Below are 55,925 nucleotides of genomic sequence, written 5' to 3'. Positions count from 1 at the left end.
GGCCTAAAGCTCGAGTGGGCGGGTCGCATAATGCGGTTGGTCGAGATCGCCGAGACTGCCCCCGTGACCGGTGAACTATCGGCGATGGCTGCCGGCATCGACTTTGACACTGCCAGCCGAGATCTCGATCGCGCTCTTCGTGCGGGCGCTGACGACCCGGAGATTGCCGTCACCGCCGCCTGTGCTGTCGTCGAAAGCGTCTGCCGGTCGATCCTGGTCGAACTCGCGATCGACTTCCCGGCAAAGCAGGATATCTCGAGCCTTTATCGAGCCGTCCGCGATCCGCTAGGCCTTGATCCCATGAAGGAAGGTCTGGCGCCAGAAATCGTCAACGATGTAAAAGCAGTGCTGTCTGGGCTAATGACGGCGGTACAAAGCATTGGCGCGCTTCGAACCCACGTCGGCGGTGCGCATGGCAAGGAGAAGGGCTTCCGTCGGATCGACGCGCGCATCGCCAAACTCGCCATTCACTCGGCGTCTGCGATCGCATTGTTCATCATCGAGACCTGGCAGATAAGGCATCCGGGCCGAAAGCTGCCGCTCCGGGACAAGCCAAAAAGAAGCTAGCGGTGTTTGGGTCGATCGCAGATTGTCTTCTGCCAGAAAGAAATTTCGGGCGAAATCATAGGAATTCAGGTTCTGCGACGGCAGTTCTCCTTGGCACTTTCGTAGTGGCTAAGGTAGGGATCGCCTTGTCGCCGGCCCTCTATAATGATGTTTGACAGCAGGAGACGACTGTGATCAGCGCGTACGCAAAGCAAACCGCCAAGCGCACGCATCGCGTGGCGGTGGGTCCCTGGTCCGATCTTGCGCTTCATACTATTGGCTGGCGCGCGTTTCAGGACCTTTGCTCGCAATTGTGTGAGGTTGTACTCAGGCGACCCGTCGAGATTTTTCGCGAGGCGCAGGACGGTGGGCAAGATGCGGTCTTGCTGATACCGGGCGACGGAGCCAGTGCGCCAGCGATAGGCACCGTCCAAGTCAAGCATAGTTCCGACGCGGCGAAGGCACTGCGTGCGAGTGACATTGCCGCAGAGCTCGAAAGTGTGGCGCGGTTGGTCGCCGAAGGCCAAGCCGACACCTACATCTTCATGACCAATATGAGTGTCGATGCGCGCGTTGCGCTCGAAATCCGCAGACGCCTTCGGGCCATTGGCGTGCGAAAGCCGCATATTCTCGGCCGTCAATACGTCGTCCGCTCGATCCGCAGCAGCGCGCGGCTGCGCGCGATGGTTCCTCAAGTCTACGGTCTAGGCGACCTCACCGCGATACTCGACGAACGCATGACCCAGCAGAGCCGGGCGTTGCTCGAGCACTGGATTCCCAAGCTCAAAAGATACGTGCCTACGCGCGCGCATCGTGAAGCGGTGAAGGCAATTACCGAGCATGGGTTCGTGTTGCTGCTCGGCAATCCCTCGAGTGGCAAATCTGCCATTGGCGCAATCCTATCCACGATCGCGTCCGAGAATCCTGACAGCACGGTGCTCATATTGACCAGTCCCCGGGATTTCGAGAAAGGTTGGAACCCCAATGATCCCGGGCGTTTCTTCTGGATCGACGATGCCTTTGGTCCCAATGTCGTTCGTGAGGATTACGTTCAGGATTGGGCGTCAGCCTTCTCAAAACTGAGGGCTGCGGTCGCCCATGGCAACCGCTTCCTGCTAACCTCGCGCAAGCATATCTACGAGGCAGCTCGGCTTCGGCTCGGCCAGCGAAATCTTGCCGAGTTCATCAACGGCAGGGCCGTCGTCGATGTCGGTGCGCTCAGCATTACCGAAAAGGCGCAAATTCTTTACAACCACGTAAATTATGGAAGCCAGAGCCAGAGCTGGAAATCGAGCGTCAAGCCACATCTGGATGCGGTCGCAGCGGTCGAGGCCTTTCTCCCTGGCATAGCAGAGCGGCTGGGCGACCCGAATTTCACCAAAAGCCTGGCGCCTCGGGAAGCATCGCTCGTACAGTTTATGCAAGATCCGCGCGAGCATCTTGTCGATACTATCAACGCGCTGGACGAGACACTGCGAGCCGCATTGGTGTTGGTCTACGTACACCGTGGCGCCTTCAATCTTGAGACCGCCGATGCCCAGGCGATCGCGGCAGTTGCCGAACTCACGGGGATCTCGCGATCGCGCATATTAGACAGCTTCGCCGAGCTCAGGGGCTCCTTTCTGAAAGCGTCAGGCACCGGCCAGGCGATGCTCTGGTCGTTTGCTCATCCGACCATTGCCGACGCGCTCACCAAAATCTTGCGCGAGAAGTCGCACATGATGGAAGCGTTGCTGCGTGGCGCGACCGTCGACACGATCTTGACCGGTTTCATGTCCGAAGGTGCCGGTGCGATCGAGGATGCGCTCTCCATTCCGACGAACCTAAATGAGACGCTGGTCGCACGCCTTGCTGAAACACCTGACGAGACCCAAATCAACTGGTCGTTGTTCTCCTTTCTGAGCTGGCGCGCGAGCGACCAAGTAGTAGAGCGGATCGCAAAGCTCAAGCCCGATATCCTCACGCGCAAAGCATGGGTGACAGATTATATCGTGGACAGCCCCAAGCTGACCGCGCATGCTCGTATCCACCGTCTCGGCTTGCTCGCTGACGATCTGCGCGAACGCGATGCTATGGCGCTAGAGGAAGCAGCGCTCAATGAGCTTGACCTTTCGTTCCTCGATTCCGAGGAGATGCTAGGGTTGATTCCTCCCCAGCGGCTCGTGCGGCTAGGTATGGAGCTTCGTACCCGGAAACTGCCCGACATCGAGGATCGGATCTTGGAACTCGCTGGCGAGGCTGACCTTGACGAAGATCCTGAAAGCCATTTCGAGAAGATAGTCGACGCGATTAACCGGCTCGAGGACATGGAGATCGATCCCGACGGCAAGGTACTGATTGAAGATGCGCGGACCAAAATCAAAGCATCGGTGAAGGACCTGATCGAGCGCAAGGAACAGCGTGATAGTGTGGACGACGACGAGTCTGACTGGACCCATCTGGTGACGAATTCGGCGACGCCTGCGTCTTCACCAACGAAGACAAGCAATTCGGGTGCGCGCTCGATTTTCGAGGACGTTGATCAAAATTGAATCCAAGACCGGGTTCGGTTGCCGGATGCACCGCCGACCTGACCGATCCGCCGGTTCTGGTCATTACACAAGGCCTCCATGGATGTCGCGGGCGAGGCGGAAAGCCGCCGTTTTTAACCCTAGCCAGTACCACTCCTTGCGATATCTAGCTGCGGACGATTTTGGCTCGCTGGTCGCAATTGCCGAAGGAGCAGCGCAATCTTGGTCAACGGCCACGTGCTATTTTAGCTCCAACGCCGGCTTGCACAAATCTCCCAATATCCGACCTCGATGACTGCATAGCCCGCTTAATGTCGGTTGATCGACGCTGGCTTTTTTCTTGAGAGCAACTCCGTCACCTCGATTTCCAACGCTTTGGCGAGACGATCGACTACGTCAATGCTGGCGTTGTAGACACCTCTCTCCAGGGAGCTGATGTACGTACGATCAATGTCGGCGCGGTGTGCAAGCTCCTCCTGCGACAGGCCTTTGGCTAGGCGGGCCGTTCGCAAATTCCGAGCGAATACCTCACGTATCTCCATGGGAGGGAGATCAACGAGTTGAAGAGTATTTCACCACGGAGAATTCTCTACAAAGATTTGTTGTGCTAGCATCCTCGCAGCTAAGCGCGGGAGCCAGGAACGGATGGTCGATCGATTAATGGCTAGAGCCCCGAATACCAATTTGGGTCGGAACGGCGAAACGCCAGCCCAGCTTGGGGAGAGCGGCAAGGGCCGGGACGCTGTCTCCGATCCAGCTATTGCGTTGTTCACGAACTGGCAGCAGGCCCAACGAGTCTCGCTGGTGTTATGTCGTCTGCAACAGCGTTTGGAAACGCGCGTACTCGGGGCGGCGCCGCGGGAAGCGACGCATGAGAAGGTCGGTTACTCGATCGCCTACCAAGCGGAAGTCGAAGCTATGACGGCTGCCTTGAAACTTCAGGACGAACTGCCTCAAACCCCGGCGCGGTCGCTTCTTGGCGTTGTCGCTAAGCTCGAAATCATCGCCGGCGCGGATCGCGACATCGACGATCCCACCGACTTTCCCTGGCCGCATATTGCATCGATACTTGATGACTTGAAGGAAATCACCGGGAGCCTGCCGTTGGAACGGCCAAATCGGTTGGCCATTGATGCGGATTGCAGGCGATATCGGGCTATGGCTGCCGATCTAGTCGGTCTGCAGACCCAAACCGAGAATCTTGACTTGAGTCTGCGACCCGCCGTTGGGATAAAACCGGAGTGAAAAAAGAAACAACAGCGTACATAACGGCCATTCGCCGCTGAGGCAATTTCAGCGAATCTCGTCCCGATGCAAATGTGTTCGGGACAGAAACGGTGAAGGCGGCACGGCGCCCTGCAAAACGCGGCGTTAGACGCGAGACAGAGGCCGATCCGCTTTCGCGCCGGCGCGTCGTTGACGAAGCATTTCTGGAACGAACGGCCCGCTTGTTCGAGGCGCGCATGGAGCAGCCCCTGTCAACGGAAGATGCCCGGCAAATAGTCGATAATCTCGGTGGCTTCTTTCGCATCCTCGCCGAATGGGACCGGATTGACCGGGGCAAATAGCCGGCGCTTCATGGCCGCTTGGTCGCCGGCTCTGTCCGCAACCCGATGACCAGCGAGGGAAGGAGGCACCGAGATGAACCAGCGACTTTTGAAGGTCGCCAGGCCCCCAGGCCTTGTAAAGGCGCTGCTTTACGCGCGAGTCTCCTCAAAGGAGCAGGAGAAGGAAGGCTTCTCCATCCCGGCGCAGTGCAAGCTGCTGCGCGACTACGCCCTGCAACAGCGGTTCGACATCGTGCAGGAGTTTATCGACGTCGAGACGGCCAAGACCACCGGCCGGACCAACTTCACCGAAATGGTCAAATACCTGCGAAAGCATCCCGGCATTCGGAGCGTCCTGGTCGAAAAAACCGACCGCCTTTATCGCAACCTGAAGGACTGGGTGACTCTCGACGAACTGGATGTAGAAATCCACCTTGCCAAGGAAGGTGTGACGCTTTCGCGAGACTCGCGCTCATCTGAAAAGTTCATGCACGGCATCAAGGTCTTGATGGCCAAGAACTATATCGACAACCTGTCGGAAGAAGCCCGCAAGGGGCAAATGGAGAAGGCGGAGCAGGGCATCTGGCCGACTAAGGCTCCGATGGGCTATGTCAACACCACGGGCAAGGACGGCAAGAAGGTTATCGAGCCGCATCCTGAACTGGCCCCAGTCGTCACACAGCTGTTCGAGCGCTACGCAACCGGCCAATATTCGCTCAAGGCCCTGGCCAAGGCAGCCCATTGCGATGGGCTGATCTATCCCAAGAGCGGCAATCCGGTTCCGGTCAGCACCGTGCACATGATCCTGCGCAACCGCCTCTATACAGGGCTGTTCCAGTGGAACGGCAAATTGCATCAGGGTAAGCACGAACCTCTCGTATCGATCGAACTATGGGAGCGGGTCCAGGGCGTCCTGACGGGCCGCAATGCGGTGCCGACCCACCCGATAGGAAACGAGTTTGCCTTCACCGGCCTGATGACCTGCACCGAATGCGGCTGCGCGGTTGTGGCTGAGATCAAGAAGGGCAAATACGTCTACTATCACTGTACGGGGCACTCCAACAAAGGCCGGGGCGGATACGCAGATTGCCGCCGCAAATATGTCCGCGAGGAAGTGCTCGATCAGGCATTCGCCAATCTGCTTGACCGGTTGCATTTCGACGAAGAGATACTGGAATGGGTAAAGGCAGCCCTCATGGCCAGCCATGCCGACGAGCGCCGCGAGCAGGAACAGGCGATCCATCGATGCCAGGTCGAATACAAGCGGCTCGAGGATCGGCTACACGCCATGTATCTCGATAAGCTCGATGGCCGCATCGACAACGCCTTCTACGACAGGATGTCGGCGCAATGGCGAACCGAACAGACGCGGCTGCTTCGCGAGATAGAGCGCCATGGGAGCGCCGAAGAATCATACATGGAGGATGGCGTCCGGCTGTTGGAACTGGCGCGCAACGCCAGCCGACTATTTGCGAAACAGCCTGTGCACGAGAAAAAGCGGCTCTTGAACCTCGTGCTGTCGAACTGCCAATGGGACCAAGGCGAAGTTAACGCGGTCTTCAGGCAACCTTTTGATCTACTTGCGGAAACGGTCGCATCTGGAGCCGCAACAGACGCACAACATGCAGCCCTATCGACAAGGAGTCCAGTTTGGCTGGGGAACCTGGATTCGAACCAGGACTAACGGAGTCAGAGTCCGTGGGTCTACCGTTAACCTATTCCCCAGCAGGCATGGCCAGTGATGGACCGTGCGAAGCGGGCGGCTATGCGCCGCGAGCGCTGCCTTGTAGCCGCCGCCGGAAAATAGTCAACCCCGCGCTGCGTTTCAATCGCAGCTTTTGATCGCTCGGCCACATCGCGACGAAAAGGGCGGCTCAGCTCTCGCTGCGGCCAAGCTGCGAATGCTCGAAGAACAGCACCACGCAAAGCGCGATCAGCAGCGGGATGATCAGGTAGAACAGGCGGAACACCAGCAGCGCCGCCAGCACCCCGACCGGGTCCATATGCGAGAGGCCGGCGAGGAAGACCACCTCGAAGACTCCGAGCCCGCCCGGCGCATGCGAGATCTGGGCCACCGAGAATGACACCAGGAACACGCCGAGGATGACGAAATAGCCCGGGTTGCCTGCCGCCGGCAGGGCAAAGAAGATGATCGCCGCCGCCGCCAGCAGCTCGACCGGGCCGATCAGCAATTGCCGCGCCACGATTGGCAGCGCCGGATAGTGCAGCTGGAAGCCGCCGATCTTGAGCGGCCGCAGATGCAGCCAGCTGCCGAAGACATAGGCCCCGACGAGGATCAGCATGGCAAGTCCGGCGGCGATCGCCATTCCGTGATGCGGCGTGCCGGAGAAACGATCGATGACCTCGGGTTCAAGCACCAGCACGAGGCCGCCGACGAATATGCTGGACAGCACGAAGGTGAACCAGCAGATCGCCACTAGAATGCCGATATCCTGCCCGGTCAGCCCCCTTGTGCCATAGGCGCGGTAGCGGATGACGGCCCCGGAAAACACCGAGCCGCCAATATTGTGCGACAGCGCATAGGTGGTGAAGGAGCACAGCGTGACGAACAGCCACGACACCTTCTTGCCGAGGTGCAGCAGCGCGATGTGGTCGTAGCCGGCGAGCGAGGCATAGGCGATCACCGAGCTCAGCGCCGCCAGGATCCAGCCGCGCGCCGGGATGGCGATAATGCCGGCCCAGACGTCGTCGATCGAGATGCCGCGCAATTCGTGCCATAGCAAAAGCAGCGAGGCGATAACCGCCGCAATGCCGATGACCGGCCAGATGTAACGCCTCCAGTTCATGGCGTGGTCGTCATGCGTTGCAGCTCATAGTCCTGGCTGTAGCCCGCTTCCCGTTTCCTGTCCGCCCTCATTTGAGACATGCCTGATCGAAGCCGGCTATTCAACTGGCAAGACATCGCACCGCTGGCGCCGGTTTCCAAAAATCGCCGCGGCGCTCTTGGTGATCCGGCGCGGCGCTGCTAGTCTGGCCGCAACTTGAAACAATGAAAGCGCCTGCAGCGTCCGTTCCCCGGTTCGCGCGGTGCCGGAAGGAACGACAGTGGAAGACCACGACACCGGCGCCCGTGCGCCGGAAGTGGGTGTGTCCAGGGCTTCGCCGCCCGATTCGGCGAGCCCATCCGCGGGGCGGCATCATGACCGCCATGCGGGGCCGGGCGGCAGGCATGCCCCGGGCGACCCCCAGCAGCAGAAAGGCAAGACCCGCAAGCGCCGCAAACGCAGGCGCGGCCGCAAGGTTTTCGCCCGCGACGACAATCAGGTCGCCACAGCGGGGCAAGCGGCGCCCGGCGCCAGTGCGCCAGCCGCGCAGCCGGCTCCAGTCCCGCCTCCGCCTGCCGTGCAGGGCAGGCCGATGCAAAGTGGGCCGCGCCCGCCGCAGCACGAACTGCCTGTCTTCGCCGCGCTCGATCTCGGCACCAACAATTGCCGGCTGCTGGTCGCGGTGCCGACGCGCCACGGCCAGTTCCGCGTCATCGATGCCTTCTCGCGCATCGTCAGGCTGGGCGAGGGGCTGACCGCCACCGGCCGGCTCGGCCAGGCGGCGATGGACCGCGCCGTCGAGGCGCTGAAGGTGTGCGGCGAGAAGTTGCGCAACCGCAAGATCAGGAAGGCGAGGCTGATCGCCACGGAAGCCTGCCGCGCAGCCGAAAACGGCGTCGAATTCCTCGAGCGCGTCGAGCGCGAGGCGGGGCTCAAGCTGGAGATCATCGACCGCCAGACCGAGGCCAGGCTGGCGGTGTCGGGCTGCGGCTCGCTGGTCGAGCGCGACACGCAGGGCGTGGTGCTGTTCGACATCGGCGGCGGCTCCTCGGAGATCGCGCTGATCGACCTCACCGGCCACCGCTCGGCGAGGCTCGCCAACCACATCGTCTCCTGGACCTCGCTTCCCGTCGGCGTCGTTTCGCTGGCCGAACGTTTCGGCGGCCGCACGGTGACCCGCCAGACCTTCACCGCCATGGTCGAGGATGTGGCGGCGCGGCTGAAGTCCTTCGACGGGCGCGATCGGCTGGCGCATGTTCTCGCTAGTCCGAAATTCCACCTGCTCGGAACCTCCGGCACCGTGACGACGCTCGCCGGCGTTCATCTCGACCTCGAACGCTACGACCGCCGCCGCGTCGACGGCCTGTGGATGGACCGCCAAAGCGTCGACCGCATGGTCGAGAAGCTGGTCGGCTGGGATTTCCAGCAGCGCGTCGCCAACCCTTGCATCGGCGCCGACCGAGCCGACCTCGTGCTCGCCGGCTGCGCCATCCTGGAGGCGATCCGCGGCGTCTGGCCGTCGGAGCGCCTGCGCGTCGCCGATCGCGGCCTGCGCGAGGGCATATTGAGCGAGCTGATGGCCGATGACGGCGTCTGGCGCAACGAGGGGCGCGGTCGCTGATGGCGAAGAAACCGGAAAAGCCGGGCGGCGGCATTCGCGTGCTCAAGACCCGCATCAAGAAGAAGAGCGGCCTGAAGGAATCCTCGCGCCGCTGGCTCGAGCGCCACATGAACGATCCCTATGTGCAGCGCTCCAAAGCGGACGGATACAGATCCCGCGCGGCCTACAAGCTGATCGAGATCGACGACAAGCATCATCTCCTGAAGCCCGGCATGAAGGTGATCGACCTCGGCGCCGCGCCCGGCGGCTGGTGCCAGGTGGCGGCCGCGCGCACGAAGTCGACGGCGGAGAACCCGCACGTCGTCGGCATCGACTATCTGGAAATGGACGCCGTGCCGGGCGCCCCCGTGCTGCTGATGGATTTCCTCGACCCCGAGGCGCCGCAGAAGCTGTCGGAGGCGCTTGGCGGCCAGCCGGACGTGGTGCTTTCCGACATGGCGGCGCCCACCACCGGCCACCGCCGCACCGATCATCTGCGCACCATGCATCTGTGCGAGGTGGCCGCCGATTTCGCGCTCTCGGTGCTGAAGCCCGGCGGGCACTTTCTCGCCAAGACCTTTCAGGGCGGCGCGGAGAACGAGCTGCTGTCGCTGCTGAAACAGAACTTCCGCTCGGTCCACCACGTCAAGCCGCCGGCCTCCCGCGACGAGTCGGTGGAGCTCTATCTGCTGGCGAAGGATTTTAAAGGCTAGCACCTTTCCCTTCTCCCCCTGTGGGAGAAGGTGGATCGGCGCGCAGCGCCGAGACGGATGAGGGGTGCTGGAAGAAACGAAGCGTTGGAAAATCGAGCAATTTTAAGCGCTTAGTTCTTCAGCGCGGTGATCCTTGCAGCACCCCCTCATCCGACCTCGCTTCGCGAGGCCACCTTCTCCCACAAGGGGAGAAGGGAAGGGCAACTACTCCCCCGGCGACCTTGCCGGCTCCAGCGTCTTCGGCGTCGACAGCCGGCCATGTCCGGACACCGCGTTGCCGGCATCGGGCGCCAGCCGCATGAACGACAGGGATGCTACCGCCGACACTGCCGCGACGATGAAGAAGGCGGTGTGGAAGTCGGCCAGCGTCAGCGGCCCGCCATGGATCGAGGTCGACACTTCGAGGATGCCGCCGGCCAGCGCCACGCCGAGAGCGATCGACAGCTGCTGGAACACCGCCGTGATCGGCGTCGCCTTGCTGGTATCTTCGGCCGACACCTCGGCATAGGAGAGCGCGTTGACGCCGGTGAAGAACATCGAGCGGATGAAGCCGCCGACCAGCAATATGGCAAGCATCAGCACATAGGGCGTTTCGGGGGTGAACAGGCCGTAGATGGCGATCGACCCGGCCGCGACCAGCGAGCCCGAGATCAGCACCCGGCGGAACCCGGCGAGCCTGAAGATCAGCGCGGTGACGAACTTCATGCCGATGGCGCCGATCGCCGAGACGAAGGTGATCATGCCCGACTGGAACGGCGTCAGCCCGAAGCCGATCTGGAACATCAGCGGCAACAGGAACGGTACCGCGCCGATGCCGATGCGAAACAGCGAGCCGCCGAGCACGGACGAGCGGAACACCTGGTTTCGGAACAGCTCGAGCGCCAGCAATGGATTCTGCGCCCGGCGCGCATGCAGCAGATAGAGAATGCCAGAAACCAGCCCGACGGCGACGGTGATGAAACCGATCGCCGGCGGCAGATAGGGCAGGCTGACCACGGACAGGCCGAACACGACGCCGGAAGCCGCGATCCCGCTCAGCACGAAGCCGGTGAAGTCGAGCGGCGGTGTCTCGGCGGCATCCGTCTCCGGCAGGAAACGGCTGGCGAGCCAGATGCCGATGAGCCCGATCGGCACATTGATCAGGAAGATCCAGTGCCAGGTGAAATAGGTGGTGATGAAGCCGCCGATCGGCGGACCGACCAGCGGTCCGACCAGGGCCGGCACGGTCAGCCACGACATCGCCGCGACCAGCTCGCTCTTCGGCGTGGCGCGCACCAGCACCAGGCGCCCGACCGGCGTCATCATGGCGCCGCCGATTCCCTGCAGGAAGCGCGAGACGACAAAAGCGGGCAGCGAATTGGATATTGCGCAAGCGACGGAGCCGAGGATGAAGACGGCGATCGCGGCGCGAAAGACGTTCTTGGCGCCGAAGCGGTCGGCCATCCAGCCGCTGATCGGAATGAAGATCGCCAGCGACACCAGATAGGCCGTCAGCGCCAGCTTGAGTGCGATCGGGCTGGTGTGGATGTCCACCGCGATCGCCGGCAGCGACGTCGCGATCACGGTCGAATCCATGTTCTCCATGAAAAGTGCGACCGCCAGGATGAGCGGAATGATGCGGTTCAAGGGAACGCGTCCAGGCTTCGAATCTTGTCGCCGACCGGGGGCAAGCCGACACGCAAGGGCGGTTATCACGCCTTGTCCCGGATGTCGCATTAATTGCTGTCACTTTTGTGCGGCCGCAACACTTGGTGGCCCGCAAATGGCTGAGCGCAACACTTTGCGATCGACGCAACGAGCGGCTTTTCATCGGCCGCGGGACGTGTTACCAGCCAGCGCCAATCCTGAAAGGGAAGAAACGAGTCGGCGCTGTCCATAACGGTCCAGCGCTTTTTTGTATTCCCCAGGCTTTTTCGTGTTCGAAGGACTGGCCATGGCAAAAATCATCGAAACGTCCACCGGCGCGCTGGCGCTGACCTTTGACGACGTGCTGCTGCAGCCCGGTCATTCCGAGGTCATGCCCGGCGAGACCGACATCCGCACCCGCATCGCCGGCGACATCGACCTCAACGTGCCGATCCTGTCGGCCGCCATGGACACCGTCACCGAGGCCCGGCTCGCCATCGCCATGGCCCAGGCCGGCGGCATCGGCGTCATACACCGAAATTTCTCGCCGGCCGAGCAGGCAGAGCAGGTCCGCCAGGTGAAGAAGTTTGAATCCGGCATGGTGGTGAACCCCGTCACCATCGGTCCGGACGCCACGCTCGCCGATGCGCTGGCGCTGATGCGCACCTACTCGATTTCGGGCATTCCGGTGGTCGAGAACGGTGGCACCGGCGCCCACACGGTCGGCCGGCTGGTCGGCATCCTGACCAACCGCGACGTGCGTTTCGCCTCCGACCCCTCGCAGAAGGTCTATGAGTTGATGACCCGCGAGAACCTGATCACGGTCAAGGAGAACGTCGACCAGGACGAGGCCAAGCGGCTTTTGCACAAGCACCGCATCGAGAAGCTGGTCGTCGTCGACAGGAAGGGCAATTGCGTCGGCCTCATCACCGTCAAGGACATCGAGAAGTCGCAGCTCAACCCGCACGCCACCAAGGATGCGCAGGGACGGCTACGCGCCGCCGCCGCCACCAGCGTCGGCGATGACGGCTTCGAGCGTGCCGAACGCCTCATCGATGCCGGTGTCGATCTCCTCGTGATCGACACCGCGCACGGCCACTCGCAGCGCGTGCTGGACGCGGTGACCCGGGCGAAGAAGCTCTCCAATTCGGTGCGCATCCTGGCCGGCAACGTCGCCACTGCGGAAGGCACGCAGGCGCTGATCGACGCCGGCGCCGACGCCGTCAAGGTCGGCATTGGTCCGGGCTCGATCTGCACCACCCGAATCGTCGCCGGCGTCGGCGTGCCGCAGCTTTCGGCGATCATGTCGGCGGTCGAGACGGCGCACAAAAAGGGCGTGACGGTGATTGCCGACGGCGGCATCAAATATTCGGGCGATCTCGCCAAGGCGCTCGCCGCCGGCGCCGGCGCCGCCATGATCGGCTCACTGCTGGCCGGCACCGACGAGAGCCCGGGCGAGGTCTATCTGCACCAGGGCCGCTCGTTCAAGGCCTATCGCGGCATGGGCTCGGTCGGCGCCATGGCGCGCGGCTCGGCCGATCGGTACTTCCAGGCCGAGGTCCGCGACACGCTGAAACTGGTCCCGGAAGGCATCGAAGGGCAGGTTCCCTACAAAGGACCTGTGGCTGGCGTGCTGCACCAGCTTGCAGGCGGCCTGAAAGCCGCTATGGGTTATGTCGGTGGCCGCGATCTTGCCGATTTCCGGGAACGCGCCACCTTTGTGCGCATATCCAACGCCGGACTTCGTGAAAGCCACGCCCATGACGTCACGATCACCCGCGAAAGCCCGAACTATCCGGGCGGAATTTGATCAGGCCGCCGAGCCTGATCAACGGGATCGTTACACGCTTTGGCGCAACCTGACGGCGACGGCGCTTCGCCTGTCGCGGCACACCGCGGCACTCGCGTTCGTCACGCTGGCGGTCTTCGTCGCCATGACTCTGCTGGAATTCTTCTATTTCCGCCGCCTGAGCGGCGGACTGCCGTCGCTCGACATGCGCCTTGCCGGCTTCACGCCGGATGAGGGCATGGCCTGGCTCACCGCGCTTGGCCGGCGCGGCGGCGAGATCATCCTCGTCTGGCACTATCTGACCTTCGACCTCCTGTTCCCGACGCTCCTGTCGCTGACCCTGGTCAGCCTCCTTCTGGCCACCGGACGCCGGCTGGCCAAGTTCAGGGCGATGGCCGCACCGGCCCAGTCGCTGTTGGCGTTCGTGCTCGTGCTGCCCTACACGCTTGCCGACTACGCGCAGAATCTCGCCGTGGCGCGGCTGCTATCGGATTTCCAGTCGGCCAATCCCGATTCGCTCGCCTTCGCCTCTGCCCTGACCGTCACCAAATTCGCGCTGCTGGCGATCCCGGTGGTTGTCATTGCGGTCTTCTACCTCGCGGATCAGCGGCGGGCCGGGCAGGGCGGCGAGCGGCCGTGAGCCAGACCGCGATCTTCTGGCCGATGCTGGCGCACGTTCTGCTGGTCTATATCGTCTATCTCGTGATGGCCCGGCGCCGGTATTTCGCCGTCAAGTCGGGCGAGGCAAAGGTCGGCCAGTACAAGGTCCGCACCACCGAGCCGGCCTCCTGCGTCACCGTCGCCAACAATCTGATCAACCAGTTCGAATTGCCGGTGCTGTTTCACGCGCTGTGCCTGGCGCTGTTCGTGACCAACGGCGTCAACTATCTGACGCTTGCGCTGGCGTGGATCTTCATCCTGTCGCGCTACGTCCATGCCTGGGTGCATCTCAGCAGCAACAACCTGCGCCACCGCAGCCGCGTCTTCTTCTTCGGCGCGGTGGTGCTGCTGCTGGCCTGGGCGTTGTTCGCGTTGCACCTCGCCGGCGTGGGCTGAACGCTTCCGGCTGGCGCTATATGTCGAACACGGCGATCTTGCGCTTGTCGAACTTGATGCCGATCTCGCCGCGCACCAGCTTCAGCGCCTGTTCGCCGAACACTGCGCGCCGCCAGCCCTGAAGAGCCGGCACGTCGGCATCCTCGCCCTCGGCCGCGATGCGGTCGATATCGTCGCTGGAGGCGAGCACCTTCGAGGCGACGCCTTCCTTTTCGGCGACGATGCGCAACAGCACCTTGAGCAGCTCCGCCGCGGCACTCGAACCTTCGGGCGGCTGGAACGTCTTCGGCAGCTTCGGCATCGCCTCCTTGGGCAGGGCAAGCGCGGTGGTGACGGCGCCCAGCAGCGCCGTTGCGGTCGCCGAGCGCTCCCAGCCTTTCGGCGTCGTGCGCAGCCGGCCGAGCGCGGTGGAATCGCGCGGCGCCTGCTGCGCGATCTCATAGATGGCATCGTCCTTCAGCACCCGGCCGCGCGGCACGTCGCGCTCGCGCGCCTCGCGCTCGCGCCAGGCGGCGACCGCCTGCACGATCGCCAGCTCCTGCGGCTTGCGCAGCCGCATCTTCAGCCGCTTCCAGGCGTCCTCCGGGTGCGGATCGTAGGTCTGGCGCGAGGTCAGCACCTCCATTTCCTCGTTGAGCCAGTGGGCGCGGTTCTCGCGCTTGAGCTCGGCGCTGAGCTTCTTGTAGACGTCGATCAAATGGGTGACGTCGGCGAGCGCGTAGTCGAGCTGCTTGTCGGAGAGCGGCCGGTGGCGCCAGTCGGTGAAACGCGAGGATTTGTCGAGCCGGGCACCGGTGATGCGCTGCACCAGCTGGTCGTAGGAGACGCTGTCGCCGAAGCCGCAGACCATCGCCGCCACCTGGGTGTCGAACACCGGGTGCGGCATGAGATCGCCGAGATGGACGATGATTTCGATGTCCTGGCGCGCCGCGTGGAAGACCTTGACCACGGCTTCGTTGGCCATCAGCCGGAAGAACGGTTTCAGGTCGATGTCGGGCGCGAGCGGGTCGATCAGCGCGGTCAGGCCGGGCGCGGCCATCTGGATCAGGCACAGGATTGGCCAGAATGTCGTCTCGCGGATAAACTCGGTATCGACGGTGACGAATTCCGACTTTTCGAACGCGGCGATGGCGCTCTCGAGCTCAGCTTGGGTGGTGATGACGTGCATCAAATCGCTTTTAAGAAAAATTAGGTCCCTTTCAATTTCAGCCGCGGGCGCTTTCGTCAAGCCGCCGCAAGGTCATGGCTCGCTCGATCCATCGGAATCGCCGCTGCGCCGCGCCAGCCGCGCGAACACCGTCGATGTGCGCAAGAGCGCGGTGAAAGGGCTGCGCCTGTCGGCCGGCACGCCGGAGCGCACCTGCATGCGGTAAAGAATGACGAGGATCAGCACAGCGTAAACGACGGCACTGAACACAAACAGGGCGCCCGGTCCGAAATACTGCATCGCCGCCGATGCCGCGAACGGGCCGCCGATGGCGCCGAACGAATAGAACAGCATCAGGGCCGCGTTGATCAGCACGAACTCGCCCTTGTCGGCGCGGTCATTGGCATGCGCCGCCGACAGCGAAAAGAGCGGCATGGCGAAACTGCCGAAGATGAAGACGATGACGAAGTTGAGGAACGGGTCGGCGCCCGCCAGGAACACCAGTGCCAGTGCTGCAAGCATGGCGCAGCAGGTGGTCGCCAGGAGCACCGAGCGCCGGTCCCGGCGGTCGGAGAGATAGCCGAGCGGATACTGGATCAGGGCGCCGCCGAAGATGCCGACGCTGACGAAGGTGACGACATCGGCGACCGACATCCCGATCTGCTCGGCATAGACGGGCGAGAGCGTGCGGAAGGCGCTGTTGGTGACGCCGACGGCGATACAGCCGATCGAGCCGAGCGGCGAGATGCGCCAGACGCGCGGCAGGTCGAGCTTGACGTCTTCCGGCGGTGTCGGGTTGGAGCGGTCGCCGAGCGACACCGGCACCAGCGACAGCGTGATCATCATCGACATGATGGCAAAGATGGCAAAGCCGCCGGCGCCGAAGATCGGGATCAGGAACTGCGCGCTGGTGACCGAGCCGATGTCGACCATGCGGTAGATGGCAAGCACGCGCGCTCGATCCTTGTTGGTGACGCCGGAGTTGAGCCAGGCTTCCATTACGGTGAACAGGCCGGCGAAGCAGAAACCGCCGGCAAAGCGCACCGCGCACCACATGACAGGATCGATGACCAGCACCAGGAGCAGTGTTCCGGCCGAAGCGGTGGCGGCGAGCGCCGAGAAGGTCCTGACATGGCCGACCGCTTTCAGGATGCGGGTGACGGCCAGGCAGCCGAGCAGGAAGCCGGCGAAATAGAAGGTGCCCATCAGGCCGATGACGGGGGCGGAAAAGCCTTCCTGCGCGCCGCGCAGCGCGATCAGCGTGCCCTGCAGCCCGTTGCCGCCAAGCAGGATGCCGGCGGCGATGAGGAGGGGGATCAGCGGGCGTATCGAGGACATAACGGGAAGGGATCACATGTTGGTGATCCTTCTTGGACCATCGCTACCGTCAATGCCAGCGGCAATTGTGGGGCCAATGGCGGCTTGCTTACGGGCCGTATTGGGAGCGACGCTCAGGCCTTGCCCGCCGGCGCCAACACTCTCGCCCGCGCCGGATCGGCCGCTTCGCTCGCCGGCGCGGCGGGCTTGGACGGCCGGCGTCCGAGCGAACCGGCGGTCAGCAGGCTCAGCGCGATGAACGGGATGCCGATGCCGAAGGCCGAGCGGATGCCCCAATGGTCGGAGACGAAGCCGAGCAGCGGCGGGCCGAGCAGGAAGGCGACGAAGGAGATCTGCGACAGCGCCGCGACATTTATTGCCGCGGAGCGGTCCGTGCGCTGCGCGGCGGCCGAGATCGCCAGCGGGAAGATGGCGCTGGTGCCGATGCCCAGAAGCGCAAAGCCCAGCAATGAGAAAAACGGTGCCGGCGACAGGAAGACCAAAAGCACGCCCGCCGCCATTGTCGCCAGCAGCACGCGCGCCACGCCGCTCGGCGAGTGGCGATCGACGAAACTGTCGGCGAAGAAGCGCGTGGTCGCTTGCGAGAACGCGAACAGCGCCACGGTGAAGCCGGCGACGAAGGGGCCGGTGTCGAACACGGTGCGCATGTAGATCGCCGACCAGTCGATGCTGGCGCCTTCCAGCAGCATCGCCGACAGCGTCACCGCGACCAGGACCAGGATCGGCAGTGTCGGCCGCGCGAACATGGGCGCGGCATCGCCGCTGCCGGCGTGGCGGGCAGGCGCCGGCTCGTAGCCGCCGAGAAAGAGCATCATCGACAGGCCCACCATCGGCACGACGAGGGCGAGGTGGAGTTGCGGCGACAGTCCGAGATGCGCGAGCGCTCCTCCGAACAGCCCGGCGCCGAAGAAGCCGATGCTCCAGAACGAGTGCGCCCGGTTCATGATCCGGCGTCCGAGCAGGAACTCGGTCCTGTCTGCCTCGACATTGAGGACGATCTCGACGCTGCCGATCATCAAGCCGACCGGAAGCAGCATCAGGAACAGTGCAAGCGGCCCCGGCGCGTGTACAGCGAGGGCGTAGGCTGTCGCAATGAGCGGCACCAGGCCGAGCAGCGCGCGGCGGAAGCCGACGCGCTCCAGCAATGGCGCCGCCAGCGTCAGCGCGATCAAGGTGCCGATCGGCGTGCCGATCAGGCTCAGCCCGAGCGTGCCGTCCTCGATGTCCATGGCGCGCTTGATGTCGGGAAGCCGCGGAAAGATGTTGCCCATGGCGAAGGAATAGATCGCGAACCCGGCATAGACGCGGTGTTGAGGGGCAAGGTTGAGGCCAAAACGCATCGCGGTGTTTTCCTTGAAGGGAGCAGACGGCTGGGTTTGCCGGCGGTCCGACAAGAGTCACTTCTTGCATAAACGTGCAAAACATGCAAGAACGTGCATAACGAAATCAGGGTCATGCAATGCTGACGGATCAACGGCACCAGATCATCCGCGACCGTCTCGCGGTCGAGGGGAGAGTGTTGGCCGGAGAGCTGGCGAGCCACTTCGGCGTCTCCGAGGACACGGTCCGGCGCGACCTCAGGGAGCTGGCGAAAGCGGGCGAGTGCCGCCGCGTCTACGGCGGCGCCGTCGCCTCGGCACCTTTGGCCGCGGCAACAGTCAGCCAGCGCAGCGGCCATGCGGTCGAGGAGAAGATGCGGCTGGCGAGCGCGGCGGTGAGGCTGCTTTCCGCTGGGCAGAGCCTGTTCATCGACGGCGGCACCACCAATGCGGCGATCGCCAGGGCCATTCCGCGCGAGCTCGACCTGACCGTCGCCACCAATTCGCTCGGCGTTGCCTCGGCGTTGTCCGATCATCCGCAGGTCGAGTTGATCGTGCTTGGCGGCAGGTTCGTTCGCGAGCTCGGAACCTGCGTCGGCGCCGACACGCTGGCCGCCATCGCTCAGCTTGGCGCCGATCTGTGTTTCCTCGGCTCCTGCGGTCTCGACGCCGCGCGTGGCGTGACGGCTTTCGATTCGGCGGAGGCCGAGGTGAAGCGGGCCATGGCCAGGAACAGCGCCGGCATCGTCGTCGCCGTCACCAACGACAAGCTGGCCACCGCCGCGCCCTACCGCGTCGCCAGGGCCGAAGCGATCCGCCACCTTGTGGTCGAAAAGTCGGCGCCCGCCGCGATCCTTGCTGATTTCGAACGCCAGGGCGCCGAAATCCACTTTGCGTGACAAGCCAAGGCGGCGCGCCTGTGTGACCGCTTGCCTTGACAAAACCGGCCTCCCATGCGCTTTTCGCGCCAATTTTCGAGCCGGGCCGTCGGTCCGCAATCAGCATCCGGACTTCACCATGACAATGCATCGTTACCGCAGCCATACCTGTGCCCAATTGAGAAAGAGCGACGTCGGCGCCTCCGTCCGCCTGTCGGGCTGGGTGCATCGCGTGCGCGACCATGGCGGCCTGCTGTTCATCGACCTGCGCGACCATTACGGCCTGACCCAGATCGTCGCCGATCCGGATTCGCCGGCCTTCAAGATTGCCGAGACGGTGCGTGGCGAGTGGGTGATCCGCGTCGATGGCGAGGTCAAGGCTCGCCTGCCGGAGACCACGAACGCCAATCTGCCGACCGGCGAGATCGAGATTTTCGCGCGCGAGATCGAGGTGCTGTCGGCGGCCAAGGAACTGCCGCTGCCGGTGTTCGGCGAGCCTGACTATCCCGAGGACATCCGCCTGAAATACCGCTTCCTCGACCTGCGTCGCGAGACGCTGCACAGGAACATCGTGGCGCGCACCAAGATCATCGCCGAGATGCGCAAGCGCATGGGCGAGGTAGGCTTCACTGAATTCTCGACGCCGATCCTGACCGCCTCGTCGCCCGAAGGCGCGCGCGACTTCCTGGTGCCGTCGCGCATCCATCCCGGCAGCTTCTACGCGCTGCCGCAGGCGCCGCAGCAGTACAAGCAGCTGATCATGGTCTCCGGCTTCGACCGCTATTTCCAGATCGCGCCCTGCTTCCGCGACGAGGACCCGCGCGCCGACCGTCTGCCCGGCGAATTCTACCAGCTCGACCTCGAAATGAGCTTCGTCGAGCAGGACGACGTGCTGTCGACGATGGAGCCGGTACTTCGTGATGTGTTCGAGACTTTCGCCGCCGGCAAGCCGGTGACGCAGAAATTCCGCCGCATCCCCTATGACGAGGCGATGCGCACCTACGGCTCGGACAAGCCGGACCTGCGCAACCCGATCGAGATGCAGGCGGTGTCGGACCATTTCCGCGACTCCGGCTTCAAGGTGTTCGCCAACATCCTGGCCAACGATCCGAAGGCCGAAGTCTGGGCCATTCCCGCCAAGACCGGCGGCAGCCGCGCCTTCTGCGACCGCATGAATTCCTGGGCGCAGGGCGAGGGCCAGCCGGGCCTCGGCTACATCTTCTGGCGCAAGGAGGGCGACAAGCTCGAAGGCGCCGGTCCGATCGCCAAGAACATTGGCGAGGAGCGCACCGAAGCGGTGCGCCAGCAGCTTGGCCTCGCCGATGGCGACGCCGCCTTCTTCGTCGCCGGCGACCCGAAGAAGTTCGTCTCCTTTGCCGGTGCCGCGCGCACCCGCGCCGGCGAGGAACTGAACCTCGTCGACCGCGACCGTTTCGAGCTCTGCTGGATCGTCGACTTCCCGTTCTTCGAGTGGAACGAGGAAGAAAAGAAGATCGACTTCGCCCACAACCCGTTCTCAATGCCGCAGGGCGGTATCGAGGCGCTGGGCGGCGAGGATCTGCTCGGCATCAAGGCGTTCCAGTACGACATGGTCTGCAACGGCTTCGAGATCGCCTCCGGCGGCATCCGCAATCACCTGCCGGAGACCATGGTCAAGGCGTTCGAAACGGTCGGGCTCGACCGCGCCACCGTCGAGGAGCGCTTCGGCGGCCTCTACCGCGCCTTCCAGTATGGCGCGCCGCCGCATGGCGGCATGGCGGCCGGCATCGACCGCATCGTCATGCTGCTGGTCGGCGCCAAGAACCTGCGTGAGGTCACCATGTTCCCGATGAACCAGCAGGCCTACGACTTGCTGATGAACGCGCCCTCCGAAGCAACCCCGCAGCAGCTGCGCGAACTGTCGCTGCGCGTGGCAGTGGCCAAGAAGGACTGACGGTAGCGTCGCAGCTGCTCTTTCTCCCCGTCTCTATACGGGGAGAAATGTCCGGCAGGACAATGAGGGGCAGCGCGGACGTCGGCGATTTGCGAGCGGTCTTAGCAGCTGAAGCCTTCTGACAGGCAATCGGGTCAGAAATTGAATTTCATATTTGCAGGCGTCGGCGCTGCCCCTCATCCGCCTGCCGGCACCTTCTCCCCGTAGAGCGGGGAGAAGGCAGCTAGTACGATCAGTCCTCGTTGGCCTTGACCTTGACGCCGAGCGTCTTCGGCAGGTCGAGCGGGTTCGACATCGCACCGGCCATGATCAGCGCGAACGGAACAGCGGCCGGCGGCTCGGCCGAAATCTCCAGGCTCTTCGGGTCGTCGAGATATTTGCCGACCGCCGTCGTCACCTCGGCCGTCAGCTCCGGATTGTTGAGCTGCGCCATGCCGAACGGCACGATCGCCTTGGCCTGGTTGGCGATGTCCTTGCCCGACATGCCCTGCTGCTTGCCGACATATTCCAGCACCTTGTTGGTCAACGAATCGTCGTCGAAGCGGATCGAGGCGCTGTTGAACGAAAGCTGCTGCAGCAGGCCGAGCATGGCCATGCCTTGCGCCGAATTGTCGGCGCCCTCGGGCTGCGCGGCCATCTTCTTCTGCATCTCCTGCAGCGACTTGATGAAGTCGAGCGTATAGCCGCCGAGGCCGAAGGTCATGCCGAGCTTGCCGGCATTGTCGACAGCGATGTCGTATTTCGACAGTTCCATCTTGCCGTCCGCCGGCTGCCAGGTGCCGGCGATGTCGATATTGCCCGAAATGTTCTGGTAGCCGAGCGCTTCGATGGCTTCCTTGGACTTGGGGTCGTCGACCAGGGTCAGGTCGGCATTGAACTTTTCGGTCGTGCCGGAAAATTCCATCGCCTTGCCGTCCTCCGGCGGGGTGATCTCGATCGCCAGGCCGTCCATCGAGAAGGCGGTCTTGTCGGCGACCTTGACCGTCATGTTGGAGAGCTCGGCCGACTTGTACATCATCAGCGAGCCGAGCGGGCCGGTGGCGCCCTCGGCCGGAACCGTCATGTCATGGATGACGAACGGGCTGAGCGACAGCGTGACGCCGTCCTTGCTGTGCTCGAGGGCCGCGGTCGAGACGGTCTCGATGTCGTAGCCGCCATCGGCTTCGCTGACGCCTTCGAGCTTGACGTCGCCGATGGTCAGCGGCTCCTTTTCGCCCGCCGGTTTCACGGCCACGCCCTGCAGCACCATGTTGGACTCATCGCCGCTCACCCCGGTCCAGGAGATGTCGACGCCCTGGGCGGCAAGCGCCGCCTTGAGGCGATCGGCGACGGCGGTGTCCTGCGCGAAGGCGGCATTGAGCGGCAGCGTCAGCAGGAAGGTCGAGAAAGCCAGTTTCTTGAGAGTTAAGCGTTGGATTGTCATCGCGAAGTCCCCTGAGAGTTGTCCTGAAATTGCTTTTTGATCCTATGCGCCATCACCATTCCGCGACGAACTGGACGGGAAAAAGGCGTCTCCCGGCACAATGGTCGAAAATCACGGTGAAAGGCAAATAGCGGGCCGATCTCTTCGCTTGAAGCGGTGAATTTGTCATGAAGATCGGGTTTCCATGCGGCATCGCCCTGCCATAGACAGGGCATGTAACAGGTTGATGTTGGCTGGCGCAGTCATGCGGGTGACAGGTGTTGCAGTCGGGCCGCAAATTGGCCTGCGCGCTTCGCCAATTCCGTGAAATCCGTCACACCCCTGGGCTTGAGGCAAGCGGATTGGGCCAGCCGGCGCTTGCCGCGAATCACCCGCTCGGCTAGTGCAAACCCATGGGAAAAAGGCTTTTGCCGCCTGAAGATGGCGGCGGTGACCATATCGAACCGGTCGATCTGAAGAAGGCGCTCGAGGAGCGCTATCTCGCCTATGCGCTGTCGACCATCATGCACCGGGCATTGCCGGATGTGCGCGACGGGCTGAAGCCCGTGCATCGCCGCATCATGCATGCCATGCGGCTGCTGAGACTCAACCCCGACCAGGGCTTCGCCAAATGCGCGCGCATCGTCGGCGAGGTGATGGGCAAGTTCCATCCGCATGGCGACCAGTCGATCTACGACGCGCTGGTCCGCCTGGCGCAGGATTTCTCGATGCGCTACCCGCTGGTCGACGGGCAGGGCAATTTCGGCAACATCGACGGCGATAACGCCGCTGCCATGCGCTACACCGAAGCGCGCATGACCGACGTGGCGACGGAACTGCTTGCCGGCATCACCGAGGATGCCGTCGACTATAGGCCGACCTACAATGAGGAGGACGAGGAGCCGGTCGTGCTGCCTGGCGCCTTCCCCAACCTGCTCGCCAATGGCTCGTCCGGCATTGCCGTCGGCATGGCGACTTCGATTCCGCCGCACAATGCCGCCGAACTTTGCGACGCAGCGCTTCATCTGATCGAGAATCCCGACGCGCCGGTGACGGCGCTGATGGACTTTGTCCAGGGTCCGGATTTCCCGACCGGCGGCATCATCGTCGACAGCCGCGCCTCGATCCTCGAAGCCTATGAGACCGGCCGCGGCGGCTTCCGCGTCAGGGCGAAATGGGGCCAGGAGGACCAGGGCAGGGGCACCTGGAGCATCGTCGTCACCGAGATCCCCTACGGTGTCCAGAAGGCGCGGCTGATCGAGAAGATCGCCGAACTCCTGATGGCGCGCAAACTGCCGTTGCTCGAAGACATCCGCGACGAGAGTGCCGAGGATATCCGCATCGTGCTGGTGCCGAAGAGCCGCACCGTCGATCCCGGCATCCTGATGGAATCGCTGTTCAAGCTGACGGAGCTCGAAAGCCGCTTCCCGCTCAACATGAACGTGCTGTCGCGCGGCAAGGTGCCGAACGTGCTGTCGCTGAAGGGCGTGCTCAAGGAGTGGCTGGAGCATCGCCGCGATGTCCTCATCCGCCGTTCGAAGCACCGCCTCGGCGAGATCGAAAAGCGCCTCGAGATTCTCGCCGGCTACCTGATCGCCTACCTCAACATCGACGAGGTGATCAGGATCATCCGCGAGGAGGATGAGCCCAAGCAGGTGATGATGGCCCGCTGGTCGCTCACCGACACCCAGGCCGAAGCCATCCTCAACATGCGCCTGCGCGCCCTGCGCAAGCTGGAAGAGATCGAGATCCGCAAGGAGTTCGACGGGCTCACCGCCGAGAAGAAGCAGATCGAGGCGTTGCTGGCGTCCAACGCCAAGCAGTGGGCGACGATCAAGTGGGAAGTCACCAGCATCCGCGACAAGTTCGGGCCAGAGACCGAACTCGGCAAGCGCCGCACCCAGTTCGCCGACGCGCCCGAGCATGACCTGACCGACATCGCGCACGCCATGATCGAGCGCGAGCCGGTCACCGTGGTCGTCTCCGAAAAGGGCTGGCTGCGGGCGATGAAGGGTCATCTGACCGACCATTCGCAGTTCACCTTCAAGGAAGGCGACAGCCTCAAGCTAGCCTTCCACGCCCAGACCACCGACAAGATCCTGGTCTTCACGACAGGCGGCAAGTTCTACACGATTGGCGCCGACCGGCTGCCGGGCGGGCGCGGCCATGGCGAGCCGATCCGCATCATCGTCGACATGGAGAACGACCAGGACATCGTCACCGCCTTCGTCCACGATCCCAAGCGCAAGCTGCTTCTGGTTTCCTACGACGCCAACGGCTTCATCGTTCCGGAGGAAGAGGTCGTCGCCAACACCCGCAAGGGCAAGCAGGTGATGAACGTCAAGTCGCCGGATGAAGCCAAGCGCTGCATTCCGCTCTCGGGCGACCACCTCGCCATCGTCGGCGAGAACCGCAAGATGCTGGTGTTCCCGCTCGCCGAGATCCCGGAGATGGGGCGCGGCAAGGGCGTGCGCCTGCAGAAGTACAAGGATGGCGGCGTGCTGGACATCAAGCCCTTCACGCTCGAAACCGGCCTCAGCTGGCAGGATTCGGCCGACCGCACCTTCATCCGCTCGCGCGAAGAACTGGCCGAATGGATCGGCGCCCGCGCCGCCGCCGGCCGCATGGTGCCGAAGGGTTTCCCGAGGACAGGGAAGTTCGGCTAGCGCGCGCCTCTCCTTCTCCCTTGCGGGGTGAGAAGCGGTCCGCGCTAGCGGACGAAAAGCCAATTGCTTGGCTTTTCGAGCTTCGAACGCCCTGAGCCTGCGAAGGGCCGGGTGGTGGCCGATCCACCCCGGCCGGGTCCCCGCTGCTTCTCAGCGTCCCGGCGTTCGCTGGCCTTTCACCGTGCCACCTGGCACGATGAATTCGCCTTCGGCGAACCGGCTGCTCACCCCACAAGGGGGAGAAGGAAGACCTCCGCCCAATCATTTGGACTATCGTCACGATTGCTGCACTATGATGGTGCACAGGCAAACCCGGGGGCAGGGGAGAAACGCGCGCTTGAAGCAGACCGAGATCCAGAAACCGGGGCAGCGGCTCTTCGGCCTGTCGACGCCGCTCAGGGCCGCCGTCATCCCGCCGCTGTCGGCGGCGCGCTGGCTGTTGGTGCTGATCGTCGCCGCCGGCGTCTATTTCTTCCACGGCTTCCTGTTCCCGGTCCTGGCCGCCCTCGTCATCGCTTTCGCCAGTTGGCCGCTCTACCGCCGCCTGCTGGCCGCCGTCGGCGGCAACCGCACCATCGCCGCCACCTTCGCCATCCTCTTCATCCTCACCTTCCTGGTGGTGCCGATCGCGCTTGCCGGCACCTATGCCATCAACGAGGTCCGGGAATGGGTCGGCTGGGCGATCGAGACCAACCGCCACGGCGCGGTGACGCCGCACTGGATCGCCACCATGCCGATCGTCGGCGAATGGCTGAACGAGCAGTGGACGACCAATCTCGGCCATCCGGGCGGCATCGGCGAACTGATCCAATTGGTCAGCGGCGCCAATATCGGCAGCATCTATCGCGGCGCGCTCGCCGCCGGCGGCAGCGCGTTCGGCCTGCTTTTGACGCTGCTGTTCATGATGATCGCGCTGTTCTTCGCTTATCGCGATGGCGAACATTTCGCCGCGCAGGTCGACCGCCTCGGCGAGCGCATCCTGCCGACCCGCTGGGAGCGGATCTCGCGCGTGGTGCCGGCGACGATCTCGTCCACCGTCACCGGCATGACCATCATCGCAATCGGCGAGGGGGTCGTGCTTGGCGTCGCCTACTGGCTGGCCGGCGTGCCGTCGCCGGTGACGCTCGGCGCCTTGACCGGCATCATGGCGCTGATCCCCGGCGGCGCGCCGCTCTCCTTCACGCTGGTGTCGATCTACCTCGCCGCCAGCGGCTCGCCGATGGCGGGGCTGGCGCTTTTTGCCTGGGGCGCGGTCGAGCTGTTCATCGTCGACAAGACGCTGCGCCCCAAGCTGGTCGGCGGGCCGATCAAACTGCCTTTCCTGCCGACCTTTTTCGGCTTGATCGGCGGCGTCAAGACGATGGGCTTCCTCGGCCTGTTCATCGGCCCGGTGCTGATGGCACTCTTGGTCGCGATCTGGCGCGAGTGGCTGCGCGAGGTCGAACTGATGGACGATTCCGCTGCCACGGCGCTTGCGGAGACCAAGGACGGCCCGCCGCAGATCGAGATCGCCGCCGAAAAGAAGAAGATTCAGACCGGGTGACTGACCGCCAGCGTGGCGCGGCGCTTGCGCCCCTCATGCAACTGCCACAGCGAATGGCCGACAAGCGTCACGATCAGGATCGCGCCGCCGATCAGGCTGTTGCGCGACGGCGTCTCGGAGAAGATCATCCAGACCCAGACCGGCGCCAGCACCGTTTCCAATAGGTAGAACATCGCCACTTCCGGCCCTGAGATGTATTTCGGCCCGTTGGCCAGGCAGAAGAACGAGATCGGCATGATCACCGCGCCGTTGAAGATGATCCACCACGGCGCGTCCACCTGAAAGCCGGTCTTCGAGACCATGACGGCGGCGACGCTGAAGGGCAGTACCACGCCGATGAGCGAGGTGAAGCCCATGTCCTTGCCGCTGGCGCGCGAGATGGTGATCGCGCAGGCGACGCAAAGCGCGGAGCACAGGGCCATGACATCGCCGAACAGATATCCGTTGCCGATGGAGTCGCCGACGATGATTGCGACGCCGACGATCATCAGCGCCAGTGCCGCCAGCGTCAGCGGCCGTGGTCGTTCTTTCAGGAACAGCCAGGACAGCAGCGCCGAGAACATGGTGGTGAAGGCGAGGATGAAGACGAGGTCGGCGGTCGAGGTGTTGTAGACGGCGGTGATGAAGGCGATCGAGCCGAGCCCGTAGAGCGTCGCCACCGCAAGCCCCGCCCGCCCGGGAACGAGTTGCGGCGCCCGGTCGCTTAGCGAGCGCCAGACCGCCCAGATGACAAGTCCGGCAAGGAAAGTGGTGCCGGTGCGCAGCAACAGGATCGTCCATGCCTCACCATGGGCGAGCCTGATCAGCGGGATGTCGACGGTCAGCGTCATGCCGCCGATGGCGGTGAGCAGTAGGCCTTTCTGGTGGTCGTGGTGGGAGGACATGTCGGCAATTCTCGCAATGGAATTTGCAGGCGGACGGACGGCGACGCGATAGCGCATTCTCTCGCCGTTCGGCGGCAAGACCAGCATCCCGCTGCTTGAAACAGTTTTAAGGTCGGCTTGGAAAGGGTTAGTCAGCGCGTGACCGCTTCGTGCTCGTAGCGTTCCCAGCCTTTCGGGCCGAGATGCTCCTGCGGCATGAAGCGCATTTTATAGCTCATCTTGCGCGAGCCGTTGACCCAGTAGCCGAGATAGACGTGGGGCAGGCCCATGGCTCTCGCTCGGGCGATATGGTCGAGGATCATGAAGGTGCCGAGCGAGCGGTCCTCGAAGTCCGGATTGAAGTAGGAATAGACCATCGACAGCCCGTCGGCCATCTTGTCGGTCAGCGCCACCGCGATCAGCTCGCCCTGGCCCTTGCCGGTGATGAAGGTGTCGGGGCCGCGCCGCCTGTATTCGATGATCTTGGTGTCGACATGCGTGTCTTCGACCATCATGGCGTAGTCGAGCACCGTCATGTCCGACATGCCGCCGCGGCGATGGCGGGCGTCGAGATAGGCGCGGAACAGCGAGTATTGCTCGGTCGACGGCTGCGCGTCGTGCATGGCGCCGACGAGGTCGGCATTGTGCTGGATCACCCGCTTCATGTTGCGGCTGGCGGTGAATTCCTGCGCCAGGATACGCACCGACACACAGGCGCGGCAGGTTTCGCAGGCGGGCCGGTAAGCGATGTTCTGCGAACGCCGGAAGCCGCCTTGCGTCAACAGGTCATTCATCTCGGGCGCCTTGTCGCCGACAAGGTGGGTGAACACCTTGCGTTCGAACTGGCCCTCCAGATACGGGCACGGCGACGGCGCGGTCAGGAAGAACTGCGGCGACTGGGTCGGGTGCTGCGTCATGGATTCCGGGAAACGCTCCTACGAATCGCCTTACCTTTGGCCCGACCGGCGAAAAATTCAACAGGATTGTGGAGCGGTGGCTGACTGAGGGCCTTCATAATTGCGCATAAGCGCCCGCGTTCGCCCTCGAAAATGCTGTTTCAGCGGTCTGTACGGCTCACCACCGTGCCAAGCAGCAGGTCGTGCAGCGTGCGCTTGCGGTCCGAAAACAGCGTCACCAGGAGCACCAGCGGCGTCAGCATGACGTTGCCGGCCCAGAACAGCACCGAATGCACGACAGCGGTCAGCCCGTCGATGCCGGTGCCGTCAAGGCGGTCGAGCCGGATGCCCATCAGCTTCATGCCGGTGGTCGCCTGGTCGGCGCTGCCCAGCGTGTTCCAGATGTAGAGAACGGCGACCGCCGGCACGAGCACCGAAAACAGCATCCAGCCGAGGCCAAACGTCAGCAGCCCGAGGACGGCGACCAGGATGGCGAAGGGAATGGTGAGCAGCCCGATGATCAGATAGTCGATCAGGCAGGCAAGAATGCGCCGGGTGCGCACGCCGTCATAGGCCCTGACGTCGTCGAGCCTGCTGGTAATGATTTCGCCGTCAAGTACACGCGCGTTCATGTCATGCCCTCGTAACCGGGCCCGCGATAGGGTGCGGGCGATCCGCCATTGAAATGGTGAAAGCCGATGGCGGAATCAAGATCGTCGGTCGGGGTGCGACGTGCGGAGGTCGCTCGAGCGGTTGAATTCACGGCGCGGATGGCGTTAGCTTGCTGCGGCGCAACAAGACGCCTGGGGGACGGGGTACCATGGACTATGACATGCTGGTCATCGGCAGCGGCCCTTCGGGGCGCCGCGCCGCGGTGCAGTCCGCCAAGCTCGGCAAATCGGTGCTGGTGGTCGACAGGGGCCGGCGCCTCGGCGGCGTCTCGGTCCACACCGGCACCATCCCGTCGAAGACACTGCGCGAGACGGTGCTCAACCTTTCCGGCTGGCGCGAGCGCGGCTTCTATGGACGCGGCTACCGGGTCAAGCAGGACATTTCGGTCAGCGACCTCATCGAGCGCCTGCACAAGACGCTCGACCACGAGGTCGAGGTGCTGCAGCACCAGTTCATGCGCAACGCGGTCAAGAGTTCGCGCGCCACGGCGAAATTCCTCGGCCCCAACAAGGTCAGCCTGACGAGCGACAATGGCGACTATAGCGAGGTCGGCTTCGCCAATGCGCTGATCGCCGTCGGTACCAGGCCGCACCGGCCGCGCGACGTGCCGTTCGACAAGACCCGCGTCTTCGACAGCGACGAGATGCTGGAGCTCGACCGGCTGCCGCGCACGCTGACTGTGATCGGCGCCGGCGTCATCGGCGTCGAATATGCCACCATCTTTTCGGCCCTCGATGTGCCGGTGACGCTGGTCGAGCCGCGCAACACCATCCTCGATTTCGTCGACCGCGAGATCGTCGACGACTTCATCCACCAGATGCGCGATCGCGGCATGACCATCCGCCTCGGCAGCACGGTCAAGGAGATCACCTCAAAGCCCGATTATGCCGAGGTCACCCTTGCCGATGGCCGCACCATCCGCTCCGAGATCGTGCTTTATGCCGCCGGCCGCAGCGGCAATCTCGGCAGCCTCGGCCTCGACGTGGTCGGCATCGAGTCCGACTCCAGGGGCCGCATCAAGGTCGACGCGAACACGTTCCAGACCAGCGTGCCCAACATCTATGCCACCGGCGACGTCATCGGCTTCCCGAGCCTAGCCTCGACCTCGATGGAGCAGGGCAGGGTGGCCGCCTGCCACGCTTTCGGCGTGCTGTTGCCGCCGCCGCCGGAAACCTTTCCCTATGGCATCTACGCTGTGCCCGAAATCTCCACCGTCGGCCAATCGGAGGAGCAGGTGCGCGAAAGCGGCGCCGCCTATGAGGTCGGCGTGGCGCGCTTCCGCGAAACCTCGCGCGGCCACATCATGGGCGTCAACTCGGGCTTCCTGAAGCTGCTGTTCTCGGTCGAAACGCGCCGGCTGCTCGGCGCCCACATCGTCGGCGAGGGCGCCACTGAACTGATCCATATCGGCCAGGCGGTGATCAATCTCGGTGGCACGGTCGACTTCTTCGTCAACAACACCTTCAACTACCCGACCCTGGCCGAAGCCTACAAGATCGCCGGGCTCGATGCCTGGAACCGGATGGGGAAGGGATAGGGCTCCGGTCCTAGTCCACTCACGCCACGGCCGGATCCGCCAGCCATTGCCTGACGATGGCCGCGTCCGGGTCGCCGATCTCATGTCCCGATGCAACGATGCGAGCATCGACCGTGGCGCCGCGCTGGCTTAGCAGCGTCACCAGCGCCGGCGCGAACGGGCCGTAGGTGAGGTCGGCGGCGCCGGCGATCATCAGCACCTTCGTGCCGCCGAGATTCGTCGGCGGTGTCTCGTCGAGCACCGGCATCGGCCGCAGGAGTGCTGCCCGCCGGACCAGACCGGGATGAAGCAGCATCAGGCTCGAGACCAGATTGGCGCCGTTCGAATAGCCAAGGAAGGTCGCACGGGAGAGATCGAGCCCGTGGCGCTTCGTCGCCTCGGCAACGAAGGTGGCGAAGGTGTCCGTCTCCGTGCGGATGCTGGCCTGCTCGAAGCTGGTCGGCGTGATCCGCTCGAACCAGCGAAAGCCGTCCTCTTGCGGGATTCGACCGCGCGCCGCGACCAGCGCGGCCCTGGGCGCGATCTGTCTCGCAAGCGGTACCAGCGTGGTTTCATCGACGCCGGATCCATGCAGCAGGAACAGGCATTCGCCGCTTGCGCCGGGTGGCTTGATGAAGCGATGGAGGAAGCTCAAGTCATAGAAGACGCCGCCATCGTCAGTATATTCAGGCACGCTCATATCCTTTTGATTTCATGGCTGTTTCATTGATTTGCCGGCTTCAAAACGGATTATTTTCTTGCTCCGCGAAAGTTGATTGAACCAGGCTTACTTCAGTCCGTTTCTGCGCCGATACACTCCCGGTCACGGGAGGAATCAAAGCGGTGCGCCGGGGGTCGCATTGCCCGAATGAACGACCAGCTTTGAGGCCTTTTGTCGATGACCATGCCAGTTTCGCCCGGACGGGACACACGTATCCACGATCGCGATACGCGTATCCACGATCGCGACACGCGTATCGACGTGTTTCGAGCGCTCGCGCTGCTCACCATCTTCATCGACCATGTGCCTGGCACAATGTTCGAGACGCTGACCTACAAGAATTTCGGCTTCTCGGACGCGGCCGAAGCCTTTGTGCTGATCTCCGGCATGTCGGTGGCGCTCGCCTACGGCAGCAAATTCCAGCCCGGCGGCCGGCTGCTGGCGACGCTGAAAATGTGGCGGCGCGCCGGCGTGCTCTATGCCGCCCACATCGTCACGACCATGGTGGTGATGGCGCTGTTCTGCGCCGCAGCGGTGTTCGCCCGGCGGCCGGAGCTGCTGAAGCTGATCAACATCGAGCCGCTGATGAAAAACACGCCGGAGGTGCTGGTCGGCATCGTCACGCTCGGCCACCAGCTCGGCTACAACAACATCCTGCCCGTCTATGCGGTGCTGCTTTTGCTGGCGCCGGTCTTCCTGCTGTTGATCAGCTACAGGCCGGTGCCGGCGCTTGTACTGTCGGCTGCCCTGTGGCTGATCGCCGGCATCTGGCAGATCGCGCCGCCGAACTATCCGGAGCCCGGCTTCTGGTTCCTCAATCCGCTGTCCTGGCAGTTCCTGTTCAACATCGGCCTGGCCGCCATGCTGCATGTCAGGCGCGGCGGAACCATTCCGGTCAATCGTTGGCTGGTCGGGGCTGCCGCCGCCTATGTGCTGACGGCGCTGGTCTGGGTGCACAGCCCGCTCTGGGGCCGCATATCCTGGCTCGACCTGCCGGTGGTGCTGACCGGTTTCGACAAGACCTTCCTGTCGCTGCCCAGGCTCCTGCACATATTGGCGGTGAGCTATCTGATCGTCGCGCTGCCGGCGGTCTCGAACCTGTTCCGCACCAGCACCGACCATCCGCTGGCCATCCTCGGCAAGCGCTCGCTGCCGGTGTTCATCGCCGGCACGGTTCTCGCCATGGTGGCGCAGGTGCTGAAGCTGATCAATCCGGGCGGCTTTGCCTACGACACGCTGCTGATATCGGCCGGCATCGCCATGCAGTTCGCGCTCGCCTTCTATCTCGAATGGCTGTCGGGCATCGGTTCACTGGGCCGGAAGCCGGTCCGCGGCGAGGCGCCGGCGCGACCAACGTTCGTCGCCCAGCCGATGGCCGCTGGCAATCGCTGAGGATCAGGCCTTCGCCGGCCCGGTCGATGCCCTGATGACGAGTTCGACGCCGAGTATCTCGCGCCGCACCGCGCCATCGAAATCGAGGATCATCCGCGCCGCCCGACGGCCGATCTCGGTGATCGGCTGGGCGATGGTGGTGAGCTGAGGTCTGCTCAGCAGGCCATCCGGCACGCCATCAAAGCCGACGACCGAGACGTCGCCCGGGACGTTCAGGCCGCGCTCCGTCAGCCAGTCGATCGCGACCATGGCCATCCGGTCCGACATGGCCAGGATCGCGGTGGGCGGCTTGCCGCTGGCGAAGATGGCCTCGAGGCCGGCCCTGGTGGTGGCCGCCTCGTTTTCGGTCTCGTAGACCGGCACCCTGGTGGTATCGACGCCGAAGCGGGCAAGCTCCTCGAAATAGCCGGCAAGCCGGTCGCGCGTTGCCGTGTAGAGCGCCGTCCCGAGCCGCCCGGGCGTCACAAGACCGGTGCTGCCGTCGACGAACGGCAGCGACAGGACGGCGAAGCGGCGATGCCCAAGTTCGCCGAGATGACGCGCCGCCAGCCTGGCGCCGGCGATGTTGTCGATCCCGATCATCGAGATGGTGTCGTCATCGAAGCCGATCGCGAGCGCGACGAAGGGAAGCCTCCGTTCGCGCGTCAGCTCGACGAGGCGAGGGCCGCCCTCGATGCAGAACAGGATGAAGCCGTCGACCAGGGCGCTCTGGATGTTCCAAGCGAGCTTCTCGTCATTCTGAGCCGACACCAACGCGATCCCGGCGCCGGTGGCGTCGCATGCCTGGGAGATGCCGGCCATCATCACACGGGCGAAAGGATCGTCGAAGAAATAGGAGAGGGGCTCGGTTGTGCAGACGCCGATGGCGTTGACCTTGCCGGCGCGTAGCAGCCGGCCCTTGGGGTCGGGACCGGCATAACCCATCGCTTCCGCCACCGCCTTTACCCGCTCGCGCACTTCCGCGCGCACGATCTCCGGCCGGCTGAAGACGTTGGAGGCCGTGCCGTGCGAGACCCCGGCGGCCTTGGCGATATCGGCCAGCCGGATGGGTCGTGCCTGGCCTTCGACGAGTGCTGCCATGTCAGTTCTCCGAACCTCTAGCGCTGCAATACATGGACGGGGATCGATCTCCGGTCCATCTATCATTGTTCTTGGATCGATTCAAATATTGCTTGACTCTATCGCCTGGCGGCGTATTCTTGAATCGATCCAATCGGCAATTCGGCCGGTTTGGAGCAGTTGAAAAGGAGGGTGTCATGCATCCGGTCAACTTTCTGTTCGAGGACGTCTACCGCAACGATTGGGGCATTGCCTCGGCCACGCTCAGCGAAAAGCGCCGCGGCAAGGCAAGTCCATGGAATCGCGAGCTGCGCTTTATTGTGGATCGTAAGCGCGGCTGACCGATCCGCTTTTCTGTATCGATCGATTGGATCGATTCAATTTTCGGGAGAACAGTCATGCATCCGATAAGCCATCTGTTCGAGGACATCTATCGCAACTACTGGGGCATCTCACCCGCTAGCGACCGGCCCGAACGGCGGCGCCTGACGAGGCCGGCGGTGCGCAACCGCGACTGGCTGGCAAGACGCAAGCGCCGGCAGGACTGATTCCCGACCTCAGGGCCGGTTCTGGATCAGCGCCGATCCCGCGATCGCCAGCCAGCCGGCGATCAGCAAGGTGCCGCCGATCGGCGCCGACATCGGGAACAGCCGCGATCCCACGAAGTCGCGGGCGAGAAGATCGCCGCAGAACAGCACCAGACCGACAAGCAGGAGCAGGCTCGCAGTTCGCAACGGGCGGCCGCCGCCGATCAGCCCGACGGCGAGGAAGACCGGCGCGTGCATCAGCATGAAGGACGCCGCCGTGCCGACGAAGGCGCCGCCGAGATGCGCCGCCGCGGCCGACAGCGCCACGCCCGCCGCGCCGCAAAGGCCGCCGGCAAGAACGAGGATGCGGCTGCCGGTTTTTGCTGGGTGTTCGGCCAAGCTCATGGATGTCTCCGTCGTAGCGAGCGATACGCAGGCCGCTCAGGGCTTGCCGGGTTCCAGCACCATATGCCTTGCCCGCCGCGACTGGACAATCCAGTTGTAGACCGCGCCGCCGGCCATCAGCACCGACGTGCCCAGAAAAACCGAGCGCATGCCGAAATGGGCGCCGGCGAAGCCGCCGAGCAGCGGCCCTGCCACCTGGCCGACATACTGCGCCGAAATCGACACGCCCAGCACGTTGCCGCCGACGCCGTCGGGAACGTTGTGGCGGATGACGCTGGTGATGCAGGGCAACAGGCCGCCCAGCGCCAGCCCCATCAGGAAGCGCAGGCCGATCAACTGCCAGCCCTCGGTGACGAAGGCCTGCGGGATCAACAGCAGGGCCGAAACGCCAAGTGCCGCGATCACGACGTTCCAATGGCCGATGCGGTCGGCAAGCCTGCCCAGCCACGAGGCCGACAGGATGGCGCCGAGCGCCGCCGCCGACATGACGACGCCGGCGACCAGCGTCACCCGGCTCTGGTCCTCGATCAACTGCTGCACATAGACGGTGATGATCGGCTCGATCGACATGGTGGCGAAGGCAAGCAGCATGCCGGTCGCCAGCATGGCTACGACCGGCCGCTTGTCGGGGATCTGCGACCAGCCGCTTTTCGGCTTTGACGCAGCTTTGGTTTTGGCGGCCGGTGGGCGAGGGGTCTCCTTGATGAGAAAAGTCGTCGCCAGGAAGGCGAGGAAGATGACGCCGCCCGACAAAAGGAAGGTGGCGCGGATGCCGATCACCGGCGGCAGTGCGCCGCCCAGCAGCGGGCCGACCAGGGAGCCTGCGGTGATGCCGGCCGACAGCACGCCCAGCGCCCAGCCGGAACGCTCCTTCGGCGTCTGCATGGCGACCAGTATGGTCGAGCCCGACGAATAGCCGCCGGCAAAGCCGATCAGGAGACGCAGCAGCACCAACTGCCAGACGGTCTCGACCATGCCGGTCAGCGACATGCAAATGGCCATGCCGAAGCTTGCCCGCACCAGCATCAGCTTGCGGCCGTAGCGGTCGCCGAGCCGTCCCCACAGCGGCGCCACAAGTGCCGCCGCAAGGAAGGTGGCGCCATAGGCGATGCCCGACCATTGCACGATCGCCGCATGGCCCTTGGCGCCCAGCTGCTCGACATAGAGCGGCAGGAAGGGCAACAGCAGGGTCATGGCGATGAGCGTGCTGAACGAGCCGGCAAAACAGACGGCGAGATTGCGTCGCCAGTGGACATTGTAGCCGCCGTGTTCGCTGCCGTGCTCGCTCATGTCATGCCTGCCCGGTCAGGGGGATTGTTGCGGATGCCAATTTGGGATACCAAACTGGTATCCGTCATGAACCTCAACCCTGTCGCTGTCAATGCGACCGTTATCAACGGAACCGCCATGTCGCAGATGCAGAGCGTCGAACGGCAGCTTCGCGAAATGATCCTCGGCCTCGAGATCGGGCCCGGCGAGCGCCTGACCGAGCGCTGGATCGAAAGCCGCTTCGCCGCCTCGCGCACCCCGGTCAGGGCGGCGCTGCTGCGGCTGGAGACCGAGGGCCTGATCTGCCGCGACGGACGCGGCTGGACCGTCTCGCCCATCAACCTCGCCGAGCTCGAGCAGATCGCCGTCTATCGCGAGGCGGTCGAGGTGGCTGCTATCCGGCTTACTTGCGCCCTGGAAGACAAGAGCCCCATCGATCTCATCGAGGCGATGCTGGACTCCTGCGATGCCGCCACCCCACGCGAGGAATGGCACCGGGTCGGCATGGATTTCCACATCGAGCTGGCCAGGCTTTCCGGCAACGACTTCCTTTTCCGGGCGGTCCGCGATGCGATGACCAGGCTGTCGCGCGCCCGCTGGCTCGAGGTGCGCGACGAGGCGGCACTTGGCCGTGCCTGGGCCGAGCACCATGCTGTGCTGGCCGCCGTGCGGGCAGGCGATGCCGACGAGGCGGCACGGCTGCTTTCAACCCATATCGTCGGCAGCCGCGACCGGCTGGTGACGTCGCTGCGCGACGACCGGCGCGGCCTGCGCGCCCGGGGCTTCGCCGTCGTCGCCGCCTGATCGCGATTCAGTTCGCTTTGGCTCTCGCTTCGCGTGCGCCGATGGCGTAAGAGCGGCGATGGAAAACAACCGGTTTGAAATACCCGTGACCGTCAAGTCGGCCACGGCGGGAACCAATCAGCTCTTGCGCAGCGCGCGCGAGGCTTCCGACTATCTGCTCAACAGCTGGCCCGGCAAGCGCAGCGCCAAACACCGCGAAGCGCTGCAGGCCTGTCACGACGCTCTGGCCGGCGACAAGCCGGCGATGAATGCGAGGCGCGCCTTCATCGCGGCCGCCCGCGAAGTGAATGTCTTCGTCAGCGACAAGGCCTCCGCATAAGCGACGCGGCCTTCTGACTGCATTGTTACTTGGCCGTTTCCGCTTCCGTCTTGTCCGCGGGCTTCGAACGCTCCTTGGCGGCGACCTTGGCCGCCAGCTTCTCGGCCTTCTTGGCGGCCTTCTGGCGATCGCGCTCCTTGCGTTCCTGACCGTAGTTCGGTGCTCGCGCCATATCGCTTCCTTTCAACTGCGGGACTTGACGTCCTGCCTAGGAGCATTGGAGCGCAAACACAACGGCTGAAGCAAGAATAGGCGTACAATGGGCCTGCCCTCGGTTCGGGGCTTGCAAGACAGGCGGCACAATGGTGTAGGAGAAATCTGCGCGCTAGCGCCAGGCTGATTGAAACGACGGACCGATGGCCACGCCTCTCCGAACCGCCGCCAAGGTGTTTTACTACGCGCGCAACTTCGCGCGTGACCTCGCACCGCAGGCGCTGTTCCGTCGCCGGCTGGCGGGATGGCTGGAGCAGACACGGCGGTCGGACGGCTCGGTCCGCCAGCGGGTGAACTACTACAACAGGCTGGAGCGGCCCTTCGCGCCGAGCCCGGCCGCGGTGCCGGTCAGTCGCATGCCGTTTTCGCCGAGCATGTATTATTACGACCTCAAGGAATTTGCCCGCTATTTCGATCCGGCGCTGCTCATCGATCTCGAATTCGGTGATGTCATCGACGTCCCAAAGATGCCGGCGATCGTCAAGGACCGGCCGATCACGGACGGCAACGGCAATGCCGTGCTGATGAAGCTGGACAAGTTCCGCCACTTCCAGCTGCCGGCCGATCGGCAGCCCTTCGCCGACAAGCGTCCGCTCGTGGTCTGGCGCGGCGATCTCAACAACCCGATCCGCACGCGGTTCCTCGATGCCGTGCGCGACTTGCCGATCTGCGATGTCGGGACGCCGAAGAAGGAAGCCAAGGCCGAATACCAAAAACCCTATCTCACCATCGATGAGCAGCGGCGCTACCGCTACATCGTCTCGCTCGAGGGCAACGATGTCGCGACCAACCTCAAATGGATCATGAGCTCGAACTCGCTCTGCCTGATGCCGCCGCCGACCTACGAGACCTGGTTCGCCGAAAGCGAGGTCAGGGCCAATGTCCACTATGTGCCGCTGGCCTCCGACTTCTCCGACCTCGCCGACAGGGTGGCCTATTTCGAAAAGCATCCGGCCGAGGCCGAACGCATCGTCGCCGCCGCCAACGCCTATTGCCAGAAGTTCCGCAACGAGCGGGACGAGCAGGCGATCTCGCTGCTCGTCCTCTACAAATATTTCGTGCTCAGCGGCCAGGTCAAACCGGATCCCGAGGTCTGGCGTTTCATCACCGGCTGACCCTTCCGGCAATCAGACGTCGCTGCGGTCGAGCACCAGGTCGGCAGGCCCGAAGCGGCCCTTGGCCGTCAGCTGCTGGTGCCAATAGGGGTAGAGAACCGGCGGCCGGCTGACGGCGTCGAGCCGCGCCCGCTCATCGAAGGACAGCGTCAGGCTGGCGGCGGCGATGTTGTCCTTGAGCTGCGCCTCGCTGCGGGCGCCGATCACCAGCGACGACACCGCCGGCCGGCCGAGCAGCCACGCGAGCGCCACCTGCGCGCCTGACACGCTCCTGGGCTTGCCGATGTCGACCAGCACGTCGACGATCCGCCACAGCCGGTCCTCGTCGCGGATCGGTGGTTCCGACCAGCCGCCGATCTGGCGGGCGGTCGGACTGTTGCGGTCGTATTTGCCGCTGAGCAGCCCGCCGGCGAGCGGGCTCCACACCAGCACGCCGAGCCCCTGGTCGACCGAGATCGGCAGCAGCTCGTATTCGGCCTCGCGCGCCTCCAGCGTGTAGTGGATCTGCTGGGTGACGAAGCGCGGCTGGTGGCTGCTGTCGCTGATGGCGAGTGCCTTCATCACCTGCCAGCCGGAATAGTTGGAGCAGCCGGCGTAGCGGATCTTGCCCTGGCTCACCAGCGTGTCGAGCGCGGCGACCGTTTCCTCGAGCGGCGTCACGCCATCCCATTCGTGCAGGAAATAGATGTCGATGACGTCGGTCTTCAGCCGCTTCAGGCTCTTCTCGCACTCGCGGATCAGGTGGTGGCGCGACAGGCCCTCGTCATTGGGGCCCTTGCCGATGCGCATGCGCGCCTTGGAGGCGATCAGCACATCGTCCTTGCGCTTGCCGCCGAGCGCCTCGCCGATGATCTCTTCCGAAATCCCGTTCGAATAGACATTGGCGGTGTCGATGAGGTTGATGCCGGCATCGATGCAGAGGTCGATCATCCGGCTTGCTTCCTTGAGGTCGGTCTTGCCGACCGCCGCGAAGGCGCCGGCGCCGCCGAATGTCATGGTGCCGAGCGTCAATGTCGAAACCTTCAGCCCGGAACGGCCGAGTGTACGGTATTCCATTTGAGATCCTCGCAATCGCATTGAGAGGCGCCACGAATGGGCAGCCCGAATAGGACAGCCTATTTGTAGGACAAGTTGCTCGGCTTGTCGCCCCATCGCGGCGACCGGTCGATCACATCTGGAGCAGCGGCATTGCAATAAAACCGTCATTGCCGGCCTTTATTGAAGTCGGCTCAGGATGGCGAACGGAGAAGCACGATGAGCGAACTGAAACCGAATTCCGGAGCCAGGGACTGGCTGGAAGCCGAACTCGCCGACACGCTCGACGAGGACTACGAGCTCGAGATATCGGAGCCGGCGCTGTCGCTCGAGATCGCCAAGATCTACAAGGAGTCGCATCCGCCCTCGATCGAACGCATGCAATATTTCCGAGACTTGCTGCGGCTCCAGTCCGAACTGATCAAGCTGCAGTCCTGGGTGGCCTATCACAAGAAGAAGGTCGTGGTGGTCTTCGAGGGCCGCGACTCCGCCGGCAAGGGCGGCGTCATCAAGCGCATCACGCAGCGGCTCAATCCGCGCATCTGCCGTGTCGTGGCGCTGCCGGCGCCGACCGAGCGCGAGAAATCGCAATGGTATTTCCAGCGCTACGTGCCGCATCTGCCGGCCGGCGGCGAGATCGTGCTGTTCGACCGCTCCTGGTACAACCGCTCCGGCGTCGAGCGGGTGATGGGCTTCGCCGGGCCGGACCAGGTCGAAGAGTTCTTCCACGACGTGCCGGAATTCGAGCGCATGCTGGTGCGCTCCGGCATCACCCTGGTCAAATACTGGTTCTCGATAACCGACGAGGAGCAGCAGATGCGCTTCCTGATGCGCATCCATGATCCGATGAAGCAGTGGAAGCTGTCGCCGATGGACCTGCAATCGCGCGTGCGCTGGGAGCAGTATACCAAGGCCAAGGAAGAAACCTTCGCCCGCACCAACATTCCCGAGGCGCCATGGTTCATCGTCGAAGGCAACGACAAGAAGCGCGCCCGGCTGAACTGCATCGACCATCTCCTGCAGCAGTTTCCCTATGAGGAGGTGCCGCATGAGGAGATCACGCTGCCGGAGCGCGTCTTCAACCCCGAATACGAGCGCCAGGTGCTGCCGCGCGAGCTTTACGTGCCGGAGAAGTATTGAAGCGCTTTTTCCTTCTCCCCGTTCCACGGGGAGAAGGTGCCCGAAGGGCGGATGAGGGGCGGCGCCGACGCCAGCGATTGAACGCGATCGAGCCGTTGCCCGGGCCTGCGGGGCATTGGCGGCAACATAATCTTGGATCGGTAGCGCCGCCCCTCATTGTCCTGCCGGACATTTCTCCCCGTATAGTGACGGGGAGAAAGGGCTGCATCGCCGGTTTCGCCAATCTCCAGATCACGCCCGCTCAATCACCACATGCGTGGCGAGGGGCGTCGCCACCTGCTCGGTGCACTGGTAGCCAAGGCCCGGCATGTCCAGGCCGGCGAAAAGATGCTCGCCCTTGCCGAGCAGCACCGGCGATATCGCCAGGTGCATCTCGTCGATGAGCCGCTCCTGCAGATACTGCCGGACGGTCGAAACGCCGCCGCCGACGCGCACATCCTTGCCGGCGGCCGCCTCCCTGGCCTGTTCCAGCGCCGAATGGATGCCGTCGGTGACGAAATAGAACGTCGTCCCACCTTCCATCTCGATCGGCGCGCGTTTGTGGTGCGTGAGCACGAAAGTCGGCACGTGATAGGGCGGGTTGTCACCCCACCAGCCTTTCCAGCTGTCGTCCTGCCAGTCGCCGCGGATCGGCCCGAACATGTTGCGGCCGAGGATCCAGGCGCCGACATTCTCGAAGCTGCGCGCCGCGAACGCGTCGTCGGTGTCGGTGGTGCCGCCGTCCTGGCCCATCACAACCTTGCGAAAAAAGCGGGTGCCGATCATCCATTTGTGGAGGTTCTCGCCGCCGATACCGAGCGGGTTGGCGAGATCCTGGTCAGGGCCGGCCCCGAAGCCGTCGAGCGACAGGGTGAAAGCATTGACACGAAGTTTCGACATGATTGGCTCCTCCATGACCAGTTGTAATTTGCAAGCGGTTGTTTTGTAGCAAGCTGATTGCAAATTGCAAGCGGATTTTTCGGGCACGGCAAAGGCGAGCGCGAAGCATCGCGCGCCAGCAAACGGAGATTGTTCCGTAGGATCGAGCCGATTGCAGGCGGCAGTCCGCCGCGAGCCAACGTTCGAGGAAGGCTACGCCTTCAGCATCGCTGCCACTTCTGGCGCGAAATAGGTGAGGATGCCGTCGCAGCCGGCGCGTTTCAGCGCAAGCAGCGATTCCAGCATCGCCTTCTCGCCGTCGATCCAGCCATTGGCGGCGGCCGCCTTGATCATCGAATATTCGCCCGACACCTGATAGGCGAAGGTCGGCATCTGCAGCTCGTCCTTCAGCCGGCGGATGATGTCGAGATAGGGCAAGCCGGGCTTGACCATCAGCATGTCGGCGCCTTCGGCGAGGTCCTGCTCGGCCTCGCGCACCGCTTCGTCCGAATTGGCGTGGTCGAGATAGTAGGTCTTCTTGTCGCCCTTGAGCAGGCCGGCCGTGCCCACCGCCTCGCGATACGGGCCGTAGAAGGCGGAGGCGAACTTTGTCGCGTAGGACATGATCGCCACGTCCTGGAAACCATTGGCGTCGAGCGCGTCGCGGATTGCGCCGATGCGGCCGTCCATCATGTCCGACGGCGCGATGATGTCGGCGCCGGCTGCAGCCTGGATGACGGCTGCCGCCGCCACCTGTTCCACGGTCTCGTCATTGACGATAATGCCGTCGCGCAGGATGCCGTCATGGCCATGACTGGTGAACGGATCGAGCGCGGCGTCGGTGATGATGCCGATCTCCGGCACCGCATGCTTGATGTCGCGGGTGGCGCGGTTGATGATGTTTTCCGGGTCGAGGATGTGCGAGCCGGTCTGGTCGCGCAGCGAAAGCTCGACGTAGGGAAAAGTGGCGATCGCCGGAATGCCGAGCTTGGCCGCACGCTCGGCCTCCTTGACCGCGAGGTCGAGCGACAGGCGGAACACGCCGGGCATGGCGGCGATCGGCTCGCGCACTTGCTTGCCGTCGACGACGAAGATCGGCCAGATCAGGTCGTCGACCGAAAGCCGGTTCTCCTGCACCAGCCGCCGCGACCAGTCGGCCTTGCGCATGCGCCTCAGCCGCCGGCTGCCGGTGATCTCATCGACGCTGCGCGCGCCGGCAGGCTTTGCGGGGGTGAATCTGTTCATCGCCAAAACTCTCGTTTGGCCGGGTTTTAACACGGGCACTCACCGCAGACCAATGCGACACGATTGTGCCAGCCTTCAGGGTTGGCCATTGCCCGATAGAACCTGTGCCGCACCCCGGATAGCGACACGGAACGCCTCGTCGAAGCTGACGCCGCGCACTTGCCAGCGGTAGGTCTTGCCGCCATCACCAAGCCGCCAGTCGGCGATCCACCCCAGGTCCTTGTCGCTCCACACGATGCTGCCGGCGAGCGCCTGATCGGCTCCCGCCTTTTTCGCGAGTTGGTCGAGCCCCGCAATGTCGGCTGCGCGCAGCGCCTTTTCGTCCATGCCGGAAACCAGCTCAGCCGGCGGGAAAGCGATGCGCATCAGCAACGGCCCCGTCGCGTTGACGAAAGAGTCGCGCATCGCCTCGCCGCGCCCGTCGTCGGCCATCAGCACGAAATGGCGTTCGCCCTGTTCGGCGCTGAGGAGGATGGCGAGGCGCGGCCGCTCGCCGAGCCAGGGCCTGCTGCCGAGCTGCGCCAGCACCTTGTCCAGCACGGCGGGCTTGTAGAGGCATGTGAGGTCGTGCGGCCGGTCATGCGTGCCTTGCTCGTCATGCACGGGGATGCCTTCCAGCCGGTCGTGGTAGCGGAAGCTGTCGACGAAATCGCCGGCCTTGTCGCGCAGCGCCGCCATCTCCGGTTTTCCCGGCAGGCGCTGATCGCCTGAAACCCTGACCAGCACCCGGTCCAGGCAATCCTTGAAACCGATCTGTCGGTTCATCTCGCCGGTGCCGGTGACGATGGTCTGCGACTGATAGAGGTCGTCGATCGTTGCGGCCATGGCGCCACGCGGCGCCGGCACCGCGGCGAGCAGGCCGATGATTGCAATGCCGAGACGCCAAAATGCGGACATGGCTCCCCCCGAAGTCCGTCAGGCAGCTTGTGGATCCTGCCGTTGCTCCCCGCTTCTCCGCGAGGACTGCCGCTTCGTAGCACCAGCCGCCGGCGGCCGCCAATACGAAGGCGATCCCCTCCTGCCATTGACGGACATGTGCGCCAGCCTTTAGCACTTCAGTCCCGCATGCGCGGGGGAGGATTCTCTTACGATGGATTTTGGCGGAGGCGACGAAATTCGCTTCGAGCGGTTGGGCAGGGCCGGCGTCGTCACGCTGACGCGGCCGCAGGCGCTCAACGCTCTCACCCACACCATGGTCAAGGCGCTTGGCAAGGCGCTCGATGCCTGGGAGCGTGACGACGGCGTCGATGTGGTGGTCGTCAAGGCCGAGGGCAGGGCATTCTGCGCCGGCGGCGACATCCTGCACGTCTACGAGGCCGGCCGCGCCGGGCAGCCGCCGGTCGATTTCTTCGCCGACGAATACCGCCTCAACGCCCGCATCAAGCGATTCAAGAAACCCTACGTCGCGCTGATCAACGGCATCGTCATGGGTGGCGGCGTCGGCATCTCCTTCCACGGCTCGCAGCGCGTGCTGACCGAAAATGCCCAGTTCGCCATGCCGGAGGTCGGCATCGGCTTCTTCCCCGATGTCGGCGGGAGCCATCTGCTGCCGGATCTCGGCGGCAGCTTCGGCATGTACCTGGCGCTGACCGGCAGCCGCATCCGCCACGGCGACGCGCTCTGGTCGGGACTGGCCACCCACACCATCAAGGCCGAGGACCAGGCCGCCTTCCTCGACCGGCTCTGCGCCACCGGCGATCCGGAATCGGTGCTGCGCGGGTTTTTCGTCCCGGCCAGGCGCGAGACCGACCGGCCGGTGCTGGAAGCGATCGCGCGCCATTTCGCCCAACCCTCTTTTTCCGATATCATCGCCAGCCTCGATCGGGGCGCGCCCTCCGACGAGTTCGCCGCAAAGACCCTGGCGACAATCAGGACGCGCTCGCCGACCAGCCTGCATGTCGCCTGGCGCCAGATCAGCGCCGGGCTGACGCTGTCGATGGACGAGTGCATGAAAATGGAGTTCCGCATCCTCAACCGCATGCTCGCCGGCCACGACTTCTACGAAGGCATCCGCGCCGCCATCATCGACAAGGGCTCGACGCCGCGCTGGCGTCCGGCAGGCCTGGACGACGTCAGCGTCGCCGATGTCGACGCCTATTTCGCGCCGCTCGGCGAGCAGGAGCTCGACCTGTGAGCGAGGTGACCTCCAGGCGCGTGGTGCTGCAGCCCTCGACCACCGAAATCATCTTCGCCTGGTTCCAGCGCGTCATCGCCGGCTACTGCCTGCTGTTCGGCATCCTCTACTGGATCCGGCTGATCGGCTTCTATCCCGGTCCGCTCTGGCGCTTCGACCTGATGCCGGTGCATTGGCAGGTGGCCGCGGTGACGCTCGCCGTCTTCTTTCCCTTCGCCGCCGCTGGCCTGTGGATGCTGGCCTCCTGGGGGCCGGTGATCTGGTTCATCTGCGCCGCGACCGAGATTGTGATGTATGTCGGCTTTCCCGATCTGTTCGGCCACCGCCCGCTGATCATCGCCTCGCATGCCGCGGTGGCGCTGCTCTACGTCGCCTTCCGGGTGGTGATCTGGCTGCAGAAGCGCCAGGCCCAGCGCTAGCCCGGAAGCGCGGGCAATTCACCTCGGAATCGGTGGCTAAATCTTTAGGTTAATTATCCTTGCTGGGGTGACCGTTCGTTAAGCCTCTTTCGAAACCTCTTACCGGTAAGCTCTTGTTAGCCTTGGCGTTTAAGTCGAATTTTATGAGTATTCGATAGTGTCGCGATCAAGGTGAAAAACAAAAAAATCACCGGGCGACAAACGAGAGGCAAAGACAATGATCAATTCGCGTCCGGCGGCGAAGACCGCCACCGTATCCGACGACCGCCGCGAGGCGATCCGTTCGCTTTACATGGAATCGCTGCAGCTGGTTGAGCGTCTGCACCGCCGTCTGCTTGACGTGATCAAGGACGAGTTCGACCGCAACGGCCGTTCCGACATCAACGCCATCCAGGCGCTGCTGCTCTTCAACATCGGCAATTCGGAGCTGACCGCCGGCGAACTGCGCTCGCGCGGCTACTATCTCGGCTCGAATGTCTCCTACAATCTCAAGAAGCTGGTCGACCTCGGCTTCATCAACCACCAGCGCTCGCGCATCGACCGCCGTTCGGTCCGCGTCTCGCTGACGCCGAAGGGCAACGAGGTGGCAGAAGTGGTCGCCGGTCTCTATGAGCGCCATGTCGGCTCGATCGAGCAGGTCGGCGGCATCAACACCGACGAGTTCAAGCAGATGAACCGCGCCCTGCAGCGCCTCGACCGCTTCTGGAACGACACCATCGCCTACCGGATGTAAGCCGCATCCACGCCGAGGGACCGCGCCGCGGAAGCGCGGGCAGGGGAAACAGTCGGGGACCGGGGTCGAAAGGCGCCGGTCCCTTTTCCTTTTCGCGATGCAAGGGGATATTTCGGAAGCGCCGCGCCCATCGGCAGGGTGTCTACGCTGTTGTTTGCTTTCGCCGCGGCACTGCCTAATGTCGCGTCCTGGCGAGGGAGCGAGCATGAACCTGAAAAACCGTTCAAGGATCTTCTGGGGCGCCGCGGTGCTTCTGTTGATTACGACCGCGGCCTCCGCCGAGGAGTGGTGGAAGGATTCTTTCGCCGCCGAAGGCAGCGCCCCGTGCGACAACAACGATACGATCGTGACATTCACCGACAAGGCGGTCGAGATGTGGGAGGTCGGCTGCTCGCTGGAGAAGGTGCAGAAGATCGGCGGCCTCGACGCGATCATTCTGGACATGACCTGTTCGGACGGTGAGACCACGGAAAAGAGACGCGAGCTGTTGCTCAAGCTGGAGGACAACAAGGTCATGCGTTATCCCCGGCAAGAGGTGTTGCAGCGATGTTCGGAATTGAAGGCGCAGCCAGGTCCGGATCCGAAGGTCGAGACTGCGCACTGAGTGGGGACGCGACTGCGGAGGCGAGGACGAATGCTCACCGGTGCCGAAAAGCACCGCCGCTTTCCTTTCATCGCGTCGCCTGACGCAAATCGCGCGCCAAGGCCAAATTGCCGCCATAATCCCGGTGAAAGCGAGAATACGGGTGATGGTGCGGCCACAGGCCTGCCTTCACCTTGAAGTTGCGTCGCGCCACGCGTTTCACGCCGAAGCGATGCGGTCATGGTTGGCTAATTGTTAAGATTGCCAACCCTAGAGTGCGGGCGAGATCGCCCGTTGATCAGATGCTTAGAGAATGTCTGGAACGTCCATGAGAACCAGCCGCCGTTTCTTCCTTTCCGGAGCTTCCGCGCTTGCCGCAGCCATGGTTGCCAACAGCGCCAGCGCGCAGGACGTGATCGGGGATATCCTGAAATCATCGGCCCGCGGCAATTGGGACGACCAGTTCGACGCCCGCGCCAGCGAGGGCGGCAAGGTGGCCTCGACGCTGCCGATTTTCAGCCTGCAGACCGTCGCCTTCACCGAGCAGGCGGTGGCTCAGTACCAGACCATCGCCGGCCAGGGCGGCTGGGAGCAGGTGCCCGCGACCAAGAAGCTGCAGCTCGGCGTCGACGATCCCGATGTGGTGCCGCTGCGCAAACGGCTGATGATCTCGGGCGATCTGTCTCAGAGCGCTGGCATCTCGACCTCGTTCGATTCCTACGTCGACGCCGCCGTCAAGCGCTTCCAGCTTCGCCACGGCCTGCCGGCCGACGGCGCCATGGGCAAATACACCTACACGGCGATGAATGTTTCGGCGCAGATCCGGCTTGGCCAGTTGCAGACCAATCTGCAGCGTTTGCGCGAAAAGGCAGGCACGCTGGGCAACCGTTACGTGCTGGTCGACATTCCGGCGGCCCAGATCGAGGCAGTCGAGAACGACCGCGTCGTGCTGCGCCACACCGCGATCGTCGGCAAGATCGACCGCCAGACCCCGATCGTGAATTCCAAGATCAACGAGATCATCGTCAATCCCTACTGGAATGCCCCGGTCTCGATCGTGCGCAAGGATATCATTCCGCTGATGCGCAAGGATCCCAACTATCTCAAGGACAGCCACATCCGCCTGTTCGCGCCGGATGGCAGCGAGGTCGACCCGATGACGGTCGACTGGTCGACGGATGATGCCGAGAAGTACCGCTTCCGCCAGGATCCGGGCGCCGGCAACGCCATGGCCTCGGTCAAGATCAACTTCCCCAGCCCGGATGGCGTCTACATGCACGACACGCCGCAGCAGAGCCTGTTCGGCAAGCTGATGCGCTTCGACTCCTCGGGCTGCGTGCGCGTCCAGAACGTGCGTGACCTCGTCACCTGGATCCTGCGCGACACGCCCGGTTGGGACCGCCAGCATTTCGAGGCGACGATCAAGACCGGCGAAAACACCCCGGTTCAGGTGACCAACCCGGTGCCGGTCCACTTCCTCTATCTTTCGGCATGGTCGACGGGCCCCGGCGTCGTGCAATTCCGCGACGACATCTACGGCCTTGACGGCAACGAAGAGCTGCAGATCACGTCTTCGCTCTAAGCGACTGGAATCTTTATTGAAAAGGCCGCCGATAGGCGGCCTTTTTGCTTTCCACCTTCCGTCAGTTGGCCTTCGTCGCGACTGGACGGCACGACCTGCCTTGCGCATGGTCGGGCAATATTCGGAATCGCCACCATGCATGTCGCCGTCTTCATCCTGGTCGTGCTCGTGTTCGTCGCGCTTTCGGGCGCCCTGGTCCGGCTCGTGCGCGTTCCGTTGCCGGTGCTGCAGATCGCCATAGGCGCGGCCCTTGCCTGGCCGGCGCGCGGCCTGCATGTCGAGATTGACCCGGAGCTGTTCCTCCTGGTGTTCATCCCGCCGCTCCTGTTCGGCGATGCCGTCGCCGCGCCCAAGCGCGAGCTTCTGGCGCTGCGCGGGCCGATCCTCGACCTCGCCATCGGGCTGGTCTTCTTCACCATCGTCGGCTTCGGCTACGCCTTGCACTGGCTGGTGCCGAGCATCCCGCTGGTCGTCGCCTTCGCGCTCGCCGCCGTGCTGTCGCCGACCGATGCGGTCGCCGTGTCCTCGATCGTCGACAGGAACGTGGTTCCGGCGCGGCTGATGCACATACTGGAGGGCGAATCGCTGCTCAACGATGCGTCCGGCCTCGTCATGTTCCGCTTCGCCGTCGCGGCGGCGCTGACCGGCAGCTTCTCTTTGGCCGCTGCGTCGCTGACGTTCCTCTATGCGGTCGCCGCCGGCATCCTGGCCGGCGTGGCGGCGCTGATCGTCGCCGCCAAGACGCTGCAGTTGCTCAACCGCATCGGTGGCGTGCCGTCCGAGGCGCAGGTGTTGGTGATGATCCTGATGCCGTTCATCGCCTATCTCATCGCCGAGCACGTCGAGGCCTCGGGCATCCTTGCAGCGGTCACCGCGGGCCTGCTCACCGGCGGCTCCGGCATCTTCCGCTATCTCGGCATCTCGGCGCGCATGCAGACCATGTCGCTGTGGACGACGCTGTCCTTCACCTTCAACGGCGCGCTGTTCATCCTGCTTGGCCTGCAGCTTCCCGACATTATCCGCAACGTGCCGCCGGAGCTTTCCAGCCGGCATTGGCTGATCGAGCCCGCGGCGACGGTGCTGATCCTGACGCTCTGCCTGATCGGCCTGCGCTTCCTGTGGATCTGGGTCGGTGACATCGCGCAGCGCGTGGCGGCGCGGTTCGGCAAGCACAAGGCCGAGCCGTTCGGGTTGCGCGTGCGGCTCGCCGGTTCGGTCGCCGGCGTGCGCGGCGCCATCACGCTGGCCGGCATCCTGTCGCTGCCGCTCACCTTGGCCGACGGCTCGCCCTTTCCGTCACGCGACGTCGTCATCTTCCTCGCCGCCGGCGTCATCATCTGTTCGCTGACGATCGCCAGCCTTGCCTTGCCGAAGATCGCGCGCGGGCTGGTCGAGCCGGGCGAGGATCCAAGCGCGGCCGAAGAGCGCCGGGCGCGTGTCGGCGCCGCCAACGCGGCGATCGCCAGGATCGAGAGCATCGCCAACGAAGGAGGCGAGGGCGAGGCCGCCGAAGCCAGGCTCGCGGTGGCCGACAGCATCGTCGCCGGCTACCGCCGCCGCATAGCCGCCTCCGACGAGGCCGACGAGGCGCGCGCCGAGGCCCGCGAGGCGGGGCGCCTGGAGCTGGAACTCAGGCACGCCGGCATCGAGGCCGAGCGGGGCGCCGTGCGCGCCATGTTCCGCAGCCGCGAGATCAACGACCATACGATGCGGGCGCTGCTTGCCGAGATCACGCTCACCGAAGCCCTGCTGAAAAGCCGGCGGGAGCGGAAATAGACCTCGCGCCGCTGGCGTTGACGCAAACCGGCCAGCAAATTTCGCGGCGCAAACGTGGCGAGGCGAAAACAACTGTGTTAATGGCGCGGCAATGCATGTCGCCCAAGAGTGCGCAGCGGTTTTGGGGCAACGATATGCATGAACAAATTGCCCCGAACCGGAGGATTTCAGGCATGGCAACAGCAGCGGCAGCGTCGAACAAATTCGAATCCTTCTTCGAGACCACGCTGGCCGACGCCGATCCGGAGATTTTCGGCGCCATCCGCAACGAGCTCGGCCGCCAGCGCCATGAGATTGAGCTGATCGCTTCCGAAAACATCGTCTCGCGCGCTGTCCTGGAAGCGCAGGGCTCGATCATGACCAACAAATATGCCGAGGGCTATCCAGGCAAGCGCTACTATGGCGGCTGCCAGTTCGTCGACGTGGCCGAGGAACTGGCCATCGAACGCGCGAAAAAGCTGTTCGGCTGCAACTTCGCCAACGTCCAGCCGAATTCCGGCAGCCAGATGAACCAGGCCGTATTCCTGGCGCTGCTGCAGCCCGGCGACACCTTCATGGGCCTCGACCTCAATTCCGGCGGCCATCTCACCCACGGCTCGCCGGTCAACATGAGCGGCAAGTGGTTCAAGGTGGTCTCCTACGGCGTGCGCAAGGACGACCATCTGCTCGACATGGACGCGATCGAGAAGACCGCGCATGAGACCAAGCCGAAGTTGATCCTGGCAGGCGGCACCGCCTATTCCCGCATCTGGGACTGGAAGCGTTTCCGCGAGATCGCCGATGCGGTGGGCGCCTATCTGATGGTCGACATGGCCCACATCGCCGGCCTCGTCGCCGGCGGCGTGCATCCGTCGCCGTTGCCGCACGCCCATGTCGTGACGACGACCACGCACAAGTCGCTGCGCGGCCCGCGTGGCGGCCTGATCCTGTGCAATGACGAAGACATCGCCAAGAAGATGAATTCGGCCGTCTTCCCGGGCCTGCAGGGCGGTCCGCTGATGCACGTCATCGCCGCCAAGGCGGTGGCGCTGGGCGAGGCGCTGAAGCCGAGCTTCAAGCTCTATGCCGAGAGCGTCGCCGCCAACGCCAAGGCGCTGGCATCGAGCCTGAAGGAGACGGGCCTCGACATCGTCTCCGGCGGCACCGATAACCACCTGATGCTGGTCGATCTGCGCCCCAAGAACGCCACCGGCAAGCGCGCCGAGGCGGCACTCGGCCGCGCCAACATCACCTGCAACAAGAACGGCATCCCCTTCGATCCGGAAAAGCCCTTCGTCACCTCAGGTGTGCGCCTCGGCACGCCGGCCGGCACGACGCGCGGCTTCGGCCAGGCCGAGTTCCGCGAGATCGGCAAGCTGATCGCCGAGGTGCTGGACGGCTTGAAGGTGGCGAACTCCGACGAGGGCAACGCGGCCGTCGAGGCGGCGGTGAAGGCCAAGGTCGTGGCGCTCACCGATCGCTTCCCGCTCTATCCCTATCTCGGTTGACCTGAAGCCTCGCGTCATTCTTATTGGCCACGACGGGAAGCGCCGCTCCGGATGGAGCGGCGATCCGGACAGGAGCCTTGTTGATGATGCGATTTCTATGTCTCGGCGCTCTCGCGGCGCTTCTGGCGGCCTCGCCGTTGACCGGCGCCGCCCAGGCGCAGACCACGACGACGGCGCCGAAGGCACAGACGGCGCCGGCCGCATCGCCTGCGCCTGCGTCGCCCCCGCCTGCATCTCCCAAGACCGAGACCTTCGGCAGGTGGTCCACCATCATCGATGAAGTCAACACCGGTGAGGACGTGCGCAGAACCTGCGCCGCCTCGACGGCGTTCCTCGACCAGAACGGCACCGGCGGCACGCTGACGCTTGCCATCTCGAACGGCGACGCATTGCCGCCCGACGGCTATCCGAGCCTCGTCATCGCGCTACGGAACAAGGATCTGCCGGCCGGCGAGAGCATTCCCGCCGTGTTTGGCGACGACAAGGGCAAGGTCAAGGCGACCGTCAGCGCCGATATCGGCGACCAGTGGATGCTGGACAACAAGAAGGACGTCGCGCTTGCCCTGCTGCGGGCCATGCGGCGCGCGGCCGCGATCGATGTCGTCTTCGCCAACAAGCCGGTTGCCAGCATATCGATGGACGGCTTCACCAAGGCCTACCGCAGCCTTGGCGCGTCCTGCGGCTTCCCGACCACCGACGTCGCGCCCTGACAGGCAGCAAGGAGCCGCGCCATGGACATTCTCTGGAAAGGTGTCGTCGGCGGCCTCGTCACGGCGCTGATCGTCTGGGCCTCGAAGCGCGGCAACGTCCTGCCCGGCATCCTGCCGCTGGCGCCGACCTTCGCGGTCATCGCGCTGCTCGCGGTCGGCGCCAAGGGCAGCCCGACCGGCTTTCGCGAGGCCTGTCTCGCCGGCTTCAGGACGATCCCCGCCTATCTCGCCTTCCTCGGCGCCTGTTGGCTGTTCATCGAGAGGGTAGACTATCGGCTTGCCGTTCTCGGCGGTATCGCGGTCTGGCTGGCGGCGGCGCTGGCAATCTTCCTCGCGCCTCGCTATCTCTGAGGCACGGAAGGCCGTCCGTGATTTGCCATCGCGGCAAAAACCTCTAAGCCTTCCGCTCACCAAGAATCGCCAACCGAAGGCTCTCCATGCGCTGTCCCTACTGCCAGTCCGAAGATACGCAGGTGAAGGATTCGCGCCCTGCCGAGGATGGCGCGGCGATCCGCAGGCGGCGCGTATGCCCCGATTGCGGCGGCCGTTTCACCACCTTCGAGCGCGTCCAACTCCGCGACCTCGTCGTGGTCAAGAAATCCGGCCGCAAGGTGCCGTTCGACCGCGACAAGCTCTTGCGCTCGGTCGAGATCGCGGTGCGCAAGCGCAATGTCGATCCCGAGCGCATCGACCGCGCGGTCACCGGCATCGTACGCCAGCTTGAAAGCTCCGGCGAGACCGAAGTGGCCTCGGGCGAGGTCGGCCGACTGGTCATGGAGGCGCTGAAGTCGCTCGACGACGTCGCCTATGTCCGCTTCGCCTCGGTCTATCGCAATTTCCGCGAGGCCAAGGATTTCCATGAGCTGCTCGGCGAGCTGAAGGGCGACGAAGACAAGAGCGAAGAGGACGCAGGCTGAGCATGGCAGGGCCGCGACCAAGCCCGGCCGGGCAGGAAGCTCTCGATCGCCGTTTCATGGCGGCGGCGCTGCGGCTGTCGCGAAAAAACGCCGGACGCACCTCGACCAACCCGTCCGTCGGCACGATCATCGTCCGCGACGATGGCGCCGGGCCGATGATCGTCGGCACCGGCGTCACCGCGGTCGGTGGCCGGCCGCATGCCGAGACCGAAGCGCTGACCGAGGCGGGCGAACTCGCGCGCGGCGCCACCGCCTATGTGACGCTGGAGCCATGCGCCCACCACGGCCGCACGCCGCCTTGCGCCAACGCGCTGGTCAATGCCGGCATTGCGCGTGTCGTCGGCGCGGCCAGCGACCCCGATCCGCGCGTTTCCGGCCAAGGCTACGCCATCCTGCGTTCCGCGGGCATCGAGGTTGTCGAAAGAGTGCTCGCCGACGAGGCTTCGGAGCAGATGGCCGGTTACATGATTCGATCACTCAGGAAACGGCCGGAAATTATTCTGAAACTTGCGCTTTCCAGCGACGGAAAGATCGGCGTCGAGGGCGAGGGGCAGGTCGCGATCACCGGCGATATCGCGCGCCGCGAAGTCTATCTGATGCGCGCCGAAGCCGACGGCATCCTGATCGGCATCGGCACGGCGCTTGAGGACGATCCGGCGCTGACTGTACGGCTGCCCGGCCTGGAGAACCGCTCGCCGGCGCGCATCGTGCTCGACCGCCAGATCCGACTGCCGGACACCTCCAAGCTGGTCTCCGGCGTCGACCGCGTGCCGCTCTACCTCGCCGCCTGCCTCGAGGCCGATCCGCAGCGGCGCGCCACGCTCGAACGCGCGGGCGTACACTTCATCGGAACGGAAACGTATGGAGGTGAGGTGGCCTTGCCTGAGCTGCTCGAGGATCTGGCGGCGCTCGGCATGGCGAGCGTGCTGGTCGAAGGCGGCGCCAGGGTGGCCAAGGCTTTCCTCGACGAAGACCTGGTCGATCGCATCGTGCTGTTCGGCGGGCCGGACGCGATCGGCGAAGAAGGCATTGCATCGCCCATCGACGCCGACCATATCCCGGCAGGATTCCGCAAGTTGCGCGAGATGCGCTTCGGCGAGGACAGCTACGCCGAGTGGGTAAGACCATGACCCAAGAAATGGGAACCGGTTTGGTCAGCCTGAAAGACAGAGACATCTGATGTTCACCGGAATTGTTACCGATGTCGGCACCGTTGCTGCCGTGAAGCCGCTCAGGGAAGGGGTCGGACTGCGCATCGACACCGCCTATGACCCGGAAGGAATTGCCATCGGCGCCTCGATCTCCTGCGCCGGCGTCTGCCTGACGGTGACGGCGTTGCCGGAAGGCGGCTCCAACGCCCGCTGGTTCGAGGTCGAGGCCTGGGAAGAGGCGCTCAGGCTGACTACCGCGATGGGCTGGAAGTCCGGCACCAGGATCAATCTGGAACGGGCGCTGAAGATCGGCGACGAGCTCGGCGGCCACATCGTATCGGGCCACGTCGACGGCACGGCCGAGATTGTCGAGCGCAAGGACGAGGGTGACGCCGTGCGCTTCACGCTCGAAGCGCCGCGCGAGCTCGCGAAATTCATCGCGCCGAAAGGCTCGGTCGCGCTCGACGGCACCTCGCTCACCGTCAACAAGGTCGAGGGCACCCGCTTCGACGTGCTGCTGATCCACCATTCGCTGACCGTCACCACCTGGGGCGAACGCCAGGTCGGCGACCGCGTGAACCTCGAGATCGACACCATGGCTCGCTACGCCGCGCGCCTGGCGGAGGCGGCGAAAGAAGGGCTTTGAGCCACCCCGGCAAATTAGACCGGGCCTGAGCATCGGACAAAGCTTGCGAATGCTGCCGCTTCGGCCTAAGTCACCGGCGACCCCCGGAGACATCTATGGCTGGCATATCCCAACACGGCAAAGCGTTCATCCGTCCGAAGGACAAGGCGCGCCTTCTCATCATCGAGGCGCGCTTCCATGACGATCTTGCCGACGCGTTGCTCGAAGGCGCTACGAGTGCGCTGGACGAGGCAGGCGCGACCTATGACGTGGTCACCGTTCCGGGCTCGCTGGAAATCCCGGCAGTGATCACCTTCGCGCTCGACGGCGCCGCCGAAGGCGGCACCGCCTATGACGGTTTCGTCGCGCTTGGCACCATCGTCCGCGGCGACACCTACCATTTCGACATTGTCGCCAATGAATCGAGCCGCGCGCTCATGGACCTCTCCGTGCAGGAAGCGGTCTGCATCGGCAATGGCATCCTGACCACCGAGAACGACGCCCAGGCCTGGACGCGCGCCAGACGTTCGGAAGGCGACAAGGGCGGCTTTGCCGCGCGCGCGGCTCTGACCATGATCGCCCTCAAACAGCAGCTGGGAGCGCGATCGTGAGCGAGCCCGCGTCGCCCGGCCAGCCCACGGCCCGCCACGCCAACAAGCGCGGCGCCGCCCGGCTCGCCGCCGTGCAGGCGCTCTACCAGATGGACGTTGCCGGCAGTGGCGTGATCGAGATCACGGCCGAGTACGAAGCGTTCCGGCTCGGCAAGGAAGTCGACGGCGCGCTCTATCGCGAGGCCGATGCGCAATGGTTCCGCGCCATCCTCACCGGTGTCGTCGAGAACCAGAAGACCATCGATCCGGTCATCCGCCAGGCGCTGACCGACGACTGGCCGCTGTCGCGGCTGGATTCGACGCTGCGCGCCATCCTGCGCGCCGGCGTCTACGAGCTGATGAAGCGCGACGACGTTCCGGTGGCGGTGATCGTCTCGGAATATGTCGACATCGCCAAGGCTTTCTACGAGGAAGACGAACCGAAGCTCACCAACGCCGTGCTCGACCGGGTGTCGCGCCGGGTGCGCGGCGAAGGCCGCGGCAAGGACGCTTCGTGACGGCCGCGGCCGTCGTTGCCGAGGCCGGTAAGGAAGCGCGCCGCACGGCGCTGCTGCTTGCCGCCGCGCAGGCGATCATCGGCTCGGCCGCACCCATCGCCATCTCGCTTGGCGCGCTTGCGGGACAATACCTGCTTGGGCCCGACAAATCGCTGGCGACGGCGCCGGTCACCGGCTTCAACATCGGCGTGGCGCTGGGCGCGCTGCCGGCCGCCGCCATCATCCGCCAGCTCGGCCAGCGCGGCGGCTTCA

General features: G+C 64.3%; 55 protein-coding genes and 1 tRNA gene (2 of these 56 only partly in view). 36 read left to right on the top strand and 20 right to left on the bottom strand.

Features of this window, described 5'->3' with window-relative positions; translation table 11 throughout:
- Positions 1 to 567, top strand: the 3' portion of a protein-coding gene (locus PU724_RS14860; protein WP_354421307.1) for an abortive infection family protein. The gene continues 336 nt to the left of window position 1, outside the view; the window shows 567 of its 903 coding nt (coding positions 337–903); its start codon lies off the left edge, out of view; it ends in the stop codon at positions 565 to 567.
- A gap of 170 nt (positions 568 to 737) precedes the next feature.
- Positions 738 to 3,077, top strand: coding sequence for an nSTAND3 domain-containing NTPase (locus tag PU724_RS14855; protein WP_354421309.1), 2,340 nt, complete (start codon positions 738 to 740; stop codon positions 3,075 to 3,077).
- A 287-nt stretch (positions 3,078 to 3,364) separates the two neighbouring features.
- Here PU724_RS14855 and PU724_RS14850 read toward each other — a convergent pair whose 3' ends face one another.
- Positions 3,365 to 3,598: a helix-turn-helix domain-containing protein gene (locus tag PU724_RS14850; protein ID WP_354421310.1), complete on the bottom strand. Its 234-nt coding sequence runs from the start codon at positions 3,596 to 3,598 to the stop codon at positions 3,365 to 3,367.
- 103 nt (positions 3,599 to 3,701) lie between these two features.
- Between PU724_RS14850 and PU724_RS14845 the strand changes: the two genes are divergently transcribed.
- Both PU724_RS14845 and PU724_RS14840 read left to right on the top strand, forming a co-directional pair.
- Entirely contained in the window at positions 3,702 to 4,301 is a 600-nt protein-coding gene (locus tag PU724_RS14845; RefSeq protein ID WP_354421312.1) for a hypothetical protein, read from the top strand.
- A gap of 396 nt (positions 4,302 to 4,697) precedes the next feature.
- Positions 4,698 to 6,287 (top strand): recombinase family protein, encoded by a 1,590-nt coding sequence (locus tag PU724_RS14840; protein ID WP_354421316.1) that lies wholly within the window; start codon positions 4,698 to 4,700, stop codon positions 6,285 to 6,287.
- Here PU724_RS14840 and PU724_RS14835 read toward each other — a convergent pair.
- Positions 6,255 to 6,328: transfer RNA gene (locus PU724_RS14835), tRNA-Gln, on the bottom strand. The two genes, PU724_RS14840 and PU724_RS14835, sit on opposite strands and share 33 nt — an antisense overlap.
- Before the next feature lie 149 nt (positions 6,329 to 6,477).
- Positions 6,478 to 7,410 carry a lysylphosphatidylglycerol synthase domain-containing protein gene (locus PU724_RS14830; protein ID WP_292173627.1) on the bottom strand — a complete coding sequence of 311 codons (933 nt, stop codon included), beginning with the start codon at positions 7,408 to 7,410 and terminating at the stop codon, positions 6,478 to 6,480.
- 259 nt (positions 7,411 to 7,669) lie between these two features.
- On the opposite strand from PU724_RS14830, the gene PU724_RS14825 reads away from it, so the two are divergent.
- Entirely contained in the window at positions 7,670 to 9,010 is a 1,341-nt protein-coding gene (locus PU724_RS14825; protein WP_354421318.1) for a Ppx/GppA phosphatase family protein, read from the top strand.
- On the top strand, positions 9,010 to 9,702 hold the full coding sequence (locus PU724_RS14820) for an RlmE family RNA methyltransferase (protein WP_127310544.1): 693 nt from the start codon (positions 9,010 to 9,012) through the stop codon (positions 9,700 to 9,702). The genes PU724_RS14825 and PU724_RS14820 overlap by 1 nt, the downstream gene beginning before the upstream one ends.
- Before the next feature lie 204 nt (positions 9,703 to 9,906).
- Here PU724_RS14820 and PU724_RS14815 read toward each other — a convergent pair whose 3' ends face one another.
- A complete protein-coding gene (locus PU724_RS14815) occupies positions 9,907 to 11,328 on the bottom strand; it encodes an MFS transporter (RefSeq protein ID WP_354421320.1) in 1,422 nt (473 codons plus the stop codon).
- Between the two features lie 307 nt (positions 11,329 to 11,635).
- Between PU724_RS14815 and guaB the strand changes: the two genes are divergently transcribed.
- From guaB to PU724_RS14800, 3 genes are read left to right on the top strand one after another with little or no spacing between them, the layout of a single operon-like run.
- A complete protein-coding gene (guaB, locus tag PU724_RS14810) occupies positions 11,636 to 13,138 on the top strand; it encodes an IMP dehydrogenase (RefSeq protein ID WP_354421322.1) in 1,503 nt (500 codons plus the stop codon).
- Positions 13,089 to 13,757 (top strand): hypothetical protein, encoded by a 669-nt coding sequence (locus tag PU724_RS14805; RefSeq protein WP_320255656.1) that lies wholly within the window; start codon positions 13,089 to 13,091, stop codon positions 13,755 to 13,757. The genes guaB and PU724_RS14805 overlap by 50 nt, the downstream gene beginning before the upstream one ends.
- A complete protein-coding gene (locus tag PU724_RS14800) occupies positions 13,754 to 14,173 on the top strand; it encodes an MAPEG family protein (protein WP_292349638.1) in 420 nt (139 codons plus the stop codon). Before PU724_RS14805 ends, PU724_RS14800 begins: the two co-directional genes overlap by 4 nt.
- A gap of 16 nt (positions 14,174 to 14,189) precedes the next feature.
- Here the strand turns inward: PU724_RS14800 and rnd are convergent, their stop codons facing one another.
- The 3 genes from rnd to PU724_RS14785 form a co-directional block, all read right to left on the bottom strand.
- The gene (rnd, locus tag PU724_RS14795) at positions 14,190 to 15,341 is read right to left on the bottom strand and encodes a ribonuclease D (RefSeq protein ID WP_354421325.1); all 1,152 of its coding nucleotides are present in this window, start codon (positions 15,339 to 15,341) and stop codon (positions 14,190 to 14,192) included.
- Between the two features lie 72 nt (positions 15,342 to 15,413).
- Complete coding sequence (locus PU724_RS14790; protein ID WP_127284164.1) at positions 15,414 to 16,658, bottom strand: MFS transporter; 1,245 nt, start codon at positions 16,656 to 16,658, stop codon at positions 15,414 to 15,416.
- A 113-nt stretch (positions 16,659 to 16,771) separates the two neighbouring features.
- Positions 16,772 to 17,998, bottom strand: a complete 1,227-nt coding sequence (locus PU724_RS14785; RefSeq protein WP_354421327.1) for an MFS transporter — start codon at positions 17,996 to 17,998, stop codon at positions 16,772 to 16,774.
- A gap of 119 nt (positions 17,999 to 18,117) precedes the next feature.
- On the opposite strand from PU724_RS14785, the gene PU724_RS14780 reads away from it, so the two are divergent.
- Together PU724_RS14780 and aspS are read left to right on the top strand one after the other, a co-directional pair.
- Complete coding sequence (locus tag PU724_RS14780; RefSeq protein WP_127286460.1) at positions 18,118 to 18,876, top strand: DeoR/GlpR family DNA-binding transcription regulator; 759 nt, start codon at positions 18,118 to 18,120, stop codon at positions 18,874 to 18,876.
- A 124-nt stretch (positions 18,877 to 19,000) separates the two neighbouring features.
- Positions 19,001 to 20,788: an aspartate--tRNA ligase gene (gene aspS, locus PU724_RS14775; protein WP_292174020.1), complete on the top strand. Its 1,788-nt coding sequence runs from the start codon at positions 19,001 to 19,003 to the stop codon at positions 20,786 to 20,788.
- A gap of 232 nt (positions 20,789 to 21,020) precedes the next feature.
- On the opposite strand, the gene PU724_RS14770 is transcribed toward aspS, so the two are convergent.
- Positions 21,021 to 22,211, bottom strand: a complete 1,191-nt coding sequence (locus PU724_RS14770) for a hypothetical protein (protein WP_354421329.1) — start codon at positions 22,209 to 22,211, stop codon at positions 21,021 to 21,023.
- A gap of 392 nt (positions 22,212 to 22,603) precedes the next feature.
- Here PU724_RS14770 and parC point away from each other — a divergent pair, with 392 nt between their 5' ends.
- The gene (parC, locus tag PU724_RS14765; protein WP_354421330.1) at positions 22,604 to 24,856 is read left to right on the top strand and encodes a DNA topoisomerase IV subunit A; all 2,253 of its coding nucleotides are present in this window, start codon (positions 22,604 to 22,606) and stop codon (positions 24,854 to 24,856) included.
- Positions 24,857 to 25,193: 337 nt separating this feature from the next.
- Positions 25,194 to 26,399, top strand: a complete 1,206-nt coding sequence (locus PU724_RS14760) for an AI-2E family transporter (protein WP_127284214.1) — start codon at positions 25,194 to 25,196, stop codon at positions 26,397 to 26,399.
- On the opposite strand, the gene PU724_RS14755 is transcribed toward PU724_RS14760, so the two are convergent.
- The 3 genes from PU724_RS14755 to PU724_RS14745 form a co-directional block, all read right to left on the bottom strand.
- Positions 26,387 to 27,283 carry a DMT family transporter gene (locus PU724_RS14755; RefSeq protein WP_128275940.1) on the bottom strand — a complete coding sequence of 299 codons (897 nt, stop codon included), beginning with the start codon at positions 27,281 to 27,283 and terminating at the stop codon, positions 26,387 to 26,389. The two genes, PU724_RS14760 and PU724_RS14755, sit on opposite strands and share 13 nt — an antisense overlap.
- 131 nt (positions 27,284 to 27,414) lie before the next feature.
- A complete protein-coding gene (locus PU724_RS14750) occupies positions 27,415 to 28,179 on the bottom strand; it encodes an arginyltransferase (protein WP_127284216.1) in 765 nt (254 codons plus the stop codon).
- A gap of 140 nt (positions 28,180 to 28,319) precedes the next feature.
- Positions 28,320 to 28,790, bottom strand: coding sequence for an RDD family protein (locus PU724_RS14745; RefSeq protein ID WP_354421333.1), 471 nt, complete (start codon positions 28,788 to 28,790; stop codon positions 28,320 to 28,322).
- Between the two features lie 188 nt (positions 28,791 to 28,978).
- Between PU724_RS14745 and sthA the strand changes: the two genes are divergently transcribed.
- A complete protein-coding gene (sthA, locus tag PU724_RS14740; protein ID WP_354421334.1) occupies positions 28,979 to 30,367 on the top strand; it encodes a Si-specific NAD(P)(+) transhydrogenase in 1,389 nt (462 codons plus the stop codon).
- A 19-nt stretch (positions 30,368 to 30,386) separates the two neighbouring features.
- On the opposite strand, the gene PU724_RS14735 is transcribed toward sthA, so the two are convergent.
- Positions 30,387 to 31,040 (bottom strand): alpha/beta hydrolase, encoded by a 654-nt coding sequence (locus PU724_RS14735; protein WP_426213272.1) that lies wholly within the window; start codon positions 31,038 to 31,040, stop codon positions 30,387 to 30,389.
- Between the two features lie 204 nt (positions 31,041 to 31,244).
- On the opposite strand from PU724_RS14735, the gene PU724_RS14730 reads away from it, so the two are divergent.
- Positions 31,245 to 32,459 carry an OpgC family protein gene (locus tag PU724_RS14730; protein WP_354421338.1) on the top strand — a complete coding sequence of 405 codons (1,215 nt, stop codon included), beginning with the start codon at positions 31,245 to 31,247 and terminating at the stop codon, positions 32,457 to 32,459.
- A gap of 3 nt (positions 32,460 to 32,462) precedes the next feature.
- Here the strand turns inward: PU724_RS14730 and PU724_RS14725 are convergent, their stop codons facing one another.
- Entirely contained in the window at positions 32,463 to 33,539 is a 1,077-nt protein-coding gene (locus PU724_RS14725; protein ID WP_354421340.1) for a LacI family DNA-binding transcriptional regulator, read from the bottom strand.
- 176 nt (positions 33,540 to 33,715) lie between these two features.
- Between PU724_RS14725 and PU724_RS14720 the strand changes: the two genes are divergently transcribed.
- Together PU724_RS14720 and PU724_RS14715 are read left to right on the top strand one after the other, a co-directional pair.
- A complete protein-coding gene (locus PU724_RS14720; RefSeq protein ID WP_354421342.1) occupies positions 33,716 to 33,859 on the top strand; it encodes a hypothetical protein in 144 nt (47 codons plus the stop codon).
- A gap of 57 nt (positions 33,860 to 33,916) precedes the next feature.
- A complete protein-coding gene (locus PU724_RS14715) occupies positions 33,917 to 34,066 on the top strand; it encodes a hypothetical protein (protein ID WP_187331415.1) in 150 nt (49 codons plus the stop codon).
- 9 nt (positions 34,067 to 34,075) lie between these two features.
- On the opposite strand, the gene PU724_RS14710 is transcribed toward PU724_RS14715, so the two are convergent.
- Both PU724_RS14710 and PU724_RS14705 read right to left on the bottom strand, forming a co-directional pair.
- Entirely contained in the window at positions 34,076 to 34,450 is a 375-nt protein-coding gene (locus tag PU724_RS14710) for a DUF423 domain-containing protein (protein ID WP_354421344.1), read from the bottom strand.
- Between the two features lie 36 nt (positions 34,451 to 34,486).
- Positions 34,487 to 35,740, bottom strand: coding sequence for a multidrug efflux MFS transporter (locus PU724_RS14705; RefSeq protein WP_354421345.1), 1,254 nt, complete (start codon positions 35,738 to 35,740; stop codon positions 34,487 to 34,489).
- Positions 35,741 to 35,857: 117 nt separating this feature from the next.
- Between PU724_RS14705 and PU724_RS14700 the strand changes: the two genes are divergently transcribed.
- Both PU724_RS14700 and PU724_RS14695 read left to right on the top strand, forming a co-directional pair.
- Complete coding sequence (locus tag PU724_RS14700; protein WP_354421879.1) at positions 35,858 to 36,523, top strand: GntR family transcriptional regulator; 666 nt, start codon at positions 35,858 to 35,860, stop codon at positions 36,521 to 36,523.
- Positions 36,524 to 36,581: 58 nt separating this feature from the next.
- Entirely contained in the window at positions 36,582 to 36,842 is a 261-nt protein-coding gene (locus PU724_RS14695; protein WP_127284225.1) for a DUF982 domain-containing protein, read from the top strand.
- A 25-nt stretch (positions 36,843 to 36,867) separates the two neighbouring features.
- Here the strand turns inward: PU724_RS14695 and PU724_RS14690 are convergent, their stop codons facing one another.
- The gene (locus tag PU724_RS14690) at positions 36,868 to 37,014 is read right to left on the bottom strand and encodes a hypothetical protein (protein ID WP_127284226.1); all 147 of its coding nucleotides are present in this window, start codon (positions 37,012 to 37,014) and stop codon (positions 36,868 to 36,870) included.
- 184 nt (positions 37,015 to 37,198) lie between these two features.
- Between PU724_RS14690 and PU724_RS14685 the strand changes: the two genes are divergently transcribed.
- Positions 37,199 to 38,170 (top strand): glycosyl transferase family 90, encoded by a 972-nt coding sequence (locus PU724_RS14685; protein ID WP_354421347.1) that lies wholly within the window; start codon positions 37,199 to 37,201, stop codon positions 38,168 to 38,170.
- A gap of 12 nt (positions 38,171 to 38,182) precedes the next feature.
- Here the strand turns inward: PU724_RS14685 and PU724_RS14680 are convergent, their stop codons facing one another.
- Positions 38,183 to 39,226, bottom strand: coding sequence for an aldo/keto reductase (locus tag PU724_RS14680; protein WP_354421349.1), 1,044 nt, complete (start codon positions 39,224 to 39,226; stop codon positions 38,183 to 38,185).
- A gap of 198 nt (positions 39,227 to 39,424) precedes the next feature.
- Here PU724_RS14680 and ppk2 point away from each other — a divergent pair, with 198 nt between their 5' ends.
- Positions 39,425 to 40,345, top strand: coding sequence for a polyphosphate kinase 2 (gene ppk2, locus PU724_RS14675; protein WP_127284229.1), 921 nt, complete (start codon positions 39,425 to 39,427; stop codon positions 40,343 to 40,345).
- 231 nt (positions 40,346 to 40,576) lie between these two features.
- On the opposite strand, the gene PU724_RS14670 is transcribed toward ppk2, so the two are convergent.
- The 3 genes from PU724_RS14670 to PU724_RS14660 all read right to left on the bottom strand — a co-directional run bounded on the left by PU724_RS14670 (position 40,577) and on the right by PU724_RS14660 (position 43,345).
- Complete coding sequence (locus tag PU724_RS14670; RefSeq protein ID WP_354421351.1) at positions 40,577 to 41,224, bottom strand: dihydrofolate reductase family protein; 648 nt, start codon at positions 41,222 to 41,224, stop codon at positions 40,577 to 40,579.
- Between the two features lie 192 nt (positions 41,225 to 41,416).
- A complete protein-coding gene (gene hemB, locus PU724_RS14665) occupies positions 41,417 to 42,448 on the bottom strand; it encodes a porphobilinogen synthase (protein WP_354421353.1) in 1,032 nt (343 codons plus the stop codon).
- 75 nt (positions 42,449 to 42,523) lie between these two features.
- Positions 42,524 to 43,345, bottom strand: coding sequence for a DUF2066 domain-containing protein (locus tag PU724_RS14660; RefSeq protein ID WP_354421354.1), 822 nt, complete (start codon positions 43,343 to 43,345; stop codon positions 42,524 to 42,526).
- A 193-nt stretch (positions 43,346 to 43,538) separates the two neighbouring features.
- Here PU724_RS14660 and PU724_RS14655 point away from each other — a divergent pair, with 193 nt between their 5' ends.
- The 15 genes from PU724_RS14655 to PU724_RS14585 form a co-directional block, all read left to right on the top strand.
- Positions 43,539 to 44,582 (top strand): enoyl-CoA hydratase/isomerase family protein, encoded by a 1,044-nt coding sequence (locus PU724_RS14655; protein WP_354421356.1) that lies wholly within the window; start codon positions 43,539 to 43,541, stop codon positions 44,580 to 44,582.
- Positions 44,579 to 45,001, top strand: coding sequence for a DUF6163 family protein (locus PU724_RS14650; RefSeq protein WP_354421358.1), 423 nt, complete (start codon positions 44,579 to 44,581; stop codon positions 44,999 to 45,001). The genes PU724_RS14655 and PU724_RS14650 overlap by 4 nt, the downstream gene beginning before the upstream one ends.
- A 217-nt stretch (positions 45,002 to 45,218) precedes the next feature.
- On the top strand, positions 45,219 to 45,734 hold the full coding sequence (gene ldtR / locus PU724_RS14645; protein WP_126054949.1) for a transcriptional regulator LdtR: 516 nt from the start codon (positions 45,219 to 45,221) through the stop codon (positions 45,732 to 45,734).
- A 205-nt stretch (positions 45,735 to 45,939) separates the two neighbouring features.
- Entirely contained in the window at positions 45,940 to 46,338 is a 399-nt protein-coding gene (locus PU724_RS14640) for a hypothetical protein (RefSeq protein ID WP_354421360.1), read from the top strand.
- A 307-nt stretch (positions 46,339 to 46,645) separates the two neighbouring features.
- On the top strand, positions 46,646 to 47,899 hold the full coding sequence (locus PU724_RS14635; protein ID WP_127285744.1) for a L,D-transpeptidase family protein: 1,254 nt from the start codon (positions 46,646 to 46,648) through the stop codon (positions 47,897 to 47,899).
- Between the two features lie 135 nt (positions 47,900 to 48,034).
- A complete protein-coding gene (locus PU724_RS14630) occupies positions 48,035 to 49,675 on the top strand; it encodes a Na+/H+ antiporter (protein WP_354421362.1) in 1,641 nt (546 codons plus the stop codon).
- Between the two features lie 173 nt (positions 49,676 to 49,848).
- Entirely contained in the window at positions 49,849 to 51,162 is a 1,314-nt protein-coding gene (gene glyA / locus PU724_RS14625; RefSeq protein ID WP_127285742.1) for a serine hydroxymethyltransferase, read from the top strand.
- Between the two features lie 83 nt (positions 51,163 to 51,245).
- Positions 51,246 to 51,872 (top strand): hypothetical protein, encoded by a 627-nt coding sequence (locus tag PU724_RS14620; RefSeq protein ID WP_354421364.1) that lies wholly within the window; start codon positions 51,246 to 51,248, stop codon positions 51,870 to 51,872.
- 21 nt (positions 51,873 to 51,893) lie between these two features.
- Positions 51,894 to 52,223, top strand: a complete 330-nt coding sequence (locus tag PU724_RS14615; protein WP_354421366.1) for a GlpM family protein — start codon at positions 51,894 to 51,896, stop codon at positions 52,221 to 52,223.
- An 86-nt stretch (positions 52,224 to 52,309) separates the two neighbouring features.
- Positions 52,310 to 52,789: a transcriptional regulator NrdR gene (gene nrdR, locus PU724_RS14610; RefSeq protein WP_010915593.1), complete on the top strand. Its 480-nt coding sequence runs from the start codon at positions 52,310 to 52,312 to the stop codon at positions 52,787 to 52,789.
- Positions 52,790 to 52,791: 2 nt separating this feature from the next.
- Positions 52,792 to 53,919, top strand: coding sequence for a bifunctional diaminohydroxyphosphoribosylaminopyrimidine deaminase/5-amino-6-(5-phosphoribosylamino)uracil reductase RibD (ribD, locus tag PU724_RS14605; RefSeq protein ID WP_354421369.1), 1,128 nt, complete (start codon positions 52,792 to 52,794; stop codon positions 53,917 to 53,919).
- A 49-nt stretch (positions 53,920 to 53,968) separates the two neighbouring features.
- Positions 53,969 to 54,586, top strand: a complete 618-nt coding sequence (locus PU724_RS14600; protein WP_127309875.1) for a riboflavin synthase — start codon at positions 53,969 to 53,971, stop codon at positions 54,584 to 54,586.
- A 95-nt stretch (positions 54,587 to 54,681) separates the two neighbouring features.
- Positions 54,682 to 55,176, top strand: coding sequence for a 6,7-dimethyl-8-ribityllumazine synthase (ribH, locus tag PU724_RS14595; protein WP_354421371.1), 495 nt, complete (start codon positions 54,682 to 54,684; stop codon positions 55,174 to 55,176).
- A complete protein-coding gene (nusB, locus tag PU724_RS14590; protein WP_127287177.1) occupies positions 55,173 to 55,673 on the top strand; it encodes a transcription antitermination factor NusB in 501 nt (166 codons plus the stop codon). Before ribH ends, nusB begins: the two co-directional genes overlap by 4 nt.
- Positions 55,670 to 55,925, top strand: partial view of an MFS transporter gene (locus tag PU724_RS14585; RefSeq protein WP_354421373.1) — the 5' end (the start) only. The gene runs 965 nt beyond the window's last position; 256 of the gene's 1,221 nt are visible here — the first part of the coding sequence; the start codon lies at positions 55,670 to 55,672; its stop codon lies off the right edge, out of view. The genes nusB and PU724_RS14585 overlap by 4 nt, the downstream gene beginning before the upstream one ends.

Source organism: Mesorhizobium abyssinicae (genome assembly GCF_049887195.1).
Taxonomy (GTDB): Bacteria; Pseudomonadota; Alphaproteobacteria; order Rhizobiales; family Rhizobiaceae; genus Mesorhizobium; species Mesorhizobium abyssinicae.
This window is presented reverse-complemented; position numbering and strand designations above follow the sequence as displayed.

What these genes read in the sequence shown, in the direction of transcription:
- PU724_RS14850 (WP_354421310.1), bottom strand. Translation starts at nt 3,598, where the DNA reads ATGGAGATACGTGAGGTATTCGCTCGGAATTTGCGAACGGCCCGCCTA.
- PU724_RS14845 (WP_354421312.1), top strand. Translation starts at nt 3,702, where the DNA reads ATGGTCGATCGATTAATGGCTAGAGCCCCGAATACCAATTTGGGTCGG.
- PU724_RS14840 (WP_354421316.1), top strand. Translation starts at nt 4,698, where the DNA reads ATGAACCAGCGACTTTTGAAGGTCGCCAGGCCCCCAGGCCTTGTAAAG.
- PU724_RS14830 (WP_292173627.1), bottom strand. Translation starts at nt 7,410, where the DNA reads ATGAACTGGAGGCGTTACATCTGGCCGGTCATCGGCATTGCGGCGGTT.
- PU724_RS14820 (WP_127310544.1), top strand. Translation starts at nt 9,010, where the DNA reads ATGGCGAAGAAACCGGAAAAGCCGGGCGGCGGCATTCGCGTGCTCAAG.
- guaB (WP_354421322.1), top strand. Translation starts at nt 11,636, where the DNA reads ATGGCAAAAATCATCGAAACGTCCACCGGCGCGCTGGCGCTGACCTTT.
- PU724_RS14805 (WP_320255656.1), top strand. Translation starts at nt 13,089, where the DNA reads ATGACGTCACGATCACCCGCGAAAGCCCGAACTATCCGGGCGGAATTT.
- rnd (WP_354421325.1), bottom strand. Translation starts at nt 15,341, where the DNA reads ATGCACGTCATCACCACCCAAGCTGAGCTCGAGAGCGCCATCGCCGCG.
- PU724_RS14790 (WP_127284164.1), bottom strand. Translation starts at nt 16,658, where the DNA reads ATGTCCTCGATACGCCCGCTGATCCCCCTCCTCATCGCCGCCGGCATC.
- PU724_RS14785 (WP_354421327.1), bottom strand. Translation starts at nt 17,998, where the DNA reads ATGCGTTTTGGCCTCAACCTTGCCCCTCAACACCGCGTCTATGCCGGG.
- PU724_RS14780 (WP_127286460.1), top strand. Translation starts at nt 18,118, where the DNA reads ATGCTGACGGATCAACGGCACCAGATCATCCGCGACCGTCTCGCGGTC.
- aspS (WP_292174020.1), top strand. Translation starts at nt 19,001, where the DNA reads ATGCATCGTTACCGCAGCCATACCTGTGCCCAATTGAGAAAGAGCGAC.
- PU724_RS14770 (WP_354421329.1), bottom strand. Translation starts at nt 22,211, where the DNA reads ATGACAATCCAACGCTTAACTCTCAAGAAACTGGCTTTCTCGACCTTC.
- parC (WP_354421330.1), top strand. Translation starts at nt 22,604, where the DNA reads ATGGGAAAAAGGCTTTTGCCGCCTGAAGATGGCGGCGGTGACCATATC.
- PU724_RS14755 (WP_128275940.1), bottom strand. Translation starts at nt 27,283, where the DNA reads ATGTCCTCCCACCACGACCACCAGAAAGGCCTACTGCTCACCGCCATC.
- PU724_RS14750 (WP_127284216.1), bottom strand. Translation starts at nt 28,179, where the DNA reads ATGACGCAGCACCCGACCCAGTCGCCGCAGTTCTTCCTGACCGCGCCG.
- PU724_RS14745 (WP_354421333.1), bottom strand. Translation starts at nt 28,790, where the DNA reads ATGAACGCGCGTGTACTTGACGGCGAAATCATTACCAGCAGGCTCGAC.
- sthA (WP_354421334.1), top strand. Translation starts at nt 28,979, where the DNA reads ATGGACTATGACATGCTGGTCATCGGCAGCGGCCCTTCGGGGCGCCGC.
- PU724_RS14730 (WP_354421338.1), top strand. Translation starts at nt 31,245, where the DNA reads ATGACCATGCCAGTTTCGCCCGGACGGGACACACGTATCCACGATCGC.
- PU724_RS14725 (WP_354421340.1), bottom strand. Translation starts at nt 33,539, where the DNA reads ATGGCAGCACTCGTCGAAGGCCAGGCACGACCCATCCGGCTGGCCGAT.
- PU724_RS14720 (WP_354421342.1), top strand. Translation starts at nt 33,716, where the DNA reads ATGCATCCGGTCAACTTTCTGTTCGAGGACGTCTACCGCAACGATTGG.
- PU724_RS14715 (WP_187331415.1), top strand. Translation starts at nt 33,917, where the DNA reads ATGCATCCGATAAGCCATCTGTTCGAGGACATCTATCGCAACTACTGG.
- PU724_RS14710 (WP_354421344.1), bottom strand. Translation starts at nt 34,450, where the DNA reads ATGAGCTTGGCCGAACACCCAGCAAAAACCGGCAGCCGCATCCTCGTT.
- PU724_RS14705 (WP_354421345.1), bottom strand. Translation starts at nt 35,740, where the DNA reads ATGAGCGAGCACGGCAGCGAACACGGCGGCTACAATGTCCACTGGCGA.
- PU724_RS14700 (WP_354421879.1), top strand. Translation starts at nt 35,858, where the DNA reads ATGTCGCAGATGCAGAGCGTCGAACGGCAGCTTCGCGAAATGATCCTC.
- PU724_RS14695 (WP_127284225.1), top strand. Translation starts at nt 36,582, where the DNA reads ATGGAAAACAACCGGTTTGAAATACCCGTGACCGTCAAGTCGGCCACG.
- PU724_RS14690 (WP_127284226.1), bottom strand. Translation starts at nt 37,014, where the DNA reads ATGGCGCGAGCACCGAACTACGGTCAGGAACGCAAGGAGCGCGATCGC.
- PU724_RS14685 (WP_354421347.1), top strand. Translation starts at nt 37,199, where the DNA reads ATGGCCACGCCTCTCCGAACCGCCGCCAAGGTGTTTTACTACGCGCGC.
- PU724_RS14680 (WP_354421349.1), bottom strand. Translation starts at nt 39,226, where the DNA reads ATGGAATACCGTACACTCGGCCGTTCCGGGCTGAAGGTTTCGACATTG.
- ppk2 (WP_127284229.1), top strand. Translation starts at nt 39,425, where the DNA reads ATGAGCGAACTGAAACCGAATTCCGGAGCCAGGGACTGGCTGGAAGCC.
- PU724_RS14670 (WP_354421351.1), bottom strand. Translation starts at nt 41,224, where the DNA reads ATGTCGAAACTTCGTGTCAATGCTTTCACCCTGTCGCTCGACGGCTTC.
- hemB (WP_354421353.1), bottom strand. Translation starts at nt 42,448, where the DNA reads ATGAACAGATTCACCCCCGCAAAGCCTGCCGGCGCGCGCAGCGTCGAT.
- PU724_RS14660 (WP_354421354.1), bottom strand. Translation starts at nt 43,345, where the DNA reads ATGTCCGCATTTTGGCGTCTCGGCATTGCAATCATCGGCCTGCTCGCC.
- PU724_RS14655 (WP_354421356.1), top strand. Translation starts at nt 43,539, where the DNA reads ATGGATTTTGGCGGAGGCGACGAAATTCGCTTCGAGCGGTTGGGCAGG.
- ldtR (WP_126054949.1), top strand. Translation starts at nt 45,219, where the DNA reads ATGATCAATTCGCGTCCGGCGGCGAAGACCGCCACCGTATCCGACGAC.
- PU724_RS14640 (WP_354421360.1), top strand. Translation starts at nt 45,940, where the DNA reads ATGAACCTGAAAAACCGTTCAAGGATCTTCTGGGGCGCCGCGGTGCTT.
- PU724_RS14635 (WP_127285744.1), top strand. Translation starts at nt 46,646, where the DNA reads ATGAGAACCAGCCGCCGTTTCTTCCTTTCCGGAGCTTCCGCGCTTGCC.
- PU724_RS14630 (WP_354421362.1), top strand. Translation starts at nt 48,035, where the DNA reads ATGCATGTCGCCGTCTTCATCCTGGTCGTGCTCGTGTTCGTCGCGCTT.
- glyA (WP_127285742.1), top strand. Translation starts at nt 49,849, where the DNA reads ATGGCAACAGCAGCGGCAGCGTCGAACAAATTCGAATCCTTCTTCGAG.
- PU724_RS14620 (WP_354421364.1), top strand. Translation starts at nt 51,246, where the DNA reads ATGATGCGATTTCTATGTCTCGGCGCTCTCGCGGCGCTTCTGGCGGCC.
- PU724_RS14615 (WP_354421366.1), top strand. Translation starts at nt 51,894, where the DNA reads ATGGACATTCTCTGGAAAGGTGTCGTCGGCGGCCTCGTCACGGCGCTG.
- nrdR (WP_010915593.1), top strand. Translation starts at nt 52,310, where the DNA reads ATGCGCTGTCCCTACTGCCAGTCCGAAGATACGCAGGTGAAGGATTCG.
- ribD (WP_354421369.1), top strand. Translation starts at nt 52,792, where the DNA reads ATGGCAGGGCCGCGACCAAGCCCGGCCGGGCAGGAAGCTCTCGATCGC.
- PU724_RS14600 (WP_127309875.1), top strand. Translation starts at nt 53,969, where the DNA reads ATGTTCACCGGAATTGTTACCGATGTCGGCACCGTTGCTGCCGTGAAG.
- ribH (WP_354421371.1), top strand. Translation starts at nt 54,682, where the DNA reads ATGGCTGGCATATCCCAACACGGCAAAGCGTTCATCCGTCCGAAGGAC.